This window comes from Mesorhizobium sp. LCM 4577 (assembly GCF_001854795.2).
GTDB lineage: Bacteria > Pseudomonadota > Alphaproteobacteria > Rhizobiales > Rhizobiaceae > Mesorhizobium > Mesorhizobium plurifarium.
Genome location: NZ_MDDU01000002.1, coordinates 686145 through 726778 on the forward strand (window position 1 = coordinate 686145; position 40634 = coordinate 726778).

The following is a 40634-nucleotide window of genomic DNA, read 5'->3' on the forward strand; positions in this document are numbered from 1 at the left end:
GGCGGCTTCGGAATTAACGTCGCCTGCCTCTTTCAGCTGGCTTGCTTCCGCCATCATGGCCGTTAGCGCAGCCTTATGGGCGTCTGCGCTGTACTCTTTCTTTATCCCGTCAAAGGTGCGGCTTGCTTGACCAGTCAGGTCCTGTTCCGCGATCAAAGCTTCGAACCTCGCGGCGAATTTCTTATTGTCGGTGGATTGCTGCATGACAGTCTCCTTGGTGAGGCGTTCTAAGTCATCCAGAGAAAGGTCTCGACCCTCATCAAGTTGGCGTTGCGCCCTCTCTATGAGAGTGATCGCGCACCTGATCTTGTGTTCCTGGGATTCCAGCGTTTCGCGTTGCAGCCGCAGAATCTCCCGAAGCCGGGAATGATCCCCGACAAGCTTCTTGATCGATTTGAGCGAGAGGCCGAGATCGCGAAGCACGATGATCTGGTGCAAGCGGGCGATTTGAGCAGGTCCGTATAGGCGCCATCTCGATTCGGCGCGGTGAGGGACAACGAGCCCCTCCCGCTCATAGACCCTGAGCGCCTTGGTGGTGACCCCGACCCGCCGAGCTGTCTCGCCAGGACCGAACCATTGCTCCTTTTCGCCGCCCATAGCCGACCTTCCGTTCCGGACCCTCGCCTCTGTAAGGGCGGCCCCAGGGTCCGATGCAAGGGCTTGTCGGCCGGTTCGTTCGCGCCGACCGCTCACCACCCGAACCGATGTTCAGGGCGTCCGCTCACCCGACGCCGCGAAGGCATGCCGCTCACCCGCCGGGCACAACCCGGGAGCTCGGACGTATCAATCCGCCGTGGCGATGCGTTCGACCAACGCGGGCAGTTCGCTGAGATCGGCGATCTCGCGGAAACGTGGCGCCGCGACCGGCGCCTCGGCGTGCTCGGCCGCCCAGGTCAATTCATGCGGGACATAGATGCCCCAGCCGCCGGCATCGATGGCAGGCACGACATCCGACTTCAGCGAATTGCCGACCATCATGCTTTTTTGCGGTCCGTCGCCATGACGGCTGAAGATGCGGGCATAGGTGGCGGCGCTCTTGTCGCTGACGATCTCGACGGCATCGAAAAGCCCACCCAGCCCCGACTGCGCCAGCTTGCGCTCCTGGTCCATGAGATCACCCTTGGTGATCAGCACCAGGCGATAGCTGCCGGCAAGCTTCTCGATCGTCTCACGCGCATGCGGCAGCGGTTCGATCGGATGGCTGAGCATGTCGCGACCGGCAGCCAGGATTTCCGCAATGGTCGAGGCCGAAACGCGGCCTTCGGTAACCTCGATCGCCGTCTCGATCATCGACAGCGTGAAGCTCTTTATGCCGAAGCCGTAGAGGCCGAGGTTGCGCCTTGCGGCTGCAAGCAGGTTCGCCGAAACCACGCTCGCCTCGCCGTGCTCGGCAAGCATGGCGATGAAGCGCTGCTCGGTCATGCGGAAGAACTGCTCGTTCTGCCACAGCGTGTCGTCGGCATCGAAACCGATCGTGGTCAGATGAGAGGCGGGCATATGCAGACACCGTTCTTCATGGACGGCTGTGTAGCCGTTGTTGCAGCATGCCGCCAGCCTCAAGACGGATGCCCGCCTTGTCCCGCCTCCTCTTCCCTTCCCCCGCGGCGCCCGGCTATAGTCCGAAATCCGCAACACAATCTGGTGAATGATGCCGCCTGAGAAAAAGGAAGTCCGTCCGTCAAGCCGGGGGGGACGCGCCCGCACGCCTGCCTTCTTGAAGAACCAACGCGGTGTGAAGAACTGGAAGGAGGCCAGCGCCTGGCTGGAATGGCGCGGTATCGAGGACATAGAGTGCATCACGCCCGACCAGGCGGGCGTCGCCCGCGGCAAGATGATGCCGTCGAAGAAATTCACCTCCAACACCTCGCTGGCGCTGCCTTCGGCCGTGTTCATGACGACAATCTCCGGCGGCTATCCCGAGGATGGCAACGGCTTCCACTATCCCGAAGATGACGGCGACCTGAAGCTTCTGCCCGATCTTTCGACGCTGACCGTGGTGCCCTGGGAAGAAGACCCGACGGCGGCGGTCATCTGCGACCTCGTCCATCAGGACGGCCGCTCGGTCGAGTTCACGCCACGCAACGTCTTGAAGCGCGTGCTTGCGGCCTATGACGAGCGCGGCCTGAAGCCGGTGGTGGCGCCCGAGATCGAATTCTATCTGGTGCGCAAGAACCCCGATCCGGATTATCCGCTGACGCCGCCCGTCGGGCGTTCGGGCCGGCCGATCGGCGGCGGCGCCGGCTATTCGATCGCCGGCGTCAACGAATTCGACGAACTGATCGACGACATCTACCATTTCTCGGAACGGCAAGGCCTGGAGATCGACACGCTGATCCACGAGGAAGGCGCCGGCCAGCTCGAGATCAATCTGCGCCACGGCAACCCGATCGAGCTCGCCGACCAGGTCTTCATGTTCAAGCGCACCATCCGCGAGGCGGYGCTGAAGCACGAGATCTACGCCACCTTCATGGCCAAGCCGATCCAGGGCCAGCCGGGCTCGGCCATGCACATCCACCAGTCGGTGGTCGACAAGAAGACCGGCAAGAACATCTTCTCGGCGGAGGACGGCTCCGAGACCGACGCGTTCTTCCATTTCATCGGCGGCATGCAGAAGCACGTGCCGAACGCGCTGGTGATGTTCGCGCCCTACGTCAATTCCTACCGCCGGCTGACGCAGCAGGCGTCGGCCCCGGTCAACAACAAATGGGGCTATGACAACCGCACCACCGCCTTCCGCGTACCACGCTCGGATCCGGCGGCGCGACGCGTGGAAAACCGCATCCCGTCATCCGACGCCAACCCCTATCTGGCCCTGGCGGCGTCGCTGGCCTGCGGGCTGGTCGGCATGAACAACAAGATCAAGGCGGAACCACCGGTGCTGACGACCGCCAATGCGGACGAAATCGACCTGCCGCGCGGCCTGCTGGAGGCCGTCGGCCTGTTCGAGGACGACAAAGAGCTTGGTGCCATCCTCGGCAAATCCTTCGCCGCCACCTATACCGCGATCAAGCGCGCCGAGTTCGAAACTTTCATGGAAGTGATCAGCCCGTGGGAGCGGGAGTATCTCTTGTTGAATGTCTAGGGCACCGGTCATGCCCTATCAATCTCCCATTTCTCCGGGCCGCTCCTGGTACGAGGATACGGCTGGGCCTCGGCCTGAATACCCTTCCCTAGAAGGTGACCGCCGATGTGACGTCGTCATTGTAGGCGGTGGCTTCACCGGACTCTCAGCAGCAGCGCATCTCGCCAAAACCGGCGCGAATGTCGTGCTGATCGAAGCCTATCGCTTCGGCGACGGCGCGTCGGGGCGCAATGGCGGCCAGCTCGGCACCGGACAGCGCGCCTGGGCCGAGGAGTTGGAGGCCGAATACGGCCTCTCCCGCGCCAAGGCACTGTTCGACATGGCTGAAGAAGCCAAGGCGCATCTGCTCGATTTTGCCGCCGCCAACGCGATCGACATCGACTATATGCCGGGTCAGCTTTCGGTGGCGCACAAGAAGCGTTACGTCGACGACTACAAGCGCCATGCCGAGATCATGGCGAGCCGCTTCGGCTACCCGCATTTAAGCTTCATGGATGCGGCGGAAACGGCCGAGCGGTTGGGCTCGACGCGCTATTTCGGCGGCGCGCGCGACACCGGCACCGGGCATATCCAACCGCTGAAGCTGGTGATCGGCACGGCGAAAGTCGCGGCGGCGGCCGGCGCGCATCTCTTCGAGCAGACGCCGTCCACCGGCATCGTTTCCAATGGCGGCAAGGTGACGGTCACGACGCCTAGCGGCACGATCTCCGCCGACAAATGCCTGATCGCGGTCAATGCCTATGGCGGCAATCTGGAGCCGGTGAGCGCGGCGCATATCATGCCGATCGGCTCCTTCATCGGAGCGACCGTGCCGCTCGGCGCCGCCTCCAAGGTGCTGCCGGGCGGCGAGTCGGTCGACGATTCCCGCTTCGTGGTGCGCTATTTCCGCAAGTCGAAAGACGGACGGCTATTGTTCGGCGGCCGCGAGGTCTATGCCGTCAACGATCCCAAGGACATCCATATCCACATCCGCAGGCAGATCGCCGAGCTCTACCCGGCGCTGAAGGATATCGAAATCACGCATGGCTGGGGCGGCTATGTCGGCATCACGATGCCGAGAAAGCCGTTCGTGCGCGAGGTGATGCCGAAGGTGATCTCCATAGGCGGCTATTCCGGGCACGGCGTCATGCTTTCGAACTTCTTCGGCAAGCTCTATGCCGAGACCGTTGCCGGCAATCGCGACCGGCTGAAACTGATCGAGGATCTGAAAATCCCCGCTTTCCCGGGCGGCCGGCGATTTCGCGCGCCGCTCTTGTTTCTGGCCCTCAACTGGTTCGCGCTGCGCGACAGGATTTGAAGCTGTCGGCCCAGCCGAAGCCGTCGAATCGACGCTGGCGGCTCCCACACGGCAGGTTGTGAAAGCCTTAATGGACGCGCAGAATTTCGCAATTTGGCTCACTCGTGCCATAATCAGCAGTAAAAGATGCAATTATGGGCGAAAATCCGGGGATTTCGCGGGCCTTGTCCGCAATAATTTCGGGACCGATGCCGATCGAAGCCAATCGTTGCGGCAATGATCGAAAGAACGTCGGCCCGCTTGTTGGAGGTGGTTTGAGTGAACGGGCCCTTCAGTTTCGGCATGCCGGAACGGCAGCGCTTTACAATGCAGTTCGGCTATAGCGTACGGCCATCCTTCTGGCAGAGGGTGCAGTCGAACGCCCATCTGGTCATTGCGGCGATCGGCACTGCCGCGTTGCTCGGCGTGGCCGCGGTGGCTCTGTGGCTTTGTTTTCCGGGCAGTGACCGGCAAGTGGCTGCGGCAAACGCCGCGCAAACCGTTCCGACAATTCCGGTGAAGACCACGAAGATCGCTCCGGCGACAGCGGCGGTCACCGTGGCTGCAGCAGCGCCGCAAGCCGCGCGCAAGGCGGACGCGGTCACGCCCACGACGGCGGCTCGCGAAGCCAGCATTCCGGCGCTGGCGCCGAACAGTCCCCGCTGGACGGCTTCCGATGCCCAGACGCCGCCGGCCCCGACCGATGACCAACCGGCTCCATCCAAGCAGGCCGCCGCCACCAACCCCGCACAATCCACCGATACGGCCTTTGCCGAGGCCGATGCCGAGAACGACGCCTCGAACGCGCTTTCGCAGGTCGCGGGCGCCGCGAGCGAGACGTCGACGGCCGCGAAGAAGCCTGGCGACAAGATGGATGGCGCCCAAACCGCCGCCATTCCCGAAGCCAAGCCGCAGGTTCCCGATCCGCAACCGGCAGCGGCGGATGACTCGGCGCAGCCCAAGCCGAAGCCTCAAAAAGCCGGCGCGGCCGCAAACGGGCGCATCTTGAGGGCCGTGACCATGCGCTCGGGTCCGAAGAAAGGTGCCGCCGCAATCATCACGGTGCCGGCCAAGGCATCGGTACAGGTGATGAATTGCAAGCAATGGTGCGAGATCGTCTATAACGGCAAGCACGGCTGGGTCTACAAAAGCTACGTCAAGACCGGCGCCTGAAACCTAACCCGCCCAGCAGCCGTTCGTACCGACGTTTTCTGCGCTCGATCCTGCGGTTTGCGAGGAAGGACTTGTGTTCCTCGAACGGCACCTCGTATAAGCCGCACGTGTAACACCCTTCGTTCTTACCACATGCCGGGATCCAGCATTTGACGTCGTGGGTCCATGCCAGCGCAATCCTCTCCAGATGAAGATTGGCGGAGCTCTTGAGCAGGATCAGTTCGCCGGGGACCGCCGTCTGCTTGATGTGGTCCGAGGCATCCTTCGGAGTACGAAGCTCCAGGAAACGCCCGCTGTCGCGGTCCGCCTGGCTCGCGCGTGAGCGATGGGCATTGTCACCAGTGTAGATAACCTCGTCGGCGATATCGCGCGCGACGCCATAAGCAGTGCGATATTTCCGCGACGAACCGGCGTAGTCGGAAATCTGGCCGAGAACGATCCGCTTACGAACAGCCCGCGCTTTGGCCACCATCTCGAACGCGATGTTCAGCGAATGCCAAGGCGCTTTGGCGGCATCGATGATGAATTGCGGGCCGCCATCGATCGCCTCCACCTTGCAGCGATTTGCCAGCGGTTCGAAGGATGCCGTCTTGGCCACGACTTCCTCCGGCGGGACACCAAGTTCCAGCGCCGTGACAATGGCGGCAACCGCCGGCAGCCAGAAGTGCTCGCCGGGAAAAGGTGTTTGCACGTCGATCTCACCAGCATTCCAGCGCAACGAAAATGTGAGCCGGTCCGGGTAGGCGGCATGGACATCCGTTACACGATAGTCTGCAGTCTCTGACTGGCCGAAGGTCGCGACACGGCCCCTTACGTCTGAAGCCATACCGAGCACATGCGGGTCGTCGGCATTCAAGATTGCGAGCCCGCCCGGTGACAATGCCTCGACCAGGGCCTTTTTTTCCCGGGCGACAGCCTCCAGGCTTCGGAATTGAGCAAAATGCTCCAGCCTGACCATCGTTACGACGGCCAAGTCCGGCTTTAGCATCTCCGCCATCGGCCTGATCGAACCAGGCTCAAACGCGCCGGCTTCGAAGACGACGTAGTCGACCTCGCCCGCGCGCTTCATGCGCTTGTAGAGCGTGCGGACAAGTGCTTTGAGCGTGTTGGCCAGAACTTGCGTATGGACCGTGCCGTGACCGGCCAGGATATGCCCAAGCAAGCTGGTTGCCGTCGATTTGCCGGAACTGCCGGTTATGCCGATGAAGATAGCCTTGCTTTGGGCACGCGCACGTGTTGCCCGATAGCGCCGCAATCGCCAGCCCAGATCGTTGCGAATTTCACGCAGCCTGACCTTAACCACGCGCCAATTCCCCTGCCCCGGTCCGTTATCGTTTCGACGAACCATGAAGTCAAATTGGAGACTTGGCTTGACGGCGCCAGCCTATCCGTTCGCCGCATGAGCAGCCGCTACCTGGAAACGGCTCAGATGCAGCGGCCGCCATCGACCTCCAGCGCAACGCCGGTGATGAAGGCGGCTTCATCCGAAGCCAGCCACAGCGCCGCGTTGGCGATGTCGAGGGGTGTCGAGAGCCGGCCGAGCGGGATCGAGGCGCGGAACTTTTCGCGGATCTCGGGCGTGTCGGCGCCCATGAATCTTTCCAGCATGCCGGTCTCGCCGGCGACCGGGCAGAGGCAGTTGACGCGGATGTTCCTCGGCGCCAGTTCGACCGCCATCGACTTGGTGGCGGTGATCGCCCAGCCCTTGGAGGCGTTGTACCAGGTCAGGCCTGGCCTCGGCCGAAGCCCCGCCGTCGAGGCCGTGGTGAGGATGACACCACCGCCCTGCCGGTCCATGATCGGCACGACGGCGAGCGCGGCGTGGTAGATCGCCTTCATGTTGACCGCTGTGATCAGGTCGAAGGTCTCCTCGTCGACGGCGAGCATATCGCCGTTGCGATGGGTGAAGCCCGCATTGTTGACCATGATGTCGATGCGGCCGAAGGCGCTCTTGGCGGCATAGATCATCTCGTCGAATTCGGAGCGCAGGGACACATCGGTCTGGGTCCAGATCGCGTTGGGACCGATCTCCTCGGCCACCCGCTCGGCGCCCTTGGCGTTGAGGTCGGCGACAACCACGCGCGCGCCCTCTTCGGCGAAGCGCCTGGCCATGCCCTCCCCGAAGCCAGACGCAGCGCCGGTGATGATGGCGACCTTGTTTTCCAGACGCATGGTTTTCCCGCTCATTGGATTTCCGCAGTTCTTGATTTCCGACCGCCGCCCCGCAGCGATATTCTCCCTTAGCTTTCGTCACATTCGCGTTCTATGGTGCGGCCGCGAACGTTGCCGGAAGCCATGGCTTTACCGACAGGCCTGTCGGCGGCGCAAGTGTCGGGAAACAGGTGGACCGATGCAACAGCAAGCGATTGGTCCTGCCTGTGACACCATGGCACTGGAAAATTTAAATCGATTAGAATATACCAACCACGCTGCCGGTATCCGGCATCAAATCGGACTGACCATGACCAGCCAGATCATCCCTGTCGATCCCTTCGACTTCATCATCTTCGGCGGCACCGGCGACCTGTCGGAGCGCAAGCTCCTGCCCTCGCTCTATTATCGCCAGCGCGACCATCAGTTCTGCGAACCGACGCGCATCATCGGCACCTCGCGCGCCAAGATGACCGACGCCGAGTTCCAGGCTTTCGCCAGGCAGGCGATTTCGTCCCACGTCAAGCCGGCCGATATCGACCAGAAGGAACTGGAAACCTTCCTGGCCAGGCTTTCCTATGTCCCGGCTGACGCCACCAGCGGCGCGGGCTTCGACAAGCTGAAGAAGGCGATCGGCGACAGCGACCGCATCCGTGCCTTCTATCTCGCGGTGGCGCCGGCGCTGTTCGGCGATATCTCGCATCAGCTCAAGCAGAACAAGCTGATCACGCCGAACTCGCGCATTGTGCTGGAGAAGCCGATCGGCCGCGACCTGACCTCGGCGCGCGCGCTGAACGACGCGGTGGGCGACGATTTCCATGAAGGCCAGATCTTCCGCATCGACCATTATCTCGGCAAGGAAACCGTGCAGAACCTGATGGCGCTGCGCTTTGCCAACGCGCTCTATCAGCCGCTGTGGAACTCCGCCCATATCGACCATGTGCAGATCACGGTCGCCGAGACCGTCGGCCTCGAAGACCGCGTCACCTATTACGACAAGGCCGGCGCGCTGCGCGACATGGTGCAGAACCATATGCTGCAGCTGCTTTGCCTCGTCGCCATGGAGACGCCGTCGTCGATGGACGCCGACGCCGTGCGAGACGAGAAGCTGAAGGTGCTCAGGGCGTTGAAGCGCATCAACGGCAACGAAGCGCCCAAGCACACCGTGCGCGGTCAGTATCGCGCCGGCGCCTCGGCGGGCGGCCCGGTCAAGGGCTATGTCGAGGAGCTCGGCAAGGACAGCACCACCGAGACCTTCGTCGCCATAAGGGCCGAGATCGGCAACTGGCGCTGGGCCGGCGTTCCGTTCTACCTCAGGACCGGCAAAAGGCTGGCGAGCCGGGTTTCCGAGATCGTCATCGAGTTCAAGCCGATCCCCTTTTCGATCTTCGACGACAGTGCCGGGCCGATCTTCGCCAATCAGTTGGTGATCCGGCTGCAGCCCGACGAAGGCGTCAAGCAGTTCATCATGATCAAGGATCCGGGGCCGGGCGGCATGCGGCTGCGCCAGATTTCGCTCGACATGAGCTTCGCGCAGTCCTTCGACGGGCGCGCGCCCGACGCCTATGAGCGGCTGATCATGGATGTGGTGCGCGGCAACCAGACGCTGTTCATGCGCCGCGACGAAGTCGAGGCGGCCTGGAAATGGATCGACCCGATCCAGAATGCCTGGGAAAGCGCCAGGCAGGAGGCGCAGGGCTATACGGCCGGAACCTGGGGGCCGTCGGCCTCGATCGCTCTTATCGAACGTGACGGACGGACATGGCACGAGAGCAATTGAGCGAAGTCCGCTACGGCTGGAACGGCTTTGCCGACCGCCAGGACCTAGCGACGGCGCTTGCCGGTGAGATCGCCGACCGGTTGACCAGCGCCATCGCGAAACGCGGCACCGCGCTCCTCGCGGTGTCCGGCGGCAGCACGCCGGCGAAGCTGTTCGCCGCGCTGTCGACCACGCCGATCGCCTGGGACAAGGTTACCGTGACGCTGGTCGACGAGCGCTTCGTGCCGCCCTCCTCGCCGCGCTCGAATGCCGGGCTGGTGGCGGCGAACCTGCTGCAGAACAAGGCCGCGGCGGCGCGCTTCGTGCCGCTCTACCATGAGGCGGCAAGCATCGAGGACGCGGCCGCGGCGGACAGCGAAGCGCTCAAATCATTGCCCTGGCCGCTCGACGTGGTGATCCTCGGCATGGGCGGCGACGGCCATACGGCGTCGTTCTTCCCGGATGCCGGCAATCTCGAGGAATTGCTCGATCCGGTCTCGCAGCGGATCGTGCTGCCGGTGCATGCGGCGAGCGGCGGCGAGCCGCGGCTCACTCTGTCGATGGCGCGTATCATCGACGCCGGCTTCGTCGCGCTCCATATTGAAGGCGAGGACAAGCGCGCCGCGTTCAACGGCGCGACGGGTCCCGGCGCGAAGAAGCCCATCCGCAGAGTGCTCGAGGCGGCGCCGAGACCGATAGAGGTGTTCTGGGCACCCTGATTTCATATGAGGACAAGTCCGGTGGCAGAGGGAGGACGTCGCCGGGCTCGAAAGGACGGACCATGACAGCCAGACGCGATATCGAAGCCATCACGGAACGCATCCGCCACCGTTCGAAAGCCGGCCGCGAAGCCTATCTCGGCCGCATCGCGGAGGCTTCCAGCCGCACCGCCAACCGCGCGGTTTTGGGCTGCGGCAACCTCGCCCATGGCTTTGCAGTGTGCAGCCCGTCGGAAAAGATCGCGCTTGGCGGCGACCGCGTGCCGAATCTCGGCATCATCACCTCCTACAACGACATGCTGTCGGCACATCAGCCCTTCGAAACGTTCCCGGCGCTGATCAAGGAAGCCGCGCGTGAGGCCGGCGGCATCGCCCAGGTGGCGGGCGGCGTGCCGGCGATGTGCGACGGCGTCACGCAGGGCCAGCCCGGCATGGAGCTGTCGCTGTTCTCGCGTGACGTGATCGCCATGGCGGCGGCGATCGGCCTGTCGCACAACATGTTCGACGCGGCCGTCTTCCTCGGCGTGTGCGACAAGATCGTGCCCGGGCTGGTGATCGCGGCGCTCACCTTCGGGCATCTGCCGGCCGTCTTCATCCCCGCGGGGCCGATGACGACCGGGCTGGCGAATGACGAGAAGGCCAAGGTCCGGCAGCTTTATGCCGAAGGCAAGGTCGGCCGCGCCGAGCTTCTGGAGGCGGAGTCTAAGTCCTATCACGGGCCAGGCACCTGCACCTTCTACGGCACCGCCAATTCCAACCAGATGCTGATGGAGATCATGGGCCTGCATACGCCCGGCGCCTCCTTCGTCAATCCGGGCACGCCGCTGCGCGACGCGCTGACCAGGGAAGCGGCGAAGCGCGCATTGGCGATCACAGCGCTCGGCAATGCCTATACGCCGGTCGGGCGCATGATCGACGAGCGTTCGATCGTCAACGGCGTGGTCGGCCTGCACGCCACCGGCGGCTCGACCAACCACACGATCCACCTGATCGCCATGGCGGCGGCGGCCGGCATCGCGCTGACCTGGCAGGACATTTCCGACCTGTCGGAGGCCGTGCCGCTGCTCGCGCGCGTCTACCCGAACGGGCTTGCCGACGTGAACCATTTCCACGCCGCAGGCGGGCTCGGCTTCCTGATCCGCGAGCTGCTCGACGAAGGCCTGTTGCACGAGGACGTGCAGACTGTGTGGGGCGAAGGCCTGCGGCCTTACACGGTCGAGGCGAGGCTTGGCGACGACGGCGGCGTGGTGCGCGAAGCGGCACCTCTCAACAGCGGTGACGAGAAGGTGCTGGCGCCAGTCAAGAAAGCGTTCCAGCCAACAGGCGGCCTGAAAGTGCTTGGCGGCAATCTCGGCCACGCCGTCATCAAGACTTCCGCCGTGAAGCCCGAGCGGCGCGTCATCGAGGCGCCGGCAAAGGTGTTCGACAGCCAGCAGGCGCTGAACGACGCCTTCAAGGCCGGTCAGCTTACCGGCGATTTCATCGCCGTCATCCGGTTCCAGGGCCCGAAGGCCAACGGCATGCCGGAACTGCACAAGCTGACCACCGTGCTCGGCATCCTGCAGGATCGCGGCCAGCGCGTGGCGCTGGTGACCGATGGGCGCATGTCGGGCGCCTCCGGCAAGGTGCCGGCGGCGATCCATGTGACGCCGGAAGCGGTCGAGGATGGACCCATCGCCAGGATCCACGACGGCGACATCATTCGACTCGATGCCGATGCCGGCACGCTCGAAGTTCTGGTGCAGGGAACCGAGTTCGCGCTGCGCCGCACGGCCGACGCCGATCTCATCGGCAACGAGTTCGGCTTCGGCCGCGAGCTGTTCGCAGGCTTCCGCCAGCTGGTCGGCCGTGCCGATCATGGGGCGGCGGCGTTCGGAAGCGCCTGACCTAGATCCATGTGAAAAGCAACTTAGCGGCGTGAAGGTGCTTAAGTTCTAAGGCTGCGGGCTACAGCGATCTCATGAAGGAGCTAATTCCTCTGCGCAGTAATTTTGAAAGATTGCAGGCTTGTCGGGCAAGCTATCAACGTCCGTTTGGGGTTAGTCAGCGTAAACGCTGGCGATGAGCCGAAGGCTCCTGAACCTCGTCATTCCAGGGCGGAGCAAGGAGCGAAGCGACGCGCGCAGACCCTGGAATCCATGCCGTTACCTGGACCGAAGTGTGCAACGGTGCAGAATTGTGGACTGCCGCGGCGCTTCCGGGTCACGGCATGGATCCTCGGGTCTGCGCGCGTCGCTTCGCTCCTTGCTCCGCCCGTGGATGACGACCGCGATAGGCGTCTCGGCCAACCGCCAAGGCATGGGATCTGCCAACCGAGATGGCATTCCGCGAGCCATTGGCGGAATGCCGATAGCTGGAACGCAGGCAGGCTGCGCGCCTACTGCACGGTGAGCTCGTTGCGCTCGCCGGCCTTGACGGTGAAGGGCGTTTCCTTGTCGGCCTTGTCGGTGGTGAAGTTGGTCACCAGCACGTAGTCGCCCGCGGCAAGCGTCGTTTGCATCTTTTCGCCATAGGCGTAGGTCACCTGCTTGCGCTCGCCCTGGATGTTCTTCTTGGCCTCGAAGATCTTGAAGCCATCGGCGCCTGGCGCGTCGACCGCCACGACACCGGCATTCAGCGTCACGTTGACATCCGCCATCTGCCCGACCGTCACGCTGAAAGGCTGYTCAGCGGACACGGCCTGCACGTCGACGCCCATCACATAGTCGCCGGGCGGCAGGTCGAACTGGCTGTCGGGTCCGTAGGCATAAGTCACCTGGTCTCGGGTGCCATCGAGCTTCTTGGCGGCCTTGTATACTTTCCAGGACACGTCCGTGCCGGCCTTCTCCCCGCCTTGGGTGTAGAAGGCATTGGCCTTGGCCTTGCCGACGCCGACGATGATGTCCTTGTCGACAACCTGGCCGGCGACGAGTTGCATCGTCTCGCTCGCCTGGCCGGCTCCCAGGCTGACGGTGACCTTGGTCTCGCCGGTCGGGACGACGAACTTGACCTCACCGTAATTGGCGTCCGAGGTGCCTCCGGGATAGGCGATGCTGATCTGCGCCCCGCGGTCGATATCGGCGCCCGGCGCCGGTCGGGCATGGATGGATATCTCCGCGGCGTTCAGGTTGAGCGCCGGTTCCGTCGCCTTGTCGGCCGTCAGCCAGACCTTCTGCTCCGCCTTGGCCGCGCCGCTGGTGGCGACGACGATGTAGTTGCCGGCGTCAAGGTGGAATTTGACGGTGTTATAACCGTAATCGACGTGCTCGCCGCCGGTCCCCTTGGCGTCGTCCTTGAAGATTTCAAAATAGACGTCGGACTTCGGCGCCTCGCCACCATCCTTCAGCAGCGCCGTCGGGATGAGATTGTAGTCGACCTCCGCTGCCTTCGGCGCGGGAGCCGGTGCCGGTTCGGGAGCTGGCTGAGGTGCCGGCGCCGGAGCCGCGACGGTCTCGACCAGAGCTTCCTGCAGCGCCTTCTCGTCGGAGGCCTGAATGTATTTGCCGCCGGTGTTTTCGGCGAGGCAGGCGATCTGCTTGCCCTCGTCGGCGGTCAGGCCGAAGCCGACGACATCGGCGGTGAAATCGACGCCGCTTTCCTTCAGCTCCTTGCCGAGCGCGCAGGGATCGCCGCCGCAGGTCTCCAGGCCATCGGTGATCAGCACCACGGTTGCCTTGTCCTCGGTGTATTTGAGCGCCTCGGCGGCCTGCTTGACGGCGGCCGTGAGCGGCGTCTTGCCCAGGAATTTCATGCTGTCGGCCGCCGCCGAAATGGCGCTGGCGGAGCCGGCCTGCGGCGGCACGATCAGCTCGATGTCGTCGCAGCTGCCCTTGGTGCGATGGCCGTAGGCCATGAAGCCGATCTCGTCGTCGGCCGGAACCGACTGCAGCACCGTGCGCAGCGATTCACGCGCGATCTCCAGTTTCGGCTTGCCGTCGATCTGCGCCCACATCGAGCCCGACGCATCGAGAATGATGATGACCTTGTTGGCGGCAAAGCCAAACGTGGTCATCGACAAAAGGAGGACCGCCGCAGCGGCGCTCCGTATCAGTCCCGCCATGAAAATCTCCTGAGAGCAACCCTCGTCCGCGCTGCGAAAGCTATTTGAGGCGGGTCCTGGAAACAAGCCCGGCCGAGGGTGAAAGGCGGAGCGCTCTAATAAGTGGTGCGCCGCTCTTCCGATGGCGGGCGACCGAACTGCAGCCGATAGCTCTGCGCGAAATAGGAGTGCGAGGTGAAGCCGGTGGCGATGGCGACATCGAGGATCGGCATGTTGGTCTGGCGCAGCAATTCGCGCGCCCGCTCCAGCCTCAGCCGCATGTAATAGCGGCCGGGCGTCACGCTCAGATGGCGCAGGAACAGGCGCTCGACCTGGCGCACCGACAGGCCCGCCGATTTGGCGAGCTGCACCGCGGACAGCGGCTCGTCGAGATGGTCGGCCATCAATTCGACGATGCGCCTCAGCTTTTCCGACTTGCCGGTGAGGTCGCGCTCCGGTCCGACGCGCTGGCGGTCGCCGGCCGAGCGGATGCGCTCGTGCTGGAACTGGTTGGCGACGCCATTGGCGAGGTTGGAGCCGAAATCGCCGCGCACGATCTCCAGCATCAGGTCGATCGAGGTGGTGCCGCCGGCGCAGGTGTAGCGCTTGCGGTCGATCTCGAAGACATTGCCGGTGCAGTTGATGTCGGGGAAACGCTCCATGAAGCCGGCGCGGTTCTCCCAGTGGATGGTGCAGCGGTAGCCGTCGAGCTGCCCTGCCTCGGCGAGCAGATAAGAGCCGACCGACAGGGCGCCCAGCGCATTGCCGCGCCGGCCCCAACTGCGCAGCGCCGCCAGCACCTTGCTCTTGCCCGGGAATTCGGTGGTGAGCCCGACCGAGACGAACAGGATGTCGACCGGCGGCATGTCGGCGACCGAGTAGTCGATCTTCAGCGGCAGGCCGTTCGAGGCCATGACCGCGTCGCCATCGGCCGAAATCGTCGTCCAGCCATAGAAATCGCGGCCGAGCAGGCGGTTGGCCGAGCGGAAGCAGTCGATGGCCGCCGCCAGCGAGAACATCGAGAACTTGTCGACGAGCAGGAAGCCGAACTGACGGCCGCCCTGAACGGGATCGTTCGTGATCGGCCGTTCGATAGGAGCAGTGAGGTTCGGCAAGGATCTGCTTTCGATCAGAAGGACGGCCGCTTCAGCCCGGCCGCGAGGTAGGCGGAAGCTACAGTGTTCGCCATCAGCATGGCAATGGTCATCGGCCCGACGCCGCCGGGCACCGGCGTGATGGCGCCGGCGACCTTGGCCGCCTCGGCATAGGCGACGTCGCCGACAAGGCGGCTCTTGCCCTCGCCCTTCTCGGGCGCGGGGATGCGGTTGATCCCGACGTCGATCACGGTGGCGCCCGGCTTGACCCAGTCGCCCTTGACCATCTCCGGCCGGCCGACGGCGGCGACCAGGATGTCGGCGGTACGAGCCAGCGCCGGCAGGTCTTTGGTGCGGCTATGCGCGATGGTGACCGTGCAGTTGGCGGCGAGCAGCAGATTGGCCATCGGCTTGCCGACGATGTTGGAGCGGCCGACGACGACGGCGTTGAGGCCGGAAAGGTCCTTGCCGCGCACGCGCTCGATCAAAAGCATGGAGCCCGCCGGCGTGCAGGGCACGAAGGCCGTTTCGAGCTCGCCGGTGCCGAGCTTGCCGACATTGATGAAATGGAAGCCGTCGACATCCTTCTCCGGCGCGATCGTCTGGATCACCTTGCCGGCGTCGATATGGCCGGGGAGCGGCAATTGCACGAGGATGCCGTGGATCGACTTGTCGGCATTCAAGTCGCCGATGATCTTCAGCAATTGCTCCTCGGTGGTGTCGGCCGGCAGCGTATGCTGGAGCGAATGGAAGCCGCATTCCTTGGCGGTGCGCGATTTCGAGGCGACATAGACCTGGCTTGCCGGGTCTTCGCCGACGATCACCACCGCAAGGCCGGGCTTGGTGGCTCCCTTGGCCGACAGCTCCGACGTCAGCGCCTTGACCTTCGAAACCACATCCTCGGCGACACGCTTTCCGTCAATCACTTCGGTCATCACGAACTCTCCGTTTCGAGGCCGCATCGATGCATGCCCCATGCCTCAATCCGCATCCCGATCCGCCGGCGCAGGGCGCAATCGGCCGAAATGCCGCGCGGCATTTTCACGAAAATTCGACAAGGCAATCCCGTCAAAGCGTCGTCGGATGCCGTAAACCCGAAACCGACTGCTTTTATCGAAGGTCAGGCGGTTAAGAAATACGGGCGGTTTAGAAATAGCGGCGGCGCGAGCGGCTTTCGGTCAGCTCGCGCACCGCCTCGCGGAATTCACGCAGGCTGGCGCGGATGTCGTCGATCTCACCCTGATCGGCGGGCGACTGGCGAGCGTCGTCCGGGACCGGCGGTTGCGGATGATAGGATGCCGGCGAAGCCGGATAATGGTCCTCGTAGGGATCGGTCCGCGCATGATCCGGCCGATAGGAATAGGAATAGCCCTGCTCGTATGGCGGCCGGAAGTTCTCCCGCGCCGATGTCTGAGCCTTCGGGTAGCGCTCTTCCAGAGTAGGCGCGCGCCAGGCGCTTTCGGGCGGAACAGTGTCCAAATCCACCGTTTCGGCCGGCTCCCGCCGCACGAAATAGCGAAGCGCCGAGGCCAGCGAGCCGAAGAGCCCGGGGCGGCCGGCATCATTGGCCGGTTCCGGCGGCGTGACGGATTGCGCCGGAGCCGACGCGACCGGCGGAGGGGCCGCAGGCGAGGCAGGCGGCGTCGTGTAGGACGCAGCCGGCGATGGCGTGAATGACGCGGCTGAGGGCGGCGTGAAAGCCGGAGCCGGAGATGGCGGCGGCGTGAAAGCCGGAGGCGGCGGAGCGACAGGCGGGGCCGGAGGCGGTGTTACGAGCGGCGGCGGCGCCGGCGGAGCTGCACGGTTCGAAGTGTTCTCCACCGTGGGAGCACGCTCACCCACTCTGCGCCGCGAGCGGCTATCGGCCGTCTCGCGCAGGCTCGCATAGACGCCGCGCAGCCCGCCAAGCCCGATGCCGGCGAACAGGCCGGCAAACAGGCCCGCCAGGGCCATCACCGCACGCGACGGTCCCTTGGCCTGCAGCGGCGCATAGGCCTCCGAAATGACGCTGATATTGGCGGTGTTGATGTCCTTCTGCTCGCCGGTTTCCTTGGCGCGCAGCAGGAACTGCTCGTAGACGGAACGCTTGGCGGCGGCCTCGCGCTCCAGCTCGCGCAGCGAGACCAGATTGTTGTTGACGTCGCCGCTCTGCACCTTGGCCTGCGCCAAGCGCGAGGACAGGTCCTGCTCGAGCTGGACGGAGCGCTTCAGGTCGACCTGCAGCGAGGATGCGATGCGCTGCAGCTCGGCGCCAATGCGCTCACGCGCGCCGGCGAGCTGGGCGTTGAGCGCCTCGATCTCCGGATGGCGCGGCCCGAGCTTGACCTCGGCGCGGTCGGCTTCCTGCTTCAGCGCCGCATATTGCGAGCGCAGCTCGCTCATCATGTTCGAGTTGATCTCCTCGGGCAACGTGCCGCTGAGGACCGAATTGACGTTCAGCGAGCGTGCCGAGGCGGCGCGGGCGTTGAGCTCGAGCGTGCGGGCGCGGGCGACGGAAAGCTGCTCGTTGAGCTTCAGCATCTGGTCGTCACTGATCAGGTGGCCCTGCGCATCGACGAGGTCGTGCGTCGCCCTGAAATCCTCGACGGCGCGTTCGGCCGTCTCGACGCCCTTGCGCAATTCGTCGAGCCTGGCGGTGAGCTCGTCATTGGCGCGGCCCGCCGTGCTCGACTGGATCTCGCTGGAGATCTGCTTGAACGCCTTGACCATGGTGTTGGCGATCAGGGCGGATTTCTCGGCGTTCTGCGTGGTGGCGCTGACCGAGACCACGAAAGTCTTGCCGCCGCGCTCGACATCGAGGCTTTCATACAGGTTGCCGACCGCCAGCGCGCGCTTGCGCGCTTCGTCCGCAGCGCCCGCATCCTGCCGCGACAGGATCGAGCGGAGCGTCGACATCAGGCCGAAGCCGCCCTTGCCCTGGCCGTTGAACTCAGGATCGTTGGTGAGGTTGAGATCGGTGACGACCTTGTTGAGGACGGTGCCCGAAGTCAGGATGCGGACCTGGTTCTCGACAATGGCCAGCGTCGCATCCGAGGCGACCACGTTCTGCGTCAGGTCGCGGTCGGTCAGCTTGAGGTCGCGCGGGTCGACGATGACGTCGGTGGTGGCTTCATATTTCTTCGGCGTCGACAAGGCGATGGCGACGCCGAGCGCGGCGCCCAGGATGGTCGTCGACAGGATCAGCGCCCTGGATCGCGTGATGCCGTGCACGACCTGCATCGGGTCGATCAGCGGCTTCCATTCCTGGGAATCGTCGCCGGCGGATGGCCGGCTCGTATGAGGTTCGGGGGACGCATGCGGCTGCTGGCTCTCCGCCGGGGCTTCATAGAACGGCTCGGGCGACGCAGACCGATTCCTTCCGCGCCGGTCATGTTCGGGTGCGACCGGCTCGGATTCCGGTTGTGCCTGATCGCCGTCAAATCCGCCGGTATCGGCGGGCCGCGGGCTCAACTTCCCTTCGCGTTCGGAACGCGCGGCGCGATGGCGCGCGGCGGCGTCCTCGCGCCAGGAGGAATTGGCCCGCTCGCCGATCGAAACCGTGTTGTCGTCGCCACGCATGGCTTGGCCGAGCGCCAGCAGAGAACGCTCGCGCCTCCAGTCATCACGGTTATCCCTGTCGACCATTGTCCTGGAACTACTCTCTGGCGGCTTGGGCGCGGCGGGTCGGCCAATCGTTAAGCCACGCTAAACGGGCATAGGAAACAAACGGTTAATTTTGCACCCAGGCCCGCACGGTTTCTCGCCTTGTTCGCGGCATTTCGGCGCCGCCAGGACAGGCGCCAGAACGCCGCGTTAAACTTTCCAGCCTATCTATCGCCCCGACATGACCCAGGCCAGCGACATGCCGCAAAGGCGGAGCCTCGCGCGGATCGGCCACTTCGTGGCCAACCGCCGGAAACTGGTATTCGACTATTTCTCGGCGATCAGCGGCGCCGGCGGCCGGCTGGTATTTTCACTCGCCTATTTCATCGCCTTGGCCAACACGCTTTCGATCGCCGAGTTCGGCATGTTCGCGACCGCCTCGGCCGCAGGCATCATGCTGTCGCGCATCCTCGCCTTCGGCTTCATCTCGGCGCTCTACCGCACCGCCACGATCCGCCCCAACCTGATCGGCACCTTCACCGCCGGTTTCCTGCTTCTCGGCCTGTTCTCGCTGCCGTTCCTCGCCGCCGCGTCCTACGTCGTCTATCTGATCTTCTTCGCCGGCACCGTGCCGCTATCGGCCTTTGCCGCTGTCGTCTTCGCCGAGGCGCTTCTGTGGCGGCCGGTCGAAGTGGTGCTGATCGTCAACAACGGGCTCGGCAAGTTCGGGCGGGCAGCCATCCTCGCCATCCTGACGACGGCGCTGAGAGCAGTCGGCGCGATCCTTTTCATGCTTGCCGCGCGGCACACGATCGGCGTCTGGTCGCTGTTCTACATCGGCGCCAACGCCGCCTCGCTCATCGTCGCCTTCGTCTTCTTCTATCCGCGCCAGCGGCTGCGGCTGCGCAGCGAACTCTATTTCCGGCGGCTCGCCGATTCCATCTATGTCGCAGGCTCCGAAGTGCTGTTCTACCTGCAGATGGAGTTCGACAAGCTTCTGGTGCTGTCGATCGGCGGGCCGCATCTCGCCGGCATCTATGCCATCATCATGCGGCTGGTCGACCTCACCGCGATCCCGATCCGCACCTTCTCGATGATGCTGGTGCAGCGCATGATGCGGGCGCCGGAGCTTCTGTCGCGGCTGGCGGTGAAGAGCGGCATAGAGGGCGGCGTATTCCTGGTCTCGACGCTGGCGCTGGTTTCGCTCGGCATCGTGCTGCACTTCTTCCCGAATGCGCTCGGCAAGAATGTCGCCGAGGCAGCGCCGCTGGTCGCGCTGGCGGTCTGCGTGCCTGGCCTGCGCAACCTCGTCGAATACCAGGCCGAGCTGCTCTTCGCGCGCGGCCAGACGGCGGTGCGGGCAATCAATCTCGGCCTGCTCGCCGGATTGAAGGCGGTGCTCTTGACCTATGTGCTGACGACGATCCCCGACACGGCCAATCTCGTCCTGTCGCTCAACATCGTCTTCCTGCTGCTCTATCTCGCCTCGATGCTTTTGACCTATTCGRCCATGCGCCGACCGGCCAAGGCAATTTAAGCCCTACGCGGAAAGCCCGATCAGGCGGCGGATGCGGCCGATATCGGTGCCGATGAAGGACTGCATGCCGATCGCCACCTGTTCCGGCGCCATGGTGTCGACGAAGCGGCGGAACTCGTCATCCGAGAGCGGCTCGCCGGTCCAGTGGACGCGGCAGAACTCCTCCGAACCGTGGAAATGGCCGGCGCCTTGAAGCACGTCGTCGACGTAGCGGCCATAGATCATGCATTCGGAGAACTGGCGCGCCGAGCCGACGACGCCGACCCAGTCGCGGCCGTGCACCTTCTCGATGCGCCCACACATCGCGTTGACCGTCTCCCGACGCCAGGCAATCAGCGTCGAGATGTAGTCGTGGCTCGATCGATTGGCGGGATCGATGCCGAGCGCGGCACCGGCATTGCGCGACCAGATGCGATGCTCGGCATGGCCATCGTTCGACAGCACRCCGTCGCGCCGGAACAGCCGCACCTTGCCCTCGCGCCAGAAGGCGTTCGCGTCGAACGGCTTCAGGAAGGCGACGTCGGAATCGCAAAAGACCAGCACGTCTTCCTTCACCTGCCCGGCAATGGCGATCCGGCGCAGCTGCTGCACATGCCAGCCGCGCAGCGGCTGCGTCTTCAGGCTCAGCCAGACGCGGCGGCGGAAGCCGCTCAGCGGATCGTCAATGACGCGCAGCCAGCGCGGCAACAGGTCCCGTTCGTCCACGACGCTGCGACGGCTGCCTTCGAGCTGGCGAAACAGCGCGACGTCGCGATGTTCGGTCAGGATGTAGTGATGCGCCATGCCGGTGACGTGGCGGTCGACGGTTTCGCACAAAAGCCGGCAGCGCTCGAAGTCCGGCGCGTAGCTCGCCGTGACGATCGCGGCCAAAGGCATGCGCGGCAGCGCTTCGATCGCGGTGGAGGTGCCTGGCACGAAGCGGCTGTTCACCGGCGCGCCTCCAGCGGCCGCGGCCCGAGCGACAGCTTCTGCCTGACGACGCGCCACAGGAAGAGCGGATTGCCGACGATGTAGCGGCGCCACAGCCGGCCGGGCTCGATCCACAGGCGGAACAGCCATTCGAGACGCAACCGGCGCAGCCATAACGGCGCGCGCGGCACCGAGCCGCTCATGAAATCGAGCAGCGCGCCGACGGCGACCGGCAGCGTGCAATGGCGGCTGTCGATGTGGCGCTCGATCCACAATTCCTGGCGCGGCACGCCCATGGCGACGAGCAGCACGTCCGGCCGCAGCCTGGCGATGCGCTCGAGGATCGCCGGCTCCTCGGCAGCGGAGAAGAAGCCGTCATGGACCACGACGAATTTGTGCTGCATGGCGAGCGTCGAAAGCTTCGCGCAGGCGGCTTCGGCATTGGCGCGCGTCGTGCCGAGCAGCGCCACCGTCAGCGGATGCGACGAGGCCTGCAGGAAGGCCGGGATGAAATCGGTGCCGTTGAGATTGCTGGGGAAAGGCGCGCCGTAAAGCAGCTTTGCCGCCATATCGACGCCGACGCCATCGGGAAGGATCAGGAAATTTTCCAGCGCCTCGGCAAAGACCGGATCGGTGCAGGCAAGGTTGGCGTTGTGGGCGTTGAGAAAGCTCACCTTGGTGAAGCGGCGCTCGTCGATCAGCCTGGTGAGCAAGGCGATGGCCTCGTCCCAGCGTATGGCAAGCACCGGAATGCCCAGAATGGTCTTGAGCGTGTCGAAGCCGAAGGCGGCGCGCGCGGCGTGCATGTTCATGCGGCGACCTCCTGCCTGACGGCGCCAAGCTTCTCCAGGCCGAGCCCGATCGCGGCCTCGAGCGCCTTGAGCTGGCGGCGATGGAAGGCGCTGCCATCGACATCGCGGACATTGGCGGCGGCCGCCTGGAGGGCGGCGGCGAAAGCGATCGGATCGTCGGTCACCACGCAATTGTCGGGGCGATAGCCGATGCCGCGCAGCGAGCGGCTGGTGGCGACGGACGGCAGGCCGAGCTCGAAGGTCTCGATGGTCTTCAGCTGCACGCCGCTGCCGGCGGTGCTGATCAGGGGAATGACGGCGGCGGCGCGCACGAAGGCCTGCGCATCCGGAACCCTGCCGACGAAAGAAACGCCGGGATGCGGCGAACTGACCCCTGCAGGCATGTTGCCGGCGATCCTGACGCGGAAATCCGGCTTCAGATGCGGCACCACCTTGGTCAGGAACCAGTCGAGCCCGATGCGGTTCGGCTGCCAGGTCCAGGTGCCGATCAGCGCGGCGTCGCACTCGACATGGCGCTTGGCCTTGCTTGTCGGCGCTTGCGCCCGGGTCACCAGCGGCAGCACCGCCGAGCGCCTGTCGGAGGCGACGCCAAGTGCCGCGCGGTCTTCCTCGGCCAGCGTGAAGACAAAGCGCGCGGCGCCGCAGAGGCGCTCCTCCATGACCTTGAGGAGCCTGGCCTCGCGGCGGAACAGCCAGCGCTGCAACGCGCTGCCGGCCGCGGCCGCATTCTCCTCGGCCGAGCGGTGCTCGACATTGTGCGCCACGAAGACGAATGGACGGTCGACTAGAACCTTCTCGAAGGCGCCAGCGAACTGCACCGAATTCAGGACATAGCCGTCGAAGGGACCGGCGCGTTCGATGGCGGCGCGAACCTCGGCGTCGGAAACGACACGCAGCTTTACGGAGGAGAAGGTAAGACCGGAGAGAACCGCCTTGCCCAGCCAGGCAAGTTTCCGCAAAGCCGAAGCGCTTTCGGTGCGAACCTCGACGGCGTCGAGCACGATGGTGTTCTGGGGATCGGACGGGGCTTTGCCCGGCCAGATGAAGCCGATGACCGTCACGCGCACGCCGGCGCGTCGCAGCGCGTCGATGATCGCGGCATTGGCAATCTCGTAGCCCGAGGCGAGAGCGCCATCGGGCACGATCGATGTGGCGAACAGCAGATGCATCTCACCTATCCTTGGCTGCAGCCGGTAGCAAAACGCGGTGAAGCCTTGATTAAATGGCACTGTCAAAGGCCGAAGACCCGCCTTTTCCGACAGCCGGGCGAGAAGGTGATTAACGAAACGTTATCACCGCGATGCTATCGAGGGCTCAAACCCACGCTGCTCAAAAACGGATGATCGCTTTGCCGTCCGACGCTTCTGTATCGATCGCGGGACGGTCGCCGGGGCTCGCCGCCGAGACCGTCGAGGCGGTCGTGACGCTGCCGACCTTCAAGCGGCCCAAGCAGGTGCTGGAAACCCTGGCCTCGCTCAAGGCGCAGCGGACCGACAGGCGCTTCGCCGTCATCGTCATGGAAAACGAGGCCGAGGCGCGCGAGGGCGCCAAGGCGGCGCTGCCGCTGTTCGAAAGCGGCGAGATGCCCGGCCTGGTGATCATCGCGCATGAGCGCGGCAATTGCAGCGCCTACAATGCCGGCTGGCAGACGGCGATCCTGCAGTTTCCCAACTTCAAGCACCTTCTGGTCATCGACGACGACGAGATCGCCGAGCCCGACTGGCTGGAGCGCATGTGCAAGGCTGCCGAGACCCTTGACGCCGACATTGTGGGCGGTCCTCAGGTGCCCATCTTCGCCGATGCCTCGCATGTGCGATGGGCCGAGCATCCAGTGTTCGCGCCGCCCTATCGGGAAACGGGCCGTGTGCCGGCGCTTTACTCGTCCGGCAATCTGCTGGTCGGGCGCAACGTGCTGAAGGCAATGGGACCGCCCTTCCTCGATCTCAGGTTCAATTTCATGGGCGGTGGCGATTCCGACTTCCTCAGCCGCTCCGCGCAGAAAGGTTTCGTGCTCGGCTGGTGCGCCGAGGCAAAGGTCAAGGAGACGGTGCCGGCCAGGCGCGTCGAGGCCGACTGGATCCGCGCCCGATCCTTGCGCAACGGCGTGATCTCGACGCTTGTCGAAAAGAAGAAGCGGGCCGGCACGCCGTTTGCCGGCCTTAAAGTGTTCCTCAAAAGCCTGGCGCTACTCGCCGCTTCGCCGTTGCGTGGCGCCGTCCGGCTGGCGCGCACCGGCTCGCTGACGACTAGCCTCTACCCGGTCTATGTCGCGCTCGGCCGGGTGCTCGCCGAATTCGGATATGCCAATGAGCAGTACCGGCAGCCTGAGAAGAATTGAGCGCGCGCCGCTCGGCGCCGCCTTCGCCAGGCAAGGTGTGGCGACGGCTGTCGCCGCGCTCTTGTTCACCGTCATCATGATCTCGTTCCGGCCCTTCCAGCCGGCGGGCGCGGAACTGACCGGCGATGGCGGCGACATCGTCAACCAGCTCGGCTTCGGCTCGCTCGGCGCGATCTCCATCTTCTCGCTGCTCGCCTTCGCCGACCCGCGCGTGGTGCGCTCGCTGGTCAGCCCCTCCTGGGCGCTGATGCTCGGGTTCTTCTTCCTGTCGGTGGTGCTGGCGACCGATCCGCCCGCGGCGATGCGCGCCGCCTCCTTCACCATGATCGGCATCATCACCATGGCGACGATCCTGGTGCTGCCGCGCGACGCCGACTCCTTCGCCCGCGTGATCATCTTCACCGCCGTCGTGGTGATCGGCCTTTCCTATATCGGCCTGGTCGTCTTCCCGCATGAGGCGCTGCACACCGCCGACTCGCAGGAGCCGGAGCATGCGGGCCTGTGGCGCGGCGTCTTCACCCACAAGAACATCGCCGGGCCGGTCATGGCCTGCTTCAGCTTCGCCGGGCTCTATCTGTTCCGGCGCGGCCAGCGCTGGTGGGGCGCCGGCATCTTCTGCGCGGCGATGATCTTCATGCTCCACACCGGCTCCAAGACAACGGCCGGGCTGGTGCCGTTCTCGATCATGATCGTCGTGCTGCCCAGCCTCATCGGCATGCGCCTCGGCACGCCGATCCTGTTCGCGTTGGCGATCGTCGCGACCGCTGTCGGCACGCTCGGCATCGTCTTCATCGCGCCGGTGAAACATCTGGCGGCGATCTATTTCCCCGACCTCACCTATACGGGACGCACGACGCTTTGGGAGTTCGCCAGCGAGATGTTGGCGAAGAAGCCATGGACCGGCTACGGCTACGAAAGCTTCTGGGGGACACCGCTGCTGCTCAACCAGGACCAGCCCTTCGACCGCCCCTGGGACATCCGCACCATTGTGCACGGCCATGACGGCTATCTCGACATCGCCGTGCTGATGGGCATCCCGGCGCTGTGCGTCGCCGTCTACACCTTCCTGATCGCGCCCTTGCGCGATTACATGCGCATCCCGGCGCGCAAGGAAAACATCTTCCTTGGCGACTTCTTCATGATGGTGGTGCTGTTCACGGCACTGAACGCTTTCCTGGAAAGCTTCTTCTTCCACCGCGGCGATCCCGTCTGGCTGTTCTTCGTGCTGGGCGTGCTGGGCCTGAGACAAGTCTCGCTGCGGCCGATCCCGGTTCGCGTCTCCCACTAGATCAGGATGACGTTTCGTTGAACCGCCATCCTGATCTAGTTCTTTGTTGGAGCATGATCTTCTCCGAAAACCGGTTCCCACTTTTCGGGACCATGCTCTAATCCTGGACAGTCGATGTCTCGCAGCTGGACTTTTCCTGTGCTCCGCAATTGTCTAAGGAAACCTTCTTCTCGGAGGTTTTCATGACGATCAGGCTGGTTCTCGCCGGTTGCGGCAATATGGGTTACGCCATGCTCTCGGGCTGGCTGAAATCCGCCAAGCTCGAACCGCAAGCGGTGTTCGTGGTCGAACCCAATGCCGAATTGCGCCAGCGCGCCGAACATCTCGGCTGCCGGACCGCGGCGGAGGCTTCAGCCATCCCGGCCAATGCCGTGCCCGATCTCGTCGTCATCGCCGTGAAGCCGCAGGTGATCCGCGAGGTGACGGCGCAGTACAAACGCTTCGGCGACGGCAGGACCAGTTTTCTCAGCATTGCCGCCGGTACGCCGGTCGCCACCTTCGAGGAAATCCTGGGCGAGCTCGCGCCGGTCATCCGCTGCATGCCGAACACGCCGGCGGCGATCGGCAAAGGCATGATGGTGGTGTTTTCCAACCCGCTGGTCTCCGACGACGTCCGGCGCTTCGTTGCCGAACTGCTTTCGGCCAGCGGCGTCGTGACGGCGATCGACGACGAGGGCCTCATGGACGCGGTGACGGCCGTCTCCGGCTCCGGCCCGGCCTATGTCTTCCACTTCATCGAGGCGCTGACGGTTGCGGCCGAGAAGGCCGGCCTGCCGGCCGAGACCGCCAAGCTGCTTGCCTTGCAGACCGTCTTCGGCGCCGCTTCGCTCGCCGCGGAAGCAGACGAGGAGCCGGGCGTGCTGCGCCAGCAGGTGACCAGCCCCAACGGCACCACCGCCGCCGCGCTTGGCGTGCTGATGGGCGGCGACCGCCTGACCAAGCTGGTTACCGAGGCCGTGGAAGCGGCGCGGCTGCGGTCGATAGAGCTCGGCAAGTAGCGCCCTACCCGATCCGACGAACAGCCCGGCCCGGCATGCGCCAAATCCACCAGGCCGGATCGACGACTGCCATGCCGGCTAAGAGCAATTCCAGGAAAAGTGTGAGCGGTTTTCCGTCTGGAATTGCGTAAAAACTAAGAGATAGGGCGTTTCGCCGTTTCCGTAAAACGGTGAAACGCCCGATTTCCCCAAACAATCGGTGGGTTTCCCTTTGGCCCAAGGATTGCCGATTGACTTTGGCATAGGCCACCCAGATAAAACTTTCGTTCGCTGACAAAAGCAAATGTTCATTCGTCCGACTGAACATGCCTGCCTCGTCGGCGAGTGGGGAGTGCCTCCGCCGGAAAGGCCGAGGCGTCATTGAATTGCGGGCATCATCACGCTTCGGGCCGAAGCCGATGTCCCTGGGGAGGTAGAATGGACACCATACTTGCAGGCTTAAAAGGCGCCATCGACACGCTCGGCGCCACCGTGCTCTTGCCGATCGTCATTTTCATTATCGCCGTGGTCCTTGGAGCCAAGGTCAGCAAGGCTTTCCGCGCCGCCATCACCATCGGCGTCGCCTTCATCGGCATCAACCTCGTGCTCGGCCTGATGTTCACCTCGATCGGCGACGTCGCGAAGGCGATCGTCACCAACACCGGCATCCATCGCGACATCATCGATGTCGGCTGGCCGTCCGCCGCCGCGATCGCCTTCGGCTCGTCCGTCGGCCTCTGGGTCATTCCGGTCGGCATCCTGGTCAACATCGCGCTCCTGCTGACGCGCATGACACGCACGCTCAATGTCGACGTCTGGAATTTCTGGCACTTCGCCTTCGTCGGCTCGCTGGTGGTCGCCGCCACCAACAACCTGGCTTACGGCATCATCATCGCCGCGCTTGTCGCGGCGCTTGCCCTGCTCTTCGCCGACTGGTCGGCGCGCGCGGTGCAGCAGTTCTACGGCGTGCCCGGCATTTCGGTGCCGCATCTCGCCTCGGCGCAGATCCTGCCGATCGCCATCGTCCTCAACTGGATCATGGATCGCATCCCGGGGATCAACCGCATCAACATCAGCACCGAGACCAYCGAGCGCCGCTTCGGCGTCTTCGGCGAGCCGGTGATACTCGGGCTGATCATCGGCCTGGTGCTCGGCCTCATCGCCTTCTACAACGCCGGCGACCTCGGCACGGTGCTGGCCAAGGTGCTCGGCACCGGCATGACGCTGGCGGCGGTGATGCTGCTTCTGCCGCGCATGGTGAAGATCCTGATGGAAGGCCTGCTCCCGGTTTCGGATGCCGCGCAGGAATTCGTGCGCAAGCGCACCGGCGACCGCGAGCTGTTGGTCGGGCTCGACTCCGCCATCCTGATCGGCCATCCGGCGGCGATCTCGTCGTCGCTGATCCTGGTGCCGATCGCGATCATCCTGTCGATCATCCTGCCAGGCAACCGCGTCATCCTGTTCGCCGACCTTGCCGTCATCCCCTTCATCGTCGCGATGACCGCGCCGCTGGTCAGGGGTAACGTCTTCCGCATGGTGGTGATCGGCACGGTGACGCTCGCTGTCGGCTTCTACGTCGCCAACGCACTGGCGCCGCTGTTCACGAGCGCGGCCGTCGCTTCCGGCTTCAAGCTGCCGGCGGATGCGCTGCAGATCACCTCGGTGGTCGAYGGCTTCCTCTGGGTTCCCTATGTGATCATCGAAGCGATCCAGGGGCTCGGCGTGATCGGCATCGTCGCCATCGCGGCGATCATCGCGGCGCTGTTCCTGTTCTACCGCCGCAACCCGCTCGGCTGGGAACGCGCCGCCGGCGCCGAGGACGAGCCGGCCGAAGGCGCGGCCTGAGCCGGCCAGGCCTGACCTGACACGACCGTGCTCCCCGAAACCGATATTGCGGGGCGCACGGTCCGCATCGAATGGAGTAGCCCTTGTCGAATGGCCTGATCCAACTGCTGGACCCCGAGGCGGTCGTCCTCGGCTCCGATGCCTCGACCAACGAGGAGATCATCCGCATCCTGGCCTCCAGGCTGGAGGCGCTGGGCTACGTCAAGAGCAGCTACGCCGACGCTGTCGTGCGGCGCGAGATGACGATACCGACAGGCCTGCCGCTGGAGCGCGCCGACAATGTCGCCGTTCCGCATACCGACCCCGAACATGTGCTGAAACCGGGCGTCGCGATGGGCACACTCAAGCGGCCCGTCCCCTTCGCCAATATGGAAGATCCCGACGAGAAGCTGCCGGTGGGCTTCGTCTTCCTGCTTGCCATCAACGACAAGGACAAGCAGATTGACACGCTGCAGACCGTCATGGCCACCATCCAGAACTCCGCGGCGCTGGATGGCTTGAGGACGGCCACGACCTTCGAGGACGTCCGCGCCATTCTCGGCTGACAAAGGAAAGAACATGTCCAGACAGAAAACCATTCTTTTTGCCTGCGGCACGGGTGTCGCGACCTCGACGGCGGTCAATGCAGCGGTGACGGAAGCGATGAAGAAGCGCGGCCTGACCTTTCATGCGCAGCAGGCCAAGGCCACGGAAGTGCCCGGACTGGCCGACAGCGTCGACTTTATCGTCGCCACCACGCCGATCTCGGCATCCGTGAAAAAGCCCGTGATCAAGGGGCTCGCTTTCCTCACCGGCATCGGCAAGGACAAGGCGCTGGACGAGATCGAGGCGGAGCTGCGCAAATAGAGCAATTCCAGGAAAAGCGTGAGCGGTTTTCCGTCCGGAATTGCGTAGAAACAAAGAGATAGAACGGTTCGCCGTTTCCGCGAAACGGTGAAACGCTCTAGACGCGGTTCAGCCCGACAGGGCTGGCGAACCGATCTTCGCTCCGTAGAGCATGTCGTCCTGCAGCCGGCGCAGGGCGTAGAGCCTCGTTGTCCGGTCCGGCGCGGCATTGTCCTCGGTCAGCAACTCGCCCTTCTTCACCGGCTTCAGCGCCTTACCGCCTTCGAGCAAGCCGACCGGCACGGCGCGGCTCGTCCGCGCATCGGCGATCGTCATGGTCCAGGAGCGGTAGCAGGTCTCGCCGATGGYATCGAAGGTCTCGCCGGCGGCGAGATCACGCTTGGCGACCGCGCAGACTTCCGCCACCGGCCTCGGCAGAGGCACCATGTCGGGCTTGCCATGGAGCATGATACGGGCGGCGGTGAGCGGCACCTCCAGCGAGGTCAGGTGATAGGGTCGGAACAGGCCGTAATAAGGGCCCTTGCCGACATGCAGATCGTCCATGCGCTCGACGACGCGCGGGTGCATCRCCTCGACAATGACGAAGACGCCTGGCGCCACCCCCTTGCCGATCGTGTAGTCGACGACGCCTTTCCTCGACAGGAGGCCACCATCCTCTTTCGGGATCAGCACCCTGGCCAGTTGATCGCGATCAGCCTTTGGACCGTGCATGCCGGGAACATCCGGGACCAGGCCGGTGGCGTTGGCGATGGCGCACATCTCGACCATGGTCTTCGAGCCGTCGACGAACTCGACCAGCATGCGCGGGTTCATGTTGCGTCGGGCAGCCTCCTCCCGGTAATCGTCCGGAACGGCGTCATGGTTGAGCGGATTGTTCTTGCCCTTGCCGGCAGCGACGATGCTCAGCCCGAGCGCCGAGGCAAATTCGATCAGCTCCATGCAGCTCGAAGGTTCGTCGCCGGCGCCGACGGAGTAGATAACCCCCAACCGGTCGGCCTGCTGTTTCAGGTAGCAGCCGATGGTCACGTCGGCCTCGACATTCATCATCACCAGATGCTTGCCATGCTCCATGGCCATCAAGTCGAAATCGGCGGCGACCCCCGGCTTGCCGGTGGCGTCGATGACGACGTCGATCAGCGGGTTGGTGACCAGCATCTCGTTCGAGGTGATGGCGATCCTGCCGGCTTCGATCGCCTGGGTGACCTTGGAAGCGGTTTCAGCCTCTACCGCCGACGCCTCGTCGCCATAGGCGATGCGGATCGCCTCGCGGGCGGTGTGCGGGCGCCGCGTGGAAATGGCCGTGATCGAGATGCCCGGCATCAGCATGCCCTGCGTCACCAGATCGGTCCCCATCTCGCCGGAGCCGATGACGCCGATGCGCACCGGCCTGTCCTCGGCGGCGCGGCGGGCGAGATCGCGGGCAAGTCCGGTCAAGGCGATATTGGTCATGCAAGAAAACTCACGGCTTTTTGCTCCGGCCCGCAATACAGGGAACGATCCGCGTTTGCCAATCAAACCAGCCCGACATGGCGATTTCTTGCGAATGCTTTGCAAGGCCGCAGCAGATTTCGCGGGAGCTCGTGCATGGCAGCCGCACGATTCGCCGTTTCTTTCAGACCGTTAACCATTGCAGCGCGCTTTGAACTGGAAAAGCCCAGACGGACGCACTCGGTTTCTGTGCCATTTTTGCTACAGGTTTTGGCCCTAATGCCCGGAATTGCAATTTTAAGGGGTGTCTAATCCATTATATGCTCACAACCGCGAAAAATCTGATAGATACTGGTCGAAAGCTCCGGTGGCAGGCTTGGGCAAATAAGCGCCAATAAAAAAACAATGGCGCGGGGATAGTCACGGGGTAGAAATGACCAGGACGGGTAAAGTGACCGTCGGCTGGAGCCTTGCGCTTGCCGTCACGGTGTCGATGCTGGATTGTGGAAGCGCCAGCGCACTCACACTCAAAGAAGCCGTTGCCGTCGCAGTGGAATCCAATCCGGAGATTGGACAGGCGATCGAAAACCGCGAAGCGATCGAATTCGAGCTGCGCCAGGCGAAAGGCCTTTATCTTCCCAGCGTCGATCTGGAAGCGTCGACCGGCGTTCGCCGCCTGGACAATGATACGAGGCGCGCGCTCGACGAGGATCACAAAGCCCTCTATCCCAACGAGGCCGACCTCACCGTCTCGCAGACGCTTTATGACAGCGGCGCAAGGCGGGCGGAACTGAACCGCCAGGCCTCGCGGGTCGATGGAGCATCCTTCCGGGTTCTGGAACGGTCCGAATTCATCGGGCTCGCGGTGGTCCAGGACTATCTTGAATACATGCTGCAGGCCTCGATCGTGGCCGAAGCCAAGAAGAACCTTGGCTTCCATCAGTCCATCCTCGGCGACATCAAGCAAGGCATTGCGGGCGGCGCGCTCAACGAGGCCGACCGGCAGCAGGCCGAGGAACGCCTTTTTGCCGCCAAGGCGCGGATGCAGGAGGCAACCGAAGAACTCGAGGCGGCCAAGATCCGCTTCTTCAAGAATGTCGGCAAGCCRCTGACCAACGCGTCGCGGCCGGCCGATGTCTCGGCCGCCCTGCCGCGGTCGCTGGACGATGCGATCGGGCTCGCCAGGCAGAACAATCCGCGCGTCCATATGGCCAACAGCGATATCGACGCCGCCGCTTCGCTCGTCGATGCGGCGCGGGCGAAATACGGCCCCACGATCACCGCCGAGGGCGTCGCCCGGGGCGGCTATGACATCGATGGCGACAATGGCGATGCGAGCGACCTGCAGGCGCGGGTGGTGCTGCGCTGGAACCTCTATCGCGGCGGCATCGACAAGGCCAACGAACAGGAACAGATCCGCCGCACCAGCGAGCAGCGTCTTGCGATGCACCAGGTGCTGCGCGAGATCGAGGAAGCCGTGCGCACGTCATGGGACCGCCGCTTCCGCCAGGCGGAACTGGCAAAGACACTGCGCCAGCAGGCAGCCACCAACGAAAAGCTCGTCGCTTCCTATCGCGAGCAGTTCAAGGTCGGACAGCGCTCACTGCTTGACGTGCTCGATGCCCAGAACACGCGCTTCAACACCGCGACACTGGCCGACACGTCGTCCTACGCATCGCTGTTTGCCCAGTACCGGCTGCTGGCCGCAACCGGGGAATTGCTGAAGACGCTCAACATCCAGCCGGCCAAGCAGTCCGCGGCCTACGCCCGTGAGGAATTCGGTGTGCCGGCTACGGCCGATACCGAGACTTATGCGCGCACGCCGTCGGAGCAGAAGAACGATCTGCCGTTCGACATCCTCGCGCCGGTCAGGAAAAAGTAGCTAATGTAAGCATCGATCCCTCAGTCCTTCGGGGCGGATCGTGAACCAGCAACCTCATATCCTGTCGCCCAAGGAGGCTTTCAAAGCCTGCTTCTGCGCCGTTGCGGCCTATCTCGGCCGGCCGAGCGCGGAAACAGTGTTGTTTGCAGGCGTGCCAATTTCGGAGACCCGCATCGAACCGGAGGAAATCCGCCATCTGGCCGAACGCATCGGCCTGGAAGCCCAGGATTTCAGCCATCGCGATTTCCTGCGCGGCCGCTTCGACCTTCCGGCGATCGTCTTCCGCGTCAGCCAGTTGCCGGTCGCTCTCCTGGCGGAAATCGAGGGCGGGCAATATCTTACGGCGCCGCAGGTGAACGGCCGCACCACGATCGACAGGGCGGAACTCGCCGAAAACTATATCAGCGGCGGCACGTCCTTTTCGATCACCTATGCCAACCAGGCCGAGGAGATGACGGTCGGCACCGCCGCGCGGATCGAAAGGCGCCACTGGCTGACCGGCACCATGGGGGCGTTCTGGCGCACCTATTCCAAGGTGGTGCTGTCGGCGGTCTTCATCAATCTCTTGGCGATCGCCTCGCCGATCTTCACCATGAACGTCTACGACCGCATCCTGCCGAACAAGGCGATCTCGACGCTTTGGGTGCTGGCGCTCGGCATCGGCGCGGCGATCCTGTTCGACCTGCTGCTGAAGACGGCCAGGGCATCGCTGATCGACTATGCCGGCCGCAAGGCGGACCTGCGAATCTCCTATCTGCTGTTCGAGAAAGTGCTGAATTCCTCGCTTTCGGCGCGGCCCGGGTCGACGGGCGAATATGCAAACCGGGTCACGCAATACGAGTTCGTGCGCGAGTTCTTCACCTCGAACACGATCAGCGTCTTCATCGACACGATCTTCGTCTTCGTCTTCCTGGCCGTGATCTACGCCATCGGCGGCTGGCTGGTGATCATACCGGCGCTGGCCTTCGTCATCTCCGTCATCGTCGGGCTGGTCACGCAGCGGCGCATCGGCAAGCGGGTCGCCGCCTCGATGAACGAGGCCTCGCAGCGCCAGGCCCTTTTGGTCGAGTCCATTTCCACGCTTGAGACGATCAAGTCGCTGCGCGCCGAAGCCTATCTCCTGCGCAAATGGGGCGAGCATTCGAAGAACGCGGCCAACACCTCGGAGAAGATCAAGGAGCTCTCGGCGGCGGCCGGCAACATCACCGGCGCCATCCAGCAATTCGTCACCGTCGCCCTGGTGGTTGCCGGCGCCTATGCGTTCTCGGAAGGCCAGGTCTCGACCGGCGCCATCATCGGCACCGTGATGCTCGCCGGCCGCGCCGTGGCGCCGCTCGGCCAGATCGCCATCACGCTTGCCCGGTTCCGGCAGGCGATGCTGTCGCTCAGGATCATCAACACGATCATGTCGCAGCCGGAGGATCGCCCCGACACGGTCGGCTTCGTCAACCGGCCGATCCGCAGCGGCGCGCTCGTCTTCAGGAATGTCGGTTTTGCCTATCCGGGCACGGAAAACGAGGTTCTGAGCGGGCTCAACATCGCGGTCCGGCCCGGCGAGCGGGTCGGCATCATCGGCCRCATCGGCTCCGGCAAGACCACGATGGGCCGGCTGATCGGCCGGCTCTTCCTGCCGACGTCGGGGGAGCTGCTCATCGACGGCATCGACATCCGCCAATACCACCCCTCGGAGGTCCGCGCCGCGGTCGGCATCGTCGCGCAGGCCGGCGACCTGTTTTCGGGAACCATCAAGGAGAACCTCCTGATGGCGGCGCCGGAAGCGACCGACGAGGAGATCATCGATGCGGCGAAAGCCGCCGGCGTCGACGACTTCGTCTCGCGGCATCCGCGCGGCTACGACATGAATGTCGGCGAGCGGGGCACCAATCTGTCGGGCGGGCAAAGGCAGTCGGTGGCGATCGCGCGGCTGCTTTTGACCAAGCCGAAGATCGTCTTCCTGGACGAGCCGTCGGGGTCGATGGACCTCGCTTCGGAACGGCAGTTGATCAAGCAGCTCAAGGTGGCGTTCGACCGCGACACGACGCTGATCGTGTCGACCCATCGCTACAGCATGCTGGAGCTTGCCGACCGCCTCATCGTCATCGACCAGGGCCGCGTCGTCGCCGACGGGCCGAAGGAACAAGTCATCCAGGCACTGCAGAAGGGCAGTGCCTGACCGGAACGTATAGACATGCTTGCAAGGGAAGACCGGCCACCTCTATTTGCCTCGGCCTCCGTCTACATCATCGGAGCGCTGTTCGTGTGCTTCACGGCATGGGCATCCTTTGCCGAGGTGGACGAGATCGCGCGCGGCGAAGGCAAGGTGATACCCGCCTCGAAGACGCAGATCATCCAGGCCAGCGAGGCCGGCGTGGTGCAGGAGATCGCCGTCCAGATCGGCCAGACCGTCAAGAAGAACGATCTCATCATCCGTCTCGACAATTCGGGCAACACGTCGAGCCTTGGCGAGGAGCAGGCCAAGGCGCGGGCGCTGCAGGCGCGCATCGCCCGGCTGCAGTTCGAGCAGAGCGGCAATGTCGAAGGGTCGTTCCCCTGCCCCGCGGAAATCCAGAAGGTCGCGCCGGAGATCTGCGACAACGAGCAAAAGCTGCTCGTCGCGCGCCGCGACAATTTCGAGGTCAAGCTGTCGGTTCTCAAATCGCGGCTCGACCAGCGCGAGAAGGAGCTGGACGAGGCCACCGCCAATGCCGATCGCCTGTCCAAGAGCCTGGCCGTCAGCGACCAGGAGACGGCGCTCGTCGAATCCATGGTGAAGAAGGGCCTGATGGCCAAGACTGAGCAGATCCGGGTCGAGCGGGAGCAGACGGACCTGCACGGCCAGCTCAACCTGGCCGGCGAGACCATCAAGAAGAGCAAGGCCGCGATCACCGAGGCGCAGCTTCAGGTGAACGAACTGGGCCTGCAATTGCAGCAGGAGGCGTTGAGCGACCTGACGCAGGCGCTCGCCGATCTTTCCGTGGTCGACGAGACCATCCGCGGCGCCACCGACAAGGTGGAGCGCACCGACATCCGCTCGCCGGTCGACGGCATCGTCAACACGCTCGATGTCAACACGCTCGGCGCCTTCGTGCAGCCGGGCGCGGTGGTGGCCGGCATCGTGCCGACCTCCGAGACGCTGCTGGTGGAGGCCCGGGTTTCGCCGCGCGACGTCGCCTTCATCCAGCCGGACCAGGAGGCGCTCATCAAGGTCACGGCCTATGATTTCTCGATCTTCGGCGGCATCGAGGGCAAGGTCTCCAACATCACCGCCGACAGCCTCGTCGACCAGAAGACGGGCGAGCCCTACTACCAGGTGCGCGTCGCCACCGAGAAGTCGACGCTGACGAGGAACGGCAAGACCTATTCGATCATCCCCGGCATGATCTGCTCGGTCGACATCAAGACCGGCCGCAAGACGATCCTCAACTATCTTTTGAAGCCCATCAACAAGGCGCGCCAGGAGGCGATGAGTGAGCGATAGCGCCATCCGCCCGGACACTCCGCGCGAACGGCTGCTGCCGGCCCTCGCGGCCGAGGATTTCGGCCCGGAATTCCGCGTCGTGGCGCGCGGCGGCGTGCGTCGCGGCATCCGGCTGGAACGCGCCTTCTGGGTGTCGCTGAAGCACATGGCGGAAAGCCGCAAATGCACGATCGGCATGCTGGTCGAGGAGATCGCCGAACAACATCCCGACCAGGGAAACCTCACCTCGGCGATCCGCGTCGCCTGCATGCGCGGCCTTGCCGAGGAGAGCATGGAGCTGCGCAAACTCGCTTCGATCCGCACGATCAACGCGATCCTGGTCGCCTGCCCCTCGCCCGCATTCGCGCTGTCGTCGTCGAAGAAGATCCTGGCGTTCAACACGCCGTTCCAGCAACTGGTCAGGCGTCAGTTGCCGAGCGCGCCCGGCGAAGATGGGCGGCAGGATTTGAAGCTGGCGCTTGACCTCAACGTTCCCGATATCTTCGCCCGGCTCGACGCCAACAGCGAAACTCCCGTCACCAGCGGTTTCGTCATCGGCGCCGGCGAGCGCCGCTATCGCGGCCAGCTCAGCGCCGTGCGCGCGCCGGTCACCGAGCCGGAACTGCTGATGGCCTTCGTCTTCAACGGCTGATCCGCTGTAGGCTACCGCCTCAAGCTGGAAGCCACTGACGGTTCCGGCGATCCTTCGCCCGGAGCGACCGTCGCGAAGCCGCCGGCGATGTCGGCCATTTGCGCGCCGGACTTCGACCCGTGGATCCAGGCGCGATCGGTGCTGAAGGAATAGAGCGGAACATAGTCGGGCAGATCGCTGTCACGCATGACGGCGTTGCCGAGGCTGTCGAGGATGAAGGCGCCGCTTCCGGTGCTTACCGACAGGACGGCATGGAAGAACTTGCGGCGGCGGTCCTGGAGCACCACCAGCGACATGCTCTGCGCCGGGATGCCGGCCCTGAGCAACGCCGCCATCTTCAATATGGCGAAATCCTCGCAATCGCCGGCGCGATGCTCGAGGATTTCCGAGGGCTTCGCCCAATAGTCGAGCTTGCCGTAGACGACGCTGTCCTTGCGATAGGCGATCAGGCGGTTGATGCTTGAGTTGACGAAGGACAGCTTCTCGCGAAAACCCTTGGCCGCCGCAATGTCGACGATCTCGGCGAAAGCCGGGCTCTCGTGGTCGCAGGGGCTGCCGGCGGTGCAATCGACGATCGCCCTGTAGACGGGAGCCCAGCGCGCCGCGACGGGAAAGTTGCGCATCGACAAGGCGACGGAGCCGAAGACACCGGGAATGATCGCGGCGGTCTGGATCGGGTCGATGCCGGGATCGGCCGCGGCGGTCGAGCGCGTTTCAACCTCCTGGGACGCTGTGTATCCCGTCGAGACGTCGGCGATCCGGTAGGCCGCGGCCGGCTGCCAGGGCTGCGTCCGGGTCAGCGAAACGCCGCCGAGGCTCGCCGGCGCAAGCACCTTTTGCAGGTCCGGATTCACCCCTGAATCCACGCCGGCGGACGATGGATTTGCCTGAACGGCAAGGCCGATCGCCAGCAAGAGAACCCTGATCCCCGTCATCCCCGGGGCTGCTTTTTGTATTTTCATAACGCCCACCTTTGACTGTGGACGCTACCAATCTTGTCTCAAATTATCGGAAAGGAAGGTGGGTAAATTTCCGCGAATCACTCTATTCTATTTTCCATCAATTTTTATTCAAATTTATACTTTCATTTACCAAACCAACGTGCCGCACCGAAGCGGATCCGGCATTCCTTAAGATCATGCATAACTGGATATATCATCGCGATTTACCAAGTGTAAAAAATGCGATTCTCTACATATTCCAGTATATGAAATAGATTGAAGGTCTGTTGCAAAGTCCGGGCCTGACATGTCTCTTTCCGGGAAATGCCGGAGGGGCTTTAGCTATGACGACCAATATCGAATTCGACGCCGTTTCAAATTCCTGGGACGAGCACACGGGCACCGCTGAAAATCATATCTCGACGGGTGTCGAGGTCGCGCAGGCGACCACCGGCCAGGCGGCGAGCGAGCCGGTGCCGGTCGATGTCGGCAGCGGCGCGCCGGCGCAGGGCGCGGCCAATGCGCCGGCCGCGAACCAGCCGGCAGCCGATGCGAATGCCCCTGCTAACGCTGCGGCTTCCAATGCCGCCCAAGGAAACGCACCGGCCGCAAACGCGCCGGCGGCAAATGCCGCGGCTGCTAACGTTCCGCATGAATATCACGCCGAAGCCGGCAATGTCGTGAAGCTCCCGGCCAATGTCTCGATCGACAACATCAAGGTCGACGGCCACAATCTGGTGCTTCAGCAGCCCGACGGTTCCGAGATCGTCATCAAGGACGGCGCGCTCAACGTGCCGACCTTCATCCTGGGCGATGTCGAGGTGCCGCGCGTGGCGCTGATCGCGGCGCTCGAGGCCAGCCATGTCGATGTCGCCTTCGGCGCCGACGGCTCGATCTCGGCCGGCGGCAACGGCTCGCCGAGCAGCGCGGGCGGCAATTTCGAACAGCCCGCCGGCGGCATCGGCGACGGCTTCGGCCTCACCGCCCTGCTGCCGCCGACGGACCTGGCGTTCGGGCAGCCGGAACATCGCGAGCTGTTCCCTGGGCTCGTCGACAGGGGCGTTTCCGTCGTGGCGATGTCGCTGCTCAGCCCGACCGAGGCGGCCAGCGAAACCGGCTTGAACGGCGGGCCGCAACAGTCGCCGGGCAGCGACGCGCCGAGCAACGCGGAAACGTCGAGCAATGGAACGATCACCATCGACGCGCCGGACGGCATCGGATCGATCGTTATCAACGGCGTTGCCGTCACTACCGTCGGACAGCAGATCCAGGGCCAGTTCGGCTATATCACGATCGTCTCGCTGAACACGAGCACCGGGGTCGTCGAATACAATTATACCGTCACCGAATCGGTCACGCATCCCATACATACGGACGGGTACGACCAGAACGACACGGTTCCGGACAATTTCAGCATCACCGTCACCGATTCCGATGGCGACACGGCCAGCACCACTTTTGCCGTCGCCATCATCGACGACGTGCCGACGGCGGTCGCCGACGTCGACAGCGTAGCGGCCGGCCAGCTCGGCCCGGCTACCGGCAACGTGCTGCTTGGCGGCACCGATGCGGGCGACACCAACACGACGGACGGTGTCGCCGACGTCCAGGGGGCCGACGGCGCGAAGGTGGTTGGCGTTGCCAAGGGCACGACCAATGCCGATCTGGACGACGCGAGCACACTCGATGTGCAGGTCCAAGGCGCCTACGGCAAGCTGACGCTCCACGCTGACGGCAGCTACACCTATGTGCGCGACGCCAACACGCCCGGCGGCGTCAACGATGTCTTCACCTATACGATCAAGGACGGCGACGGCGACACCTCGCACACCACGCTGACGATCTCGATCGGCAATTCGACGCCGGAGATCAGCGACCTCACGCCCGAGGCCAATGGCGGCGACGTCGTCGTCAATGAGGACGACCTCTTGGCCGGCCGAGGCTCCGGCGAATCAGCCGGTTCCGACGCATCGAAGGAAAGCACCACCCAGGGCGGCACCTTCACCATCCATTCGCCCGACGGCATCGCCTCGCTGAACATCGGCGGACACGACTTCATCACCAATGGCCAGTTTACCGGCGGTTCCTTCACGACGGCGCTCGGCAACACGCTCACGGTGACGGCCTACAATGCCGCGACCGGCGAGGTGAGCTACACTTACACGCTCGTCGACAACGAGGCGCACGACCCGATTCAGGGCACCAACAGCCTGTTCGAGAATTTCGACGTCACGCTGACCGACATGGACGGCCAGAGTGCCAACAGCACGCTCTCCGTCAACATCGTCGACGATGCGCCGACGGCTTCGGCCGAGGCCTCGCAGAACGTCGCCGAAGGCGCGACGGTGACTGGCACGCTGGACTTCGTCGCCGGCGCCGACGGCGCAACGGTGACGCACATCAACGGCACCGCGCTGGTCTTCGATCCCGTCACCCACTACTCGCAGCCGATCGACATCGGCGCCGGCACCATCCAGGTGAAGGCGGACGGCTCCTACTCGTTCACGGCCGATGCGTCGGTCAACAACAGCTCCGGTCCGGTTGCGGTCAGCGCCACCTACACGGTGACCGACGGCGACGGCGACAYGGCAACGGCCGGCATCGCCTTCGCGGTGACCGACGCCAACCACCCGAGCACAGGCACCGCCTCGGCCTCGGTCGACGACGACGGGCTTGCCGGCGGCAATCCGGCAAGCACCACCGGCGACATCGCCGTGCCCAACACCGATGGCGACAACAACGAGGCAACGTTCTCGGGCACGCTCGGCGGCAGCGTCGGCGGCGACGGCGCGGGCTCAAACGGCTTCTCGTTCGCCGCCCTCAACGGCACCTCCGGCACCGTCGGACAAGAGAGCGTCACCTACAGCT

32 protein-coding genes (1 of these 32 only partly in view) are annotated in these 40634 nt (G+C 64.3%); 18 read left to right on the forward strand and 14 right to left on the reverse strand.

Going from position 1 to position 40634, the window contains the following annotated elements; genetic code table 11:
- Positions 1 to 597: the 5' portion of a MerR family transcriptional regulator gene (locus LCM4577_RS07825; protein WP_071070549.1), read on the reverse strand. It extends 207 nt beyond the left edge of the window; 597 of the gene's 804 nt are visible here — the first part of the coding sequence; its start codon is at positions 595 to 597; its stop codon lies off the left edge, out of view.
- A 186-nt stretch (positions 598 to 783) separates the two neighbouring features.
- Positions 784 to 1497 (reverse strand): HAD family hydrolase, encoded by a 714-nt coding sequence (locus LCM4577_RS07830; protein WP_071070551.1) that lies wholly within the window; start codon positions 1495 to 1497, stop codon positions 784 to 786.
- A 148-nt stretch (positions 1498 to 1645) separates the two neighbouring features.
- On the opposite strand from LCM4577_RS07830, the gene LCM4577_RS07835 reads away from it, so the two are divergent.
- The 3 genes from LCM4577_RS07835 (at position 1646) to LCM4577_RS07845 (ending at position 5531) form a co-directional block, all read left to right on the forward strand.
- Complete coding sequence (locus LCM4577_RS07835; RefSeq protein WP_371410031.1) at positions 1646 to 3082, forward strand: glutamine synthetase family protein; 1437 nt, start codon at positions 1646 to 1648, stop codon at positions 3080 to 3082.
- A 10-nt stretch (positions 3083 to 3092) separates the two neighbouring features.
- Positions 3093 to 4379, forward strand: a complete 1287-nt coding sequence (locus LCM4577_RS07840; protein WP_071070553.1) for an FAD-binding oxidoreductase — start codon at positions 3093 to 3095, stop codon at positions 4377 to 4379.
- 258 nt (positions 4380 to 4637) lie between these two features.
- Positions 4638 to 5531 (forward strand): SH3 domain-containing protein, encoded by an 894-nt coding sequence (locus LCM4577_RS07845; RefSeq protein ID WP_198540244.1) that lies wholly within the window; start codon positions 4638 to 4640, stop codon positions 5529 to 5531.
- On the opposite strand, the gene LCM4577_RS07850 is transcribed toward LCM4577_RS07845, so the two are convergent.
- Complete coding sequence (locus tag LCM4577_RS07850) at positions 5515 to 6834, reverse strand: Mur ligase family protein (RefSeq protein ID WP_244508243.1); 1320 nt, start codon at positions 6832 to 6834, stop codon at positions 5515 to 5517. The genes LCM4577_RS07845 and LCM4577_RS07850 overlap by 17 nt on opposite strands.
- Positions 6835 to 6956: 122 nt before the next feature.
- The gene (locus LCM4577_RS07855) at positions 6957 to 7703 is read right to left on the reverse strand and encodes an SDR family oxidoreductase (RefSeq protein WP_071033122.1); all 747 of its coding nucleotides are present in this window, start codon (positions 7701 to 7703) and stop codon (positions 6957 to 6959) included.
- Positions 7704 to 7992: 289 nt separating this feature from the next.
- Between LCM4577_RS07855 and zwf the strand changes: the two genes are divergently transcribed.
- From zwf to edd, 3 genes are all read left to right on the forward strand, one after another.
- On the forward strand, positions 7993 to 9462 hold the full coding sequence (gene zwf, locus LCM4577_RS07860; RefSeq protein WP_040988159.1) for a glucose-6-phosphate dehydrogenase: 1470 nt from the start codon (positions 7993 to 7995) through the stop codon (positions 9460 to 9462).
- Positions 9444 to 10160: a 6-phosphogluconolactonase gene (gene pgl / locus LCM4577_RS07865; RefSeq protein ID WP_071070557.1), complete on the forward strand. Its 717-nt coding sequence runs from the start codon at positions 9444 to 9446 to the stop codon at positions 10158 to 10160. The genes zwf and pgl overlap by 19 nt, the downstream gene beginning before the upstream one ends.
- 62 nt (positions 10161 to 10222) lie before the next feature.
- A complete protein-coding gene (edd, locus tag LCM4577_RS07870) occupies positions 10223 to 12046 on the forward strand; it encodes a phosphogluconate dehydratase (RefSeq protein WP_071070559.1) in 1824 nt (607 codons plus the stop codon).
- Between the two features lie 491 nt (positions 12047 to 12537).
- On the opposite strand, the gene LCM4577_RS07875 is transcribed toward edd, so the two are convergent.
- The 4 genes from LCM4577_RS07875 to LCM4577_RS07890 all read right to left on the reverse strand — a co-directional run bounded on the left by LCM4577_RS07875 (position 12538) and on the right by LCM4577_RS07890 (position 18896).
- Positions 12538 to 14199 carry a VWA domain-containing protein gene (locus LCM4577_RS07875; protein WP_071070561.1) on the reverse strand — a complete coding sequence of 554 codons (1662 nt, stop codon included), beginning with the start codon at positions 14197 to 14199 and terminating at the stop codon, positions 12538 to 12540.
- 95 nt (positions 14200 to 14294) lie between these two features.
- Complete coding sequence (locus tag LCM4577_RS07880) at positions 14295 to 15293, reverse strand: GlxA family transcriptional regulator (RefSeq protein ID WP_040988147.1); 999 nt, start codon at positions 15291 to 15293, stop codon at positions 14295 to 14297.
- 14 nt (positions 15294 to 15307) lie between these two features.
- Positions 15308 to 16207 (reverse strand): bifunctional methylenetetrahydrofolate dehydrogenase/methenyltetrahydrofolate cyclohydrolase FolD, encoded by a 900-nt coding sequence (gene folD, locus LCM4577_RS07885; RefSeq protein WP_041008802.1) that lies wholly within the window; start codon positions 16205 to 16207, stop codon positions 15308 to 15310.
- 211 nt (positions 16208 to 16418) lie between these two features.
- Entirely contained in the window at positions 16419 to 18896 is a 2478-nt protein-coding gene (locus tag LCM4577_RS07890) for a GumC family protein (protein WP_071070562.1), read from the reverse strand.
- A 199-nt stretch (positions 18897 to 19095) separates the two neighbouring features.
- Between LCM4577_RS07890 and LCM4577_RS07895 the strand changes: the two genes are divergently transcribed.
- A complete protein-coding gene (locus LCM4577_RS07895; protein WP_071070564.1) occupies positions 19096 to 20391 on the forward strand; it encodes a lipopolysaccharide biosynthesis protein in 1296 nt (431 codons plus the stop codon).
- Between the two features lie 3 nt (positions 20392 to 20394).
- Here LCM4577_RS07895 and LCM4577_RS07900 read toward each other — a convergent pair whose 3' ends face one another.
- From LCM4577_RS07900 to LCM4577_RS07910, 3 genes are read right to left on the reverse strand one after another with little or no spacing between them, the layout of a single operon-like run.
- Positions 20395 to 21321: a DUF6492 family protein gene (locus tag LCM4577_RS07900; protein ID WP_071070567.1), complete on the reverse strand. Its 927-nt coding sequence runs from the start codon at positions 21319 to 21321 to the stop codon at positions 20395 to 20397.
- Positions 21318 to 22112, reverse strand: coding sequence for a WecB/TagA/CpsF family glycosyltransferase (locus LCM4577_RS07905; protein ID WP_040988136.1), 795 nt, complete (start codon positions 22110 to 22112; stop codon positions 21318 to 21320). The genes LCM4577_RS07900 and LCM4577_RS07905 overlap by 4 nt, the downstream gene beginning before the upstream one ends.
- Complete coding sequence (locus LCM4577_RS07910) at positions 22109 to 23281, reverse strand: glycosyltransferase family 4 protein (RefSeq protein WP_041008796.1); 1173 nt, start codon at positions 23279 to 23281, stop codon at positions 22109 to 22111. Before LCM4577_RS07910 ends, LCM4577_RS07905 begins: the two co-directional genes overlap by 4 nt.
- A 170-nt stretch (positions 23282 to 23451) precedes the next feature.
- Here LCM4577_RS07910 and LCM4577_RS07915 point away from each other — a divergent pair, with 170 nt between their 5' ends.
- The 3 genes from LCM4577_RS07915 to proC all read left to right on the forward strand — a co-directional run bounded on the left by LCM4577_RS07915 (position 23452) and on the right by proC (position 26736).
- Positions 23452 to 24450, forward strand: coding sequence for a glycosyltransferase family 2 protein (locus LCM4577_RS07915; protein ID WP_071032488.1), 999 nt, complete (start codon positions 23452 to 23454; stop codon positions 24448 to 24450).
- Positions 24419 to 25738, forward strand: a complete 1320-nt coding sequence (locus LCM4577_RS07920) for an O-antigen ligase (protein WP_071070569.1) — start codon at positions 24419 to 24421, stop codon at positions 25736 to 25738. The genes LCM4577_RS07915 and LCM4577_RS07920 overlap by 32 nt, the downstream gene beginning before the upstream one ends.
- Before the next feature lie 182 nt (positions 25739 to 25920).
- Positions 25921 to 26736: a pyrroline-5-carboxylate reductase gene (proC, locus tag LCM4577_RS07925; RefSeq protein ID WP_040988202.1), complete on the forward strand. Its 816-nt coding sequence runs from the start codon at positions 25921 to 25923 to the stop codon at positions 26734 to 26736.
- A 4-nt stretch (positions 26737 to 26740) separates the two neighbouring features.
- On the opposite strand, the gene LCM4577_RS07930 is transcribed toward proC, so the two are convergent.
- A complete protein-coding gene (locus LCM4577_RS07930) occupies positions 26741 to 27043 on the reverse strand; it encodes a hypothetical protein (protein ID WP_131803247.1) in 303 nt (100 codons plus the stop codon).
- A gap of 110 nt (positions 27044 to 27153) precedes the next feature.
- Between LCM4577_RS07930 and LCM4577_RS07935 the strand changes: the two genes are divergently transcribed.
- From LCM4577_RS07935 to LCM4577_RS07945, 3 genes are all read left to right on the forward strand, one after another.
- Positions 27154 to 28560 carry a PTS galactitol transporter subunit IIC gene (locus tag LCM4577_RS07935; protein WP_071070571.1) on the forward strand — a complete coding sequence of 469 codons (1407 nt, stop codon included), beginning with the start codon at positions 27154 to 27156 and terminating at the stop codon, positions 28558 to 28560.
- Positions 28561 to 28643: 83 nt separating this feature from the next.
- Positions 28644 to 29105: a PTS sugar transporter subunit IIA gene (locus LCM4577_RS07940; RefSeq protein WP_071032485.1), complete on the forward strand. Its 462-nt coding sequence runs from the start codon at positions 28644 to 28646 to the stop codon at positions 29103 to 29105.
- Positions 29106 to 29118: 13 nt separating this feature from the next.
- A complete protein-coding gene (locus LCM4577_RS07945; RefSeq protein ID WP_040988125.1) occupies positions 29119 to 29406 on the forward strand; it encodes a PTS sugar transporter subunit IIB in 288 nt (95 codons plus the stop codon).
- Between the two features lie 108 nt (positions 29407 to 29514).
- Here the strand turns inward: LCM4577_RS07945 and LCM4577_RS07950 are convergent, their stop codons facing one another.
- Complete coding sequence (locus LCM4577_RS07950; protein WP_071070573.1) at positions 29515 to 30855, reverse strand: NAD(P)H-dependent oxidoreductase; 1341 nt, start codon at positions 30853 to 30855, stop codon at positions 29515 to 29517.
- A gap of 412 nt (positions 30856 to 31267) precedes the next feature.
- Here LCM4577_RS07950 and LCM4577_RS07955 point away from each other — a divergent pair, with 412 nt between their 5' ends.
- Genes LCM4577_RS07955 through LCM4577_RS07970 form a run of 4 tightly spaced genes read left to right on the forward strand, consistent with a single transcriptional unit; the run spans position 31268 to position 36825 of the window.
- Complete coding sequence (locus LCM4577_RS07955) at positions 31268 to 32716, forward strand: TolC family protein (RefSeq protein WP_083354658.1); 1449 nt, start codon at positions 31268 to 31270, stop codon at positions 32714 to 32716.
- Positions 32717 to 32756: 40 nt separating this feature from the next.
- Complete coding sequence (locus LCM4577_RS07960) at positions 32757 to 34889, forward strand: type I secretion system permease/ATPase (RefSeq protein ID WP_071070575.1); 2133 nt, start codon at positions 32757 to 32759, stop codon at positions 34887 to 34889.
- Between the two features lie 15 nt (positions 34890 to 34904).
- Positions 34905 to 36194 (forward strand): HlyD family type I secretion periplasmic adaptor subunit, encoded by a 1290-nt coding sequence (locus LCM4577_RS07965; protein ID WP_071070577.1) that lies wholly within the window; start codon positions 34905 to 34907, stop codon positions 36192 to 36194.
- Positions 36184 to 36825, forward strand: coding sequence for a ribbon-helix-helix domain-containing protein (locus tag LCM4577_RS07970; protein ID WP_071070578.1), 642 nt, complete (start codon positions 36184 to 36186; stop codon positions 36823 to 36825). The genes LCM4577_RS07965 and LCM4577_RS07970 overlap by 11 nt, the downstream gene beginning before the upstream one ends.
- Before the next feature lie 11 nt (positions 36826 to 36836).
- On the opposite strand, the gene LCM4577_RS07975 is transcribed toward LCM4577_RS07970, so the two are convergent.
- Positions 36837 to 37760, reverse strand: coding sequence for a transglutaminase-like cysteine peptidase (locus tag LCM4577_RS07975; protein ID WP_338012028.1), 924 nt, complete (start codon positions 37758 to 37760; stop codon positions 36837 to 36839).
- Between the two features lie 350 nt (positions 37761 to 38110).
- Between LCM4577_RS07975 and LCM4577_RS07980 the strand changes: the two genes are divergently transcribed.
- On the forward strand, positions 38111 to 40634 hold a 2524-nt coding region (locus LCM4577_RS07980; RefSeq protein WP_198541027.1), incomplete at its 3' end, for an S-layer family protein.

What these genes read in the sequence shown, in the direction of transcription:
- LCM4577_RS07905 (WP_040988136.1), bottom strand. Translation starts at nt 22,112, where the DNA reads ATGAACATGCACGCCGCGCGCGCCGCCTTCGGCTTCGACACGCTCAAG.
- edd (WP_071070559.1), top strand. Translation starts at nt 10,223, where the DNA reads ATGACAGCCAGACGCGATATCGAAGCCATCACGGAACGCATCCGCCAC.
- LCM4577_RS07910 (WP_041008796.1), bottom strand. Translation starts at nt 23,281, where the DNA reads ATGCATCTGCTGTTCGCCACATCGATCGTGCCCGATGGCGCTCTCGCC.
- LCM4577_RS07840 (WP_071070553.1), top strand. Translation starts at nt 3,093, where the DNA reads ATGCCCTATCAATCTCCCATTTCTCCGGGCCGCTCCTGGTACGAGGAT.
- zwf (WP_040988159.1), top strand. Translation starts at nt 7,993, where the DNA reads ATGACCAGCCAGATCATCCCTGTCGATCCCTTCGACTTCATCATCTTC.
- LCM4577_RS07930 (WP_131803247.1), bottom strand. Translation starts at nt 27,043, where the DNA reads ATGTTCAGTCGGACGAATGAACATTTGCTTTTGTCAGCGAACGAAAGT.
- LCM4577_RS07965 (WP_071070577.1), top strand. Translation starts at nt 34,905, where the DNA reads ATGCTTGCAAGGGAAGACCGGCCACCTCTATTTGCCTCGGCCTCCGTC.
- pgl (WP_071070557.1), top strand. Translation starts at nt 9,444, where the DNA reads ATGGCACGAGAGCAATTGAGCGAAGTCCGCTACGGCTGGAACGGCTTT.
- LCM4577_RS07975 (WP_338012028.1), bottom strand. Translation starts at nt 37,760, where the DNA reads ATGACGGGGATCAGGGTTCTCTTGCTGGCGATCGGCCTTGCCGTTCAG.
- LCM4577_RS07915 (WP_071032488.1), top strand. Translation starts at nt 23,452, where the DNA reads ATGATCGCTTTGCCGTCCGACGCTTCTGTATCGATCGCGGGACGGTCG.
- LCM4577_RS07920 (WP_071070569.1), top strand. Translation starts at nt 24,419, where the DNA reads ATGAGCAGTACCGGCAGCCTGAGAAGAATTGAGCGCGCGCCGCTCGGC.
- LCM4577_RS07890 (WP_071070562.1), bottom strand. Translation starts at nt 18,896, where the DNA reads ATGGTCGACAGGGATAACCGTGATGACTGGAGGCGCGAGCGTTCTCTG.
- folD (WP_041008802.1), bottom strand. Translation starts at nt 16,207, where the DNA reads ATGACCGAAGTGATTGACGGAAAGCGTGTCGCCGAGGATGTGGTTTCG.
- LCM4577_RS07830 (WP_071070551.1), bottom strand. Translation starts at nt 1,497, where the DNA reads ATGCCCGCCTCTCATCTGACCACGATCGGTTTCGATGCCGACGACACG.
- LCM4577_RS07855 (WP_071033122.1), bottom strand. Translation starts at nt 7,703, where the DNA reads ATGCGTCTGGAAAACAAGGTCGCCATCATCACCGGCGCTGCGTCTGGC.
- LCM4577_RS07945 (WP_040988125.1), top strand. Translation starts at nt 29,119, where the DNA reads ATGTCCAGACAGAAAACCATTCTTTTTGCCTGCGGCACGGGTGTCGCG.
- proC (WP_040988202.1), top strand. Translation starts at nt 25,921, where the DNA reads ATGACGATCAGGCTGGTTCTCGCCGGTTGCGGCAATATGGGTTACGCC.